Raw genomic sequence first — 53,263 nt, forward strand, 5'->3', positions numbered from 1 at the left:
ATATGATTTTTGCTATACTAAGGGATGGCAAGCCTTTTGAAATCATCACTCCACAAGAGCACAACAGGCAATACAACTCTTCAAAGGGTAATACAGCTGCATAATTTTTTTCAATGCCATTTACACCAAGGGGGTAGTCTGCCCTTTTTTAGCTAAAATAAAAAATAATATTTTTTTCTTTTACCTATTGACATTTATTAGCTGGACTTTAACTTCACTGCCCGATGTTGAGGGCTGGTTTTTACTTATATGCGGATTATAGGTTATTTTGTGTATTTTTACAATTATCTTCCTGCGATTTTAATATGACAATCTTGCGATTTTTTGGTATAATAATTTTTTAAAATATAGGTTAAGTTATTCATGGGACATCTTGCAAAATATTGTGATCAAATCGCAGTCCGCACATTGCTGTTTTTTGCAGATGTCTGATATTAACATACGCAGTAACAGCCACAAATAGCCTGTCTTACCGAGGATGCAGAGTAAGGTTTCTGCAATCCGGACAGTAATAATCAGGTATAGTTAAAGGAAATGGGAAATAAGTATGAGTCAGGAATATGAATTTGTCAGGTACAGCCGCCTGCATCACATAAAGGCATTTTTAAATAAAATCCAGTACAGAAACTACCACACCCACAATGCTTTTGAGATATTGTTTGTACTTGAGGGAGAAGCGGTTCTGTCACTTCAAAATGAAAGTGTCCAGCTTACACCCGGGAAGACAGTCCTTATAAATCCGTATGAGCCTCATGAAATTCAGGTGGGAAAAGGCTTTATGGTGGGACTTTTTCTACAGGTATCCAGACATTTTTGTAGGGATTATTTCCCTTACTTTTCAAGTATTACCTTTGAGTATCAGACTTTCGATGACAATATTGCAGATTTAAAAGATGTGATAGTTAAGACGGCACTTTGTTATCTTGAAGCAAAGCCTCTTTTTGAAATTGAACTGGTTTCTCTTGTAAGCAATTTTCTATGTCTGCTAATAAAGCATTTTAAGTATTATATTCTGGATGAACATAACCACTCTATCAGGGAGAAACGCAATCAGAGGATGAAGCGAATTACAGCCTATATCAATGACCACTACACGGAGTCACTGAGGCTTTCAGAGCTTGCACAGATGGAGCAGCTTACGGTCACGCATATTTCTCATCTTTTCAAGGATTATTATGGGATTACTTTTCAGGATTATTTGAATAATCTTCGTTTTGAAAAGGCTATGACAATGATATTAAGTACAAATTTGTTCCAGATGGAAATAGCCCTTGCAAGCGGTTTTTCAGATGCAAAGTACCTTTCGGCAATAATAAAAAAAGGCTTGGATGCAGCCTGACAGAGTATAGGAATGAGGCTGGAAAAGGTGAACCCGCAGAGGATGCCGAAGCAACCGGAAGTTTATTGGAATATAAGTATACTGATAAGGAAGGGATTGAGAGGTTGAGAAGGGTTAGATAGAATATTTAAGCTATAAAGCAGCCCGCTTAGTAAAAAGCGGGCTGGCTGTGAACTTTGGCTTGAACGACCTGAATTATCTAATTTCCGGTTTAAGTCTCTCCGGTATCCAGAGTAAACCCATTGCGTACAAAGAGAGGTATTTGGTCGATTGGTGTCTTTACTTCAATACTCCGACCGCCTTCTGTGGTTTCTTTTGTCCACACATTGGTCCATACAGCCCCTTTTGGAAGATATACATTAATCTTGTCGGCTCCAGCCTCCATAACAGGTTTAACCATTACATTTGGACCGTACATATATTGGTTTTCCGTTTCCCAACAGGTTTGATCCTCAGGGAAATCGTAGAACAGAGGTCTCATCACAGGAGTACCCTTTTCATGAGCTTCCTTCATCAGCTGCCTTGTATAAGGACGCATGTTTTCACGAATGAATAAATATTTTTTACAGATTTCATAAACCTTGTCACCGTAGCTCCATACCTCATTCGGAGCACCGGATACGCAGGCTGCGCCGCCTGTAGTACCCTGTTGAGGCTGGTATGGCATACGGTAGCCGTGAAGTCTCATAACAGGGCAGAAGGCTCCGTATTCGAACCAGCGTACCAACACTTCATGGAACTTCTCGTCATTAATGTCTGCTCCGAAAAATCCGCCTATATCTGTGGTCCACCATGGAATACCGGCTAAGCCCATATTAAGTCCCGCAGCAACCTGATTTCTCATGCTTTCAAAGCTTGAATGTATATCGCCTGACCAGACCAGCGCTCCGTACTTCTGACTTCCTGCCCAGGCACAGCGTAGAAGATTTACTATATTTTCCTGACCTTCACCTTGCATTCCTTCAAAGAAGGCTTTTGCATACATCACAGGATAAATATTCCCGACCTGTACATTCGGACCTAAATGATAACGATAGTTCTCAAAATCATAGACAGTGTATTCAGGTTCGGCTTCATCAAGCCAGAATATCTTTACTCCTTTATCATAATAATTCTGTTTGCATTTATTCCATACATAATCCCTTGCCTCAGGGTTGGTAGGGTCAAACTGGATTGTATTGCCCATATAGACATTGTCTATGCGTACGCCCTTTTCGACTCTTGTGAGGAGACCTTTAGCCTTCATTTCTTCAAAGTTCTCGCTTAAATAATCTACCATAGGCCATACGGATACCATCAGTTCGATTCCCATATCTTTGAGTTCTTTGATCATACTGTCGGGATCCGGCCAGTAAGTAGGGTCAAATCTCCAGTCACCCTGCTTAGACCAATGGAAAAAGTCTGCCACGATTACATCTATAGGAAGTCCGCGCCTTTTATACTCCCTCGCAACCTCCAAAAGCTCGTCCTGTGTCTGATAGCGCAACTTGCACTGCCAGAATCCCAGACCGTACTCAGGCATCATAGGAACCTTACCTACGGCATCTGCATAAGCTTCTTCAATTTCTGCAGGAGAGTCGCCGGCAGTAATCCAATAATCCAGTTTTTTAGTGGATTTAGCTTCCCAAGTAGTTATGTTACGTGCAAAATTCACACGGCCAACCGCAGGATTATTCCAGAGAAATCCGTAACCCAATGAAGAAAGTGCAAAAGGTACGCTTGCCTGTGAGTTTCTGTGGGCAAGTTCCATATCTGCGCCTTTCAGATTCAGAAAATCCTGTTGGTACTGTCCCATACCGTATATTTTCTCATTAGGGTCGGATACGAAGCGCATTGTCAGAACATAATCTCCGCCAATTATCGGCTTAAATTCCCTTGCTTCGATTTCCAGGGAACTGCAGGTATCTGCAAACATGTCTTCTCTGTTACGGACATATTCTTCCAGAAGCAATTCGCCTTTTTGATTGTAGAAAAAGAGCTTTCCTATGTTATTTATAACAGCCTTAATTTTACCGTTTATAATCTCTGCGGAATACTCCTGAATTACCACCTTTGCTCCGGATGGTGCCGGCTTACCCTGCAATGCCCAAAGTTCATCAGGCATTTCAGGCATTTTCGATGCACGGACACGCAGGGAATTTTCTCCCCAGGGCTCTACTATAACCCGCTCCGCATCATAGCGGTAGCAGAGTGCTCCATCCTTTTCTTCAAAGTATCCCAATAAAAAATGATTATCGGAACGAAAATCTCCCGTTTTTTCTGTCATTTTCTCCTCAAACTTTTGCTCCATATATACTTCTCCCTGTGTAATAATGACGTAGTCAATGTGACTACTGTGTTAATAATTGTGCTGAATTGCAGACAGCAGGATATTTTATTATGTAATAGGAAATTCATCCGGAATTCCCTATTACATAAAAACTCTCCGAGGGATCGCACTGCGGCAGAAATGAATATATCGCTTTTGCGACCCGCCGCAGGTGGAGAATCCTGCAAGCAGGATTCTTTCTTATTCAGGCGTATGCTCCGCGAGTACCGGCTCAATCAGAATATGAAAAAGCCTGTGTATCAAAGCCGGCAGAACCAGAACCAGCGGAAAACAAAGCCAAACAAGTATAATGCTCATTACGGTTATTAAAACCAGAAGTATCGTGCGTGGCAGATGGTGAAAACACATATAAAGCGACACCTTTATTAGCCATCCTGCAGGCATATCAAAGCGTGAAAGTGCAGGAAAAGCATAAAGTACGGTTCCTGTTGTAAAAAGCAGGCACAGACCGTATAGAATCAACAGGAAAATAGCTATGTTACCTTCCATTTTTGCATAGACAATTCCGAGATTCAGTTGGAAAATAATTGTAATGACTGCAAGAACTCCCCACAGCCCAAGGGAGGGCCTGAGATTAGCCCCAAAGGAGCGTAAAAATGTCTTCGTTGTCTCTCTTTCATTTTCTGTGAGCTGCTTATGTACGGTGTAGTACAGTGCTGTGGTAGAGGCACCCGCAGTTACCACAGGGAGGCAGAACAGGAGCCAGAGAAAATTAAGAACTGCCATATCAAATATTTTCTCCGTAAAGTTAACATAATTTCCTCCGAAAGAGAGTAATCCTTTATTTTCAGTTCTGTTACTGCTATTATGCATATTCTGCCTCCTCGCTTATTCTGTTGTTAAAAATATACACCTATAGGTTACGGACTACTCATTTCTCGAATAATTTGAGATAAATTATTCAGATTTCCTTCTCTTACAAATACAGGGATAGAGCCAATAGGTGAAGTAGCCGTAATTTCTTTTCCGCCCTCGTGCACAGATGAGTCATTTAAGCTTATCCAAATGCCGGCAGGCAGGTAAACCTTTCTTTCGGTTATGTTTTCATAAAGAACAGATGCTACAAGAATGTCCGAACTCAAACCAGCGTACAGACACTTCCTTAAAGCCTTCATCATAAATATTGCCACCGTGAAAGCCTCCGATATCGGTTGTCCACCAAGGAATTCCTGACTGTCCCATATTCAGCCCTGCCGCAAGCTGGTTTCTGAGTGCACGGAAGGATGAATCTATATCTCCGGACCATACCAGGGCGCCGTATTTCTGGCTTCCTGCCCAGGCGCAGCGAAGAAGGCTCAATATATTTTTCTTTCCAGAATCCTTAAGCCCTTCGTATGCCATTTTTGCATATTCCTTCGGGAAAATATTTCCTATTCTTTCACCGCTCCGGCAGTCAAACCGCTTACGATATATTTTTGAAGAAATACAAACAGTAAAACTACAGGAATTACGAGAATTGCGCCGTAAGCCATAATACAGTTCCATTTTGTGCCGTACTTGCTCTGAAATTTATATATATTTGCGGTTAAAGGACGCATATCGGGCTTAACATTAAATGTCATAGAGTAAACCAGGTCATTCCAGCCATTTAAGAAGGATATGGTAATAACCGTTATTACACCGGTTTTGATTGCAGGTATCATTATGGAAAAAAATGAGCGAACCACACCGCAACCGTCAATTCTTGCCGCATCATCCAGTGAAGTAGGAACTCCCTTAAAATATGATCTCAGTGTCACAACTATAAAAGGAATCGAGCCCGAAGATATAGCCAGCGCAGGACCCAGGTACGTACCGAGCAGTCCGATTTTGTTAAAAATTAAGTACATAGGCGTCAACATAAGAGATGCAGGCATCATCTGTGTCACCAAAAATGCCAACATAAAGCCTTTACTTCCAGGAACCTTATACCGTCCCATTCCATATGCTGTCGGCACACCGAACAGGATGGATATTGTCATAGAAAGAAAAGCAATAAGGCAGCTGTTTCTTAAGGAGAAAAGAAAATCCTTATCGGAAAAGTTGATGATCCAAGGCTCAACAGTAAATATATGAGGATAGTATGTTACAATTTTACCGAAGGATTCACCATCTGTCTTAAAAGACATAGAGAGCAGCCAATAAATCGGGAAAAGGAAGATAACAGCAATCAATATTGCCAACAGGCTGTTTAATATATTTTTCCTGCCGCTGCTTGAATGAAGGGCATAACTGATTTTTTCTCCCATACTTAATCGTCCTCCTTTGTTATCAACCTCAGATAGAATAATCCGATGGCAAAGAGGCAGGCAAACAGAACCATAGCGGCCGCAGAGCCCAGTGAAAATTCATACTTGGTAAATGACAGACTGTAAGCGTATGTTCCAAGAACATCTGTAGCGTTTAGCGGTCCGCCGTTTGTCATAATAAACATCAGATCGAAGGCCTTAAAGGTGTATATGAAGCCCAGCATCAATACGGCTAAAATTGAAGACTTCATAAGAGGAAGTGTTATATGCACAAATCTCTGTATTTTATTTGCTCCATCCATAGAAGCGCTTTCATAGACTTCTTGAGAAATACCTGTTAAGCCCGAGGTCAGGAGCAGCATATTAAAAGGAATTCCTACCCAGCAGTTAACGGCTATAACTGCAGCAAGAGCGGTTCCCCCGTTAACGAGCCATTCCACAGGCTGACTGATAAGCCCCGTCTTTAGCAGAAGGTCATTGATTACACCTTCTGATACACCGAATATGTTCTTACCCAACATCGCTGTAACAGACATTGGCATCATATAGCCTACCAGAATCAGACCGCGAATAGGACCTGATAGCTTGAATTTCTGTGAAAAGAACAGAGCGAATATGAATCCGATGGTAAACTGGATAACCAGACAGAAGGCGGTAAAAACAAAGGTATTTTTTAATACAAGCAGAAATGTGGGATCATGAAACAGTGTGACATAGTTTGAGAATCCCACAAATTCGGATGTTCCCTTCGCAAAATTCTTAACATTGGTATTTTTCAAACTCAGAATCACATTATAAACCAGCGGATAACCTAGTATGAACATAACATAAAAGAAGCCGGGGAGAATAAATCCATAGCCTTCAAATATCTTTCTCTTGGCTATTGTCATCTTTTTTACATTCAAGGGTGTCACACTCCTTTCTCTTAAACTTTAGTGTCTTTTAATACAGGGAATGCATTTAACATTCCCTGTAGACTTAAGACTGTAATTAAGATTGTTTGTTGCTCAGTGTTGGAAGAAAGTGTACTTTATTCCGACAAACAACATACCAAGTGCCATGACTTACTAGTTATACACCTGGCAACTGCAATAGGTGATTTTACTTTGCTATAGGAACCTTCGCAAGAATAGGATCCACAACACTTGCTGCCTGTTTCATAGCATCGGCACCTGTTTTCTCGCCCAAAAGTGCAGACTGTTCTGCGGTATAGAGTGCTTCGGATATTGTAGGCCAGGACTCATGAGGTCCTCTTGCAACAGCAAAGGCCATAGACTCATTGAATACAGCGTAACGAGGATCTGCTGTCCAGAAATCCTTCAGCTTTGTTGCATCTGCTCTTACAGGAAGCTTACCTGCAATCTCACACCAATCCGCATTATTTTCTGCAGTCATCATATATTTTAAGAAATCCACACATTCCTCTTTAGCATCGGTTCCTGCGCAAACTCCGAAATTCTCTCCACCGATAACAGAAGCATTCTTTTTGCCTTTAGGAAGAACAGCATATTTGTAATTGCAATCTACCTTAACATTTCTACTGTCCATCTGGGCAACCTGCCAAGTTCCGGATTCAAGCATCGCTGCTTTTCCTGCCACGAAGGCATTCAGAGCATCGCCCTGTCCCCAGTTTACAACTTCTTTACTCATCAGCCCTTCCTTTACAAGCTTCCCAAGGAAGTCGAGGGATTCAGCTGCTTCTGGAGAAGTGAGAGTTGTCACATCCGCGCCGGATGCATAAAGCCATGGAATGTACTGGAAGGTTCCTTCCTCATTGCTGATGGCGCACATTGCAAATCCGTATACTGAATCAGCAGGATTTGTGGTGGCTTTGCACACTTCATAGAACTCATCCCAGGTAGTAGGAGGCTCTTTGATTCCAGCTGCATTTAATATATCCATGTTGCAAAGAAGAGCGAGGCAATTTGAATTATTCGGAATGCCGTGAAGTCTTCCTTCAGAGTCCCGGCAGCTGTTAAGCGGACCTTCATAAAACTGATCAAGGTCCCCCCAGGCCTTTAATTCGTCATCAATGTCTTCAAAAACACCCAGAGATATGTATGAGGCCATATCAGGTGAGTCTACCATTCCGATATCAGGAAGCTCACCCGAGACAGCTCCGATTGTATATTGATTCATTAATTCCTCGCGAGATACAAAAGTACAGGTAATGTGGATTTTATCCTGTTTTTCATTATACTGCTCCACAATTTTTTCCAAGGCCGCTGCCTCATGTTCAAAATAATGCCATACAGTCACTTCTTTTCTGTTTCCGTTGCGTGTTGTTTGGGAAGAGGCAGAAGATGAACTTTTTGTGGTTGAAGCTTGACTCTTTGAGCCTGAGCTGCTCTTGTTGCTTCCGCCGCCACCGTTATTTCCGCTGTTATTACCACAGCCGGCCAGAGTTACAGCTGTCAATGCACCGACCATCAGAATTGACATCAGTCGTCCCCAAATTGTTTTTTTCATATACGAATTCCTCCTTTTAAGTAACCATTTCCCTTAGGAAATGAGAGTATTATTAACCCCGAATATTCGGGATTAATATTGCCGCGGGGCTCTGTGTGGCATGAGCCACAGCAACCCGAATTCAGTGGCGTTTACATCCTTAACGCCAACATTATGTCATAATTATAAACAATAAAATTAAAAAAGTAGTGCTAATCTTTAATATTATGCACTATTTTTAAGGTAAAATATTAATATTTCGGTGCATTTTTAATATAATCTACATTATTTGCAAAATATCTTGTTAAATATTACCACATAGTTACAGACCGAAAGTGTCAGACTATTCTATTGTATTATGCAGAGTAAGAGTTCTATGAGCTGCGAAATTGATGATTCAGGTGAAATAATAAGAAATCTGTGATGCATGGCGTGAATCGTTAGAACTTATGAGTAAAATGAATAGAAATTAAAACAGGTGCCTGACCCGACAGCCATGCACCTGTGGAGTGTAGATATTATCCTGCTGTTATCTGCAGTTTTCACGAATATATTCCCCGACACTCATCCCTGTAGTGTTTTTAAATACCCTGTTGTAATATTTTTCATCTACGAAACCGACCTTAAAAGGGATTTCTTCCCTAGGGATATCGCTGTTGAGATATAGAGATTTCGCTATCTCAATCCGGTAATTTCTTAGAAAATGTACGAAAGACTCACCTATATTTTTGCTGAAGAGTCCCGAAAAATATTCCGGACTGATTCCCAGATTATTTGCAATGTCTTTTTGATTCATAGAGGTAAAATATTCATTTTCAATCATTTTCAATGCTTTTAAGATAATAGGATGTACATTGGGATAGCGTTTGGACAGACTGATTCTGCCGTTGTCGGATTTTTTCTTGTCACAGATGGCATCAAGAGCATTCCTGATATCTTCCATAATGAGCGGCTTAACAAGATATTCGGATACACCGTAAGTAATTGCCTGCTTTGCATATTCAAATTCTTCATATGCACTGATAATTACAAATTTTGTATCCATACCGAGTTTTCTGACTTCTTTAATAAGTGTCAGTCCGTCCATAAACGGCATTTTAATATCAGTAAATACTGCGTCAGGCTTCACCGTTTTAATTAATTCCAGAGCGCTTCTTCCGTTAGAGGCCTCAGCAACTATTTCGTTGTCCGGTGAAATAGATAAGATTATATTCTTAAGTCCACGCCTTGCCCTTTGCTCGTCCTCGACTATCATAAGTTTCATTGCCATATCTCCGCATCTCCTATAACTACATTTTCACTTCAGGAATATAAATCTTAAATTCTGTTCCGTTTTCTTTCGATGAAGTGACTGTTATCATAATTCCATTTCCGTAGAATAGCCGCATTCTTGCAACTACATTCCGTATTCCTATTCCTGTTTTCTTTGTATCAGTTACTTCTTCCCCTGAAAGAATCCTTCTGATATGCTCTAATTTATCTAAAGGAATACCACACCCGTTATCTTTTATGGAAACAGCGAGTCGCTCATCCGCCTTTTCTGCCAGAATGAGCAGTTTACCTCCGTTTTCTCTTCCTTCAAAACCATGCAGAATTGCATTTTCCACAAATGGTTGGAGCATTAGCTTACAGCAGCTCCAGTCGGCACATTCATCAGGGAATTCCACCTCATAATCAAATACATCCTCGAGACGGGCCTTCTGAAGGAACAAATACTGTTCAATCCAGGCAAATTCCTGGTACATATATACATTCTGACATTTCTGGTCGAAGGTATAACGCAGAATGTTTGACAATTTCTTTATAAGCTCAGATACCTTAAAATTGCCGCATTCCATGGCTTCATAGTTGATTGTACCGAGTGTATTGCACAAAAAATGGGCGTTTATCTGAGTCTCAAGAGCCTCTCTTTCTGCCTGATGCTGTCGTTTCATTGCAGTTATGCAAAGCAGATGATTCTTTTCTACCTCTTTTTCCTGCTTAACCAATTTTTCTATCATATCATTATAACCTCTGGCGAGCTGCCATATTTCATGCTCCCCCTTTACCGTTACCTTACCCGAAAGCTTCTCGCTGCCTGAGGCAGTTGTTTCCATAGCTGTCTTGATACTTTGCAGGGGATAATTTATTTTTTTTATTATCAGGTAGAAGATTCCTGCAACAACAAGTATAAGAAAGATGTATACCCCCATACCGCGGGTAATAATTTCTATTACACTTTGGTTTAATTTGTTCCTGTCAAGAGAAATATGCAGATTCCAATTCACCTTTTCAAGAGGTTTATCAAGTATAAAGAGCATATCGTTATTTCTGTAAATCGATTCGGATTTGCCTTTATATTCAGGATTGGAATGTCCTATGATTCTTCCTCCTTCTTCTGTCACATATGCCTGAGAATAGGTACCTTCTTCACCGGATAAAATATCCATAAGAGGCTGGAGCATATCCAGACTAAAGGTTACACAAAGCATTCCGTGCATTTTGGAAAAATAATTTGACCTGCCAACAATAGGATAAAATATATGAAATACCGGTTCATTGTTTGTAGGATGGCTGCCGTTTTCAGTGCTTATTAGATATTTAGGTACCCTTTTGTCGCAGGCAATTTCATTCAGTTTATTATACATATCTTTTAGAAAACTGGAATTTACGGAGCTCCACATATACGTATCAAGCTGGTATAAGCGGTCGTACTGGTAGGGCACCCCGTCTTTTGATATAACGGAGATATTAATAACGTTCTTTGAATAATATGCCATAGTGGCAAAGGTTGACTTCAACATCAAAATATTTCTTTCAGGAGTTTCCTGAGACATAGTCAGTCTGCCGGCCAGATCGTATACAGTCTGTGCAACCGCAATTTGTGCACCCATGTTGATATATTCTGTCATAGTATTGTCGATGTTCATTTGCATCGCATCCAATACTGCAGATTCCATTAAATGGTTCTTTTTCATCAGAAAGCTTTCATAGGCCTTCCGCATATAAATCTGGTAACAGAAAATGATTATAATTAGTGACATTATAAAAATAATGCTTATCTGTATCCAGATGTGTGTTCTTAGATAGTGTAAAAAGAGTTTTATCCTGTTCATAGGCAAATTTACCTTTTCCTCTTTGTGAAGGCATAAATATCATCTTATCATCACAGACCGAAAATAGCTTATACTGATGTACTATACAGAATAAGAGAACTGTAAATTACGGTGTGGATAATTTGAATTTAGTCATTATACCGATTTTTATTAGAGATATTGTACCAAGTCGCTTACGCGACAGCTAGCCTTAGTATAATTAATTTTCTACTTTCCCACAATAAAAATGGCAGTTTTTGAAATTATATTGTATTATTGAGATATACCACTATCACATAAACAAACACAATCCCTCAACCGCCATGTTTATTTTACATTTTTTTATCATCTCAACAACTACTTATTTTGTTTTTTCAGCCGTCCACCACCTCTTTTGAAATGTAACCGTTACTTATATTTCATTTCAAAGGAGATTTTATCATGGATAAATATTTAGATTACTTCAGGGAAATGATTTCCCTCAGAGGTCTTACCGACCATACTCTTTCAAACTACTGTACATATATCAAAGCTTACCTGCACTATCTTATGGACATACTTCATAAGTCACCGGAAGATGTTTCATGGAGTGAACTCCGTGATTATATACGCTGGTTACAGAAATCCAGGACTCTTTCTGACCGCACCATTAACTGTGCCATTTCACAGCTGTGTTTCTTCACGCTGTATGTACTTCACAAAAGCTGGGATGATACTCAGCTGCCGATGCGCAGGTTTAATGAGTATCTTCCTTTTGTTCCCTCAAAAGAAGAAACCTGGCAGTTCATTTCAACCATTCCTGATTTAAAACAGAGAACCATGGTCACGCTTATGTATTCCTCCGGTCTCCGTATCGGCGAGGTATGCCGCCTCCGTTACGAAGATGTTGAACGTAAAAATATGAGACTGCATATTGCCCATTCAAAAAGCAGAAATGACCGTTATGCCATCCTTTCCAAAGCTGCACTTGACCTTCTTACCCGTTACTGGTTTGAATACAGCAGACCCCGTGGCTTCCTTTTTCCAAAGCAGCGTAGTGATGACCGCCCCATTGATACCTTCTTCCTTTCAAGACACATACATGCTCATGAAAAGCGACTTGGTTGGAAACAGAGACTTACCTGCCATTCCTTTCGTCACGCCTTTGGCACACATTTGTACGAAAACGGAACAGACCTGATTACCATAAAAGCTCTTATGGGACATAAATCCCTGAATTCCACCACAATCTATGTCCACCTGTCCGCCGGTGCCCTCCGCAAAGCCATAAGCCCTTTTGACTCTCTTGCAGGTGAGTACCATGAGTGATTACGGAATCCGGGAAATATTTGAACTCGCCTATGAGGGCTACTGTGGAAGAGAGTATTTCCAGTCTGATACACAGATAAAAGCTGCTAATGCCATTCTGAAATGCAAGTCAGGAAAACTCGGTTTTAACCTTAGCCGCTGCTCGGACTGTGGACACACTGAGGTTCATAATAATTCCTGCCGTAACCGTAACTGCCCAAACTGCCAGGCTGTTTTAAAGGAAATATGGGTGGATAAACGCAGGGCTGAAGTAATTGAAGCACCTTATTTCCATGTGGTATTTACCCTTCCTCATGAACTGAATCCGCTCATTTACTGTAACCAGAAACTTTTATATGGGCTTTTTCACAGATGCTGCGCTGAGACACTTCTGGAATTGTCTGCTGATAAGAAGCGGCTCGGGGCAACACCCGGAATTATCCAGATTCTCCACACCTGGAATCAGGAAATGAATTACCATGTACACATGCACTGCATCATATCCGGTGGAGGGCTTACAAATGATGGGAAGATCCGCAAGTCCTCCGGAAGCTTCTTCATACCTGTAAGGGTTCTTAGGGACAAGTTCAGAGGAAAGTATATGGCAAACCTTTCCTCCCTTTATGAGAGCGGCTCCCTTGTATTTTCACATTCCTGTGAAAAGCTTCGCAATTCTTATAACTGGAAAGAATGGAAAAACAATCTCTACAAAAAGGAATGGTGTCCCTACATAAAGAAAACCTTTAACGGTTTTGGTAATGCAATTGAGTACCTCGGCCGCTATACCCACAAGATTGCCATATCAAACAGCAGGATTCTTGGTATTACGGAAAACAGGGTGGCTTTCTCTGCCAGAGGGAGAAAACCGGGAGCCCCCAAACGCCGTATTACCCTTACACACCTAGAGTTTATCAGGCGTTACCTTATGCATGTGCTGCCTTCCGGATTTCAAAAAATACGGTACTATGGTTTTCTTAACAACCGTATGAAGCAAAAAAATCTGAAGGTTATATTTAAGCTTCAGAATGGCCGTCGCTTTAAGCAGCGTTATTCCGGTATGACTATGGCAGAGCTGTTAAAGACCATCTGGCATTTTGACATCTGTATGTGCCCGGAATGTGGACATCCTGCCATGAAACAGCTTGGAAGGTATTATGCACCACCTTCCTGATTTATTGTTTTCCATATTTTTTTAGGCCTGCTTTTAGGAGGTCTGTTAAGTGTACCTAAAAATCCAAAAGGTTAGCAGGAAATGCCACGTTTGGTATTACAGACCGCCATGATTTCAGCATTTGAGCTTTGTAAAAAGAAAGCAATCCCCATACAGTTTGCAGCTAAAATCCCACGACTTGGTACAATTGGAAAGAATAACATTCAGAGCAGATTTAACCTTTCAGAAGAATCTGCTCTATTTTTTGCTCTGAATCCGATACTTTCCTTAAGAATTATAACATGGTCATCTACAAATGGATGATCTTTTATCATAAAATACAAAAGATTTGCAGCCTTTTCTTCCAAAGAAGGATATATCTCTCCTCCAAATACGTTCTGATATACAGCTTCCAGAATTCCCTCCACTTTACCGGTTTCTTTTTCTACACCAAAGACATCCGATTTAAAATAATCCTCCATCTGATCCACCATTTTTCTACAATCCTCGTAAGTGATTCTATAAATAGCCTTTGAACCTTCCGGTTTTGGAAGAGACTGATGATCATATTGATCAAGCAAAGTCAAAGCTTCTGTGTATAGATTGACTGCACGAAGAATATCTTCTTCCTCTACGTCCAAAGCATTTGCCAACATCTTTGTTTGGATATTTACTGTTCTTTCCAATGCTTCAAGACGCTTTTCATTTATTGCATACCCATCAATAATATATTTCTTTAATACAGAATTTGCCCAACGCCTGAATTCAATTCCTCGTTTTGATTTAAGTCTATAGCCAACAGACAATATCATATCCAAACTATAATACTCTGTCATATGCGTTTGCGTTTTACCTTCTATTGCCCCATGTTGAGTGGTGGTCGCAAATTTTGCGACTACCACTTCTTCATCTGCTTCTTCTTTTAAAGCATTATTAATATGTTTTCCTATTGTTTTAATATCTCTACCAAACAACTCTGCTATTTGTGTTCGATTAAGCCAGACTGTTTCACTCTCATATGGTACTTTTAAAACTATTGTTTTATCTTCTGATTCAAAGATAACAATCTCATTTTTCTTCATATTTATTCCCCACAAATTCTAATTTGTATTTCATTATACTCTTCAAAAGTATAAGTTTAAAGTCTTATTGCCTGCCAAACAAATATGAAGTATCACGCAAAAAGAATATCCGTAAACACCTCCCTGACTTTTGCAATAAACAAAATGATAACTCCCCAGGCATCCAAAGCGAGGTAGCTTACTACCAGCATTGCCACTCCGATGCCGAACTGAAACCAGTTCTGCTTAAAAAGGAACACAATTACTCCTGCCATGATAATAAAATTAAAGAGTGCTGCAGCAAGGCCATATATTTTTGCAAATATACAAACGATATAAAATAAGATAGTGGTTGCAAGAATCATAGGAATTGCTATCAGCTTTCCAAATAATTTTAATATAAACATAATCATATCCTTCCTTCTCTCTTCTCCATAGCAACCTTATAGTCCACAAGCCTTAGCACATAATCAGGAACCTGGCTTATTCCTCTTTCCCAGTCCTGCATTGTCCTATATGGTATTCCAAGCCATTCTGCAAATTCTTTACGGTTCATACCTGTCTGTTTACGGATAGCTACAAACCTTTCGGCAGTTTTTTGCTTCTGCTCCTCTTTACCCTGTTCTTCGAGTTCTACATATAATCCATCAATATCAAAAACATATGAGTGTTCCGATTTTTCCATCATTTCCTCCATATACGAAATCCGTGTTTGCTATTACAAGTATTATATACACGGATTCCGTATTAGTCAAGTCATTATTTGCCATTTGCAGTAAACTGGGGATAATCGTGGTTAACTTCTGCCTGATAAAATCCACTTATTGTACTTGGAGCATTAAACAAAACGGTAAGCAGGTACTTTTTTATGTTATGCACCTTGACAGTATTCTTTGACATACAGTGCATTGCATAATCTATGTGCATGCTGTTAAGCTTCAGGAATTTGCTTTTCACAAGCTCTGCCGGATACCTGTCTGAGGCAATCAGAATACTTTCATTTTTAGACAACAGAGTTTCAAGTATCAGGTCAAATATGCCGTCAAGCAGTTCATGGTCGAACGGGTATTGCTCCTTTAGAAAATCCAGTTCAATATTTTTCTTAACTGTTTCAGCGTATGTTTCCATATCACATCCCATCTCATCATCTGATAAGATAAGATTAGATTCAGTATAACTAATATCAGTATTATTAATATTAGTATTATTAGGCTGTATTTTTTTCACTTCTTGAGGTGTAATTTCTTCACCTCTTGAACTGTAATTTTTACACTTCAAGAGGTGTAAATTTTTCACTTCTGAAATCTCTGTTTTTTCTCCAGAAGTGTCATTTTTACACTTCTGAACATTCTGTATCATAAACTGTTTCAGGTAAATCATTGCAGGTTTTCCCTGCCCCTGGCGTTTTCTTTCTATAAGACCTATGCCAGTATCTGTATCAAGCTCTTTCATTATTGCAATAGCTTTCTTATTACTGCATCCAAGAGCCTCCATAATGTCATCTAAAGAATAGTATATATAAGCCCGTCCCTCTTCATCTAACCACTGGTTTTTCATAGACAGTGACATCCTGTCTAACATCAGTCCATACAGAACCTTTGCTTCAACTGACAAAGCCTTAAAATATTTATCTGTAAACAGGAGCTTTGGTATCTTATAAAATGAAAACTGCTCAGCTTCTTTTCCATAAAAGTAGGAGAGTTTTATTCTTTCTTCCATACTTGTCCTTCCTGTTTCAGAAGTGCCGTTTTTACACTTCTGAAACACCATATTATATTTATTGTGCCTGCCTCTGCTCGTTACTCCATTGTTCCAAAAGTCTGATTATCACATCTTCCCTTTCCTCTGCAGAGAAGTTTGGCGGAAAATATCTGTCCAGTTTCTTTTCTGAGAAAGATACTTTTGCACCTGTATTCTTCTTAGGCAGGGCATCATTCAAAATAGAAATAACTTTGAACTGATTGGCACTTGATAGAGTAGGAAAGTTCTTCAGGGCTTCTACCTGTACTGGTTTCAAAAATCCGTTATCTCTGTAATACTCATATATCCACTTTTGTATCTGTTTGTCTAAGTATGATATATCTACTCCCATCGCTATTGTTATTTTTTTCAAATCTACATAGTCAAGTAATTCAGAAATTAGCTCAGTAAGTCTGATATATTTTGTAACTTGCCTGCCGGTCATTCCTGCTTCATTACCTACAATATCTCGACTCCATTTATCCGACTTTGGGAACTCAGTTCCCAAAGTTGATTCGTTATTACTTTCATCATACTCTAAATCTGTTCGATAACCTCTCCTTTTCATAGCTTCCATCTTCATCTTAAAGCTAAATGCCCTTTCGCTGGGCAGTATTTCTTCCCTCTGGATATTGGCATCCACCATCTTAATTATGGCTTCATCATCTGACATTTCTTTTACTATTGCCGGTATCCTGTCAAGTCCTACAATTCCTACTGCGTGAAGCCTGCGGTGTCCGGATATCATTTCATAATCGCCATTCTTATCAGGCCTTACAATTACCGGATTCAGTATTCCGTTTTCCCTAATGCTGTCTACAAGAGTATTCATCCTGTCATCATCCACTACCTTAAAAGGGTGGTTTGGAAATGAATGAATCCTTCTTACATCTATTTCCTGCGTGCCAGCTATCTCAGGTACTCCTAAAAGTTCATCAACTGACTGTAACTTTATCTTTCCTGCAACTCTGTTTGCCATGCCTTATTCCTCCTTCAATACTTCATTTGTTAATGCCCTGTATGCTAATGCTACCTTGCCTTTTGGATCATATGAATAAATGCTTCCTCCCTCAACGCTTACCTCGGATGCCCTTACCGACATAGGTATCTCTGTTCCAAAGACTTTAATGGAAGCTGAGTAGGTGTCATAAACCATCATAGATATATCCCTTGCATAGTTTGTCCTGTTGTCTACCATTGTTAAAAGTATTCCCTCTATGCTAAGCTTTGGGTTAAGCTGCTTCTTTACCCTGCCTATAGTCTTTATTAACTGCTGTAATCCCTTGATTGGAAGGTATGCAGCCTGAACAGGTATTAAGACAGAGTCTGCACATGCAAGGGCATTTATTGTCATCATCCCAAGTGAAGGCATACAGTCAATGATGATGTAATCATAAAAAGTTCTCAGCTTATCAACTAATGCTTTTAATATGAGCTCCCTGCTCATTGCATTTACAAGAGACACCTCTATTCCTGAAAGCTCTATGTTTGAAGGAATTAAGTCAACTTCTTCTTTGTGGTGGAGTATTGTCTTTTGGGTATCCAGCTTTTCATCATTCACTATGTTTAGCATTAAAGTTGCAAGTGAGTATTCCATTTCATCCGGTTCTTCATATCCGAGGCTGATAGTAAGGCTTCCCTGTGGATCTGCATCCATCAGAAGTACCTTTTTACCTGCCTGTGCTAAACCTATCCCTAAGTTCACACAGGAGACTGTCTTGCCTACTCCGCCTTTCTGGTTTGATACTGCTATTACTTTACACATAATCTGTTTCTCCTTTATTCATTCCAAAATTTATTCATATTCTTCTTCAGCATTTCTAATATTTCACGCCTCATCTGTTCAGCTGTAAAGCTTGCAGGAAAAAATCTGTGCAGCTGTTCATTCTTAAAAACAACGCGCTCAATTTCTTTCTGCTTTACTTCACTTAAGATGTCTCCCATGTCCTGGGCTGTCAGTTTTCCATCTGCACTTAGCTTTTTTATTCGGAGTGCCTGGGATAATGATGGTGTACACCCTGCATAGTCCATTGCTGTAAGCATTTCTTTCTGCTCATTTCTATTTAGAAATGCAAGCTGTACTGCCGGTGTAAATCCCATGCTTCCATCATCTACCTTTTCAAGCATTTCCGGTATAAGGTCAGTTATCTTGATGTATCTCTGAACCTGCTTTGGGCTGTCACCACATTCTTCCCCAATTATTTCAAGGCTCTTCTTGCCCCTATTGTGGTCCACCTGTCCACATTTCCTTCTGCCTGCCTTTCTCTTAATAGCTTCGTATTTCATCTTGTAGGCAAATGCCTTTTCGCTCGGACTAAGCATTTCTCTCTGTAAATTTGAATCGACCATTGACACAACGGCATCATCATCTTTAAGTACACGTATTATTACCGGCACTTTATGATAGCCAATCCTCTCAGCAGCAAATTTTCGCCTGTGGCCGGATATGATTTCATAAGTGCCATCCTTCTTTTCTGCCATAGGAGGCTTCCTTTCCCTGAACGCGAAAAAGCCCGTCCAGAATAGATTGTTTTTCTCTAATCTGAACAGACTCTTCCGACAGGCCATTTCTCAGGCAAGAATATAGTATTTGTTTCATTTTGTCTTATTTTTACAACCCAAATCTCATCCTACTTTATGCTTAATCCCTGTGGGTGACAGTTTGAAAAATTTTGGCTGATGACAAGTCATTATTTTCGCTGACAAAATCATTCTGGTATTCTGCTTTTCGCTGACAAACCTGTCATCGAAAATGCTGTTTTTGCATGAAAAAAGCGGTAATGATTTTGTCGTCATTACCGCTTAAAATGGATGTTCCCTGCGGGAATCGAACCCACAACTACAGCTTAGGAGGCTATTGTTATATCCATTTAACTAAGGGAACAAATGCCGTATTTTCAGGCTTTTCAGAGCCTTTCTATACGCTTGCCACATCTATGAATCCAATCACTCTCGTGATGAATTTACGTCTCATCTTATTTTGACTTTTCGTCCAATTTCCAGTTCCATTCGAACTCTTACTTACCACTTTCTAACTTCCTTGGGGTTTAACTATGATTAAACCTTAGGAGGCTATTGTTATATCCATTTAACTAAGGGAACAAATGGCTTTGCTACCGACAACTATTATAATAAGGTCGGTAGCGAAAGTCAAGGGGAAAGAAGACTTTTCACCAAAATGTCTAAGCACAAAACACCTGTATTTAGTCTTTATTCCTGCTGCCTTTCCTTCACCATCTCAGGAAATCCAAAGACAGCATCCTCTCCATCATCTTCAATCTCTACTGTAAAAGTCTGTGTCTCATATCCATCCTTCTTAAGAGCTATCTCATGCTCTCCTGTTACTTTTATCATTTCGCACGGAATATCGCCTATTTCTCTTCCATCAAAAGAAACGGTTGCTCCTTCCGGCTTTCTAAAATAAATATTCTTGGTACTGTCTGTACGCACCTTTATTTCATCGTCTTCAGAATCTTCATTATTTCTGCTGCCTGTGTCACCTAAATCATCTTCATCGTCTCCTGTAACTTCTTCTACAGGATTAAGGGGCTCTGCCATTCCATCATCATCGTCTTCTTCAAATTTCTCCTTCTTTTGGGCTAATGCAATATTCATTATAGTCTTAGGCTTTGAAATAGTTACTACCTTTTCCCAGCCTATATATCCATCAGCCATGACCTTGATCAAATACTCTCCGTAATCAAGTTCAGATCTCATGTTAACTATTTCTTTTCCATCTATATAAATGGCGGCATTACTTGGTGAAATATTAAAAACAACCTTAGAACTCTTATCCATTTCACCTGCAAAATCCGAGAGCCTTAAAACTTCTGTCCTATCCCTTTTTATAGTCACAACCTTATTGACAGAAAGTTTACCGTTTCTCATAACTACTTTGTACTTACCTTCACGAAGCACATATTTCATATTGTCAGTTATAAGGTCAAAAACATCATAACCTATCTCTATATTTCCACCGATAAAATCATCATATTCCGCAAAATCAAGAACTCCATGCCCTGTAGTAATATCTATTGAAAGGATTTTTTCACCAATTCCTCTAATTTCTAATGTATCCTTAGATGTATCAATATTTCTCAGACTTACATTATCTCTCCCACTGATTACAGTCAGTCCTGCATCATAGGTATAATTGCTCTCTCCAATCTGCATTTTTGAAAGCACCTCATCTATAACCAGATTTCTTACTCCTTTATAATCCCATGCCTCTTTACTCACCTCTACTTTTGAAAGCACTCCTGTACTACTTACTTCCAACTTTATCACACTTCCAAGAGGTAATTCCTGCATGACAAGTTCTTCATCATTTATACTCTTTACTGAAGTAGCTAAATTATAAGTAAAAACGGTTTCCTTCATATCATCTAAAAGATATACACCTATTTTACTATTTTCCTTGTCAATCCCCCTTAGTACCCCAAGGTTTCCTTGTTTGTTCTGCAAATCGCCGGTTACGGCAGGCTCGGTTGAAATCAGGCTTTTAGTAGCGGAATTAATAAGAGGCTTACTGTGCTTTGTATTTAAAATGGTTTTCACCCCTACAAACACACCTAATCCCGTTAAACATAACATTATGATTATAGGCAGCCATCTGTTACTCTTCATTATGCTTTACCTCCAAAAGAAGGCTCTCCTTAGTATTTAACTCAGGATGCTCTATTACCAGTTCCAAAAGTCTGTCAAGGGTTTTCCCTATCATAATCCCCTTAGTTATTCCTGCCTCAATTAAATCTTTTCCATTTACCCTAAGCTCAGAAATTTCAGTACATTCGCCTCTTTCAATAATATTTTTATAAAGATACGAGTTGTCAAAAAAGCCTTTTGCCCGTCTTGCTTCAAGAAATAAAGGCATAATTTTATGTCCTGCCTCTTTAACCGTTCTTCTCATTTCAAGGTCTGAAGTCTCTGTTTCTCGCTTTAACAAAATCAAGAGTTTTCTTACTGTATTTATGGTATCATTATCAAGCTTCAATTTTTTTAGGAATTTCACAGCCTTAATATCACCCAATTTTTCAAGAAAAATACTAAGCCTTATCTGATAAATTCCTTTTTTTTCCGAGTAACAAACCCTGGTCATTGCCTGTACCAACTCTTCAATTAATCCATGTTCAAAAAGTTCTGCTACTTCCGGTGCAATTACCTTAAAAATTCCCGTTTCATAAACAAGATGGATATATTCCGGATTTGCTGATAATAATAATTTTTCCAGCTCTTTAGCAATCCTTTCAACACTTACCTTGGAAATATTTGCAGACAGCTTTTTTATAGCTTCAAGTGTCATTTCTTCTATTTTAAAGTTTAACTGCCCTGCAAAACGAATGGCACGAAGCATTCTCAGTGCATCTTCAGAGAATCTTTCTTCCGCATTTCCAACAGCCCTTATTATTCCATTTTCAAGGTCTTCTTTGCCCGAAAACTTATCTATTAAGCCTGTTTTCTCACTATATGCCATTGCATTAATAGTAAAATCACGCCTTTTTAAGTCTTCTGTCAAAGATGATGTAAAGGCAACCCTGTCGGGATGCCTTCCATCTGAATAATCTCCATCAAGCCTGAAGGTAGTAACCTCATATCCTGCCTTAGCTATAACCACAGTCACTGTCCCATGCTGCAAGCCTGTGTCTATTGTTACCTGAAACAGCTTTTTTACTTCCTCAGGCTTTGCTGAAGTCGTTATATCCCAGTCTTCAGGTGTTTTTCCTAAAATTGAATCTCTTACACAGCCTCCTACCGCATAGGCTTCATATCCATTTTCTTCAAGCCTTGAAATAATATATTTTACCTCTTTCGGCAGTTCAATATACATTAATATGCCTTTCCCCAATAAACCAGTTTCTTAGCAGGCTTGCCACAACATACACAGTTTCCATCTGAATTGCCGTCTTCAAAAGGAATACATCTTGCAGTAGCCGAAGTCTCCTCTTTAATCTTATCTTCACAATCCCTGCTTTCGCACCAATGTGCCTTTATAAATCCCGGTTTACCGGCAATAGTTTCCTTAAATTCATCATAGGTATTTACATTATAAGTATGACTGTCTCTATGAGTCCTTGCCCTTTCGAGCATATCCTTCTGCATATTTTCTAAAATCTCTGCAATCTTACTCTCAAGTTCCTCTAAAGAAACCTCTGTCTTCTCACCGTTATCTCTTCTTACAACCACACACCTGTTGGCTTCTATATCCTTAGGTCCAATCTCTACTCTTACAGGTATGCCCCTCATCTCCTGATCTGCAAACTTAAATCCCGGAGTTTTGTCACTGTCATCAAGTTTAACCCTGAATTCAGCCTTAAGCCTCTCTTTCAGCTCATTTGCCTTTTCAAGCACTCCTTCTTTGTTCTGCATAATAGGAATTATCATTACCTGAGTAGGAGCTATCCTTGGAGGAAGTACAAGCCCGTTGTCATCTCCATGAACCATTATAAGAGCACCTATCATTCTGGTACTTACACCCCAAGATGTCTGATGTGCATACTTAAGTGTATTATCCTTATCTGTAAATGTAACATCATAGGCTTTTGCAAAACCATCACCGAAGTTGTGACTTGTACCTGACTGAAGTGCCTTACCGTCATGCATAAGAGCCTCAACTGTATAGGTAGAAATTGCTCCCGCAAATTTTTCTTTTTCCGTCTTCTGACCCTTAATTACAGGAATAGCAAGCTCATTTTCAAAGAAATCGGAATATACATTCAACATCTGTATAGTTCTTTCCTGTGCCTCTTCTGCAGTGGAATGTGCAGTATGACCTTCCTGCCAGAGAAATTCCCTTGTACGAAGAAAAGGTCTTGTTTCTTTTTCCCATCTTACAACTGAACACCACTGATTATATACCTTAGGTAAATCTCTGTAAGAACGGATATCCTTTGAATAAAAATCACAAAAAAGAGTTTCTGAAGTAGGTCTTACACAGAGCCTCTCCTGCAACTTTTCAGAACCTCCATAAGTAATCCAAGCAGCCTCAGGTGCAAAACCCTCTACATGGTCTTTCTCTTTATTTATAAGCCCTTCCGGAATCAAAAGTGGCATATACACATTTTCAACCCCTACACTCTTAAACATTTTATCAAGTGTGTGCTGGATATTCTCCCAAATACCGTAGCCATAAGGCTTAAGCACCACAAATCCCTTTACACTTGAATAATCAGCCAGCTCCGCCTTCTTAACTACATCAGTGTACCACTGTGCAAAATCCTCATTCATAGAAGTAATTGCTTCCACCATTTTCTTATCTTTTGCCATTTTGTTCCCTCTTTCTATATATTTTCTTTATAAAATATCATCACCATTCACAGATAAATAATATTCTTCTATATTTTAATACAAGAAGTAACCAGTATATTGCCCCAAAATGCTAATAATTTTGGTTAATCTTAAGACTATAATTTTAATACAGAGCCTCCATTTTGTCAAACTATATACCGGAATGTTGACACTTATTAACTTACTCGCTATAATTAGGGGATACAAGTAATATTTTAGCATTACATTAAAAGACCTAGTAAAGGGGATAAGATGAATGAATTTGTAATAAAAGGCGGCAAGCCTCTCGTTGGAGAAGTTTCAATAAGTGGAGCTAAAAATGCCGCTCTTGGTATTTTAGCTGCTGCGGTTATGTGCAACGAGCCTGTTAAAATAGAGAATCTTCCTTTCGTGAGCGATATACAGGTACTTTTAAGTGCCATTGAGGAAATAGGTGCTATTGTAGAAAGAGTAGATAACCATACTGTCATAATAAATGGCGGATCTATTACCAATTTTTGTGTTGATAATGAATTTATACGAAAAATAAGGGCTTCTTACTATATGCTCGGAGCTCTTCTTGGAAAAAATAAAGATGCCAAAGTTGCTTTTCCCGGTGGATGTAACATTGGAAGTCGTCCTATAGACCAGCATATTAAAGGTTTTGAGGCTCTTGGTGCAAAGATAGATATAAAGCACAGCCTCATTGCTGTAAAAGCTGATGAACTGGTTGGCAATCACATATACTTTGATGTATCAAGCGTTGGTGCCACAATAAATATCATGCTTGCGGCTACCCTTGCTAAGGGAAAAACAATCCTTGAAAATGTAGCTAAAGAACCTCATGTAGTAGATGTAGCCAACTTCTTAAACAGCATGGGAGCTGACATTAAGGGCGCAGGAACTGATGTAATTAGAATAGTAGGTGTGGATAAACTTCATGGCAGTGAATATTCTATTATACCTGATATGATAGAGGCCGGTACTTATATGGTAGCTGCTGCCGCAACCAAGGGCGATGTACTTGTGAAAAATCTGATTCCAAAACATATGGAGGCCATCAGTGCGAAGCTTGTAGAAACCGGTGCCGAGGTATATGAGTTTGATGATTCTATAAGAGTTTGTGCAAAAGAAAGACTCAGCCATACCCATGTAAAGACTCTTCCTTATCCGGGCTTCCCTACAGATATGCAACCTCAGATAACCACTCTGTTAGCTATTGCAAACGGAACAAGTGTGGTTACTGAAAGCATATTTGAAAATCGTTTTAAATTTACCGATGAACTTGCTAAGATGGGAGCTAATATAAAGGTAGAGGGCAACAGTGCCATTATAGACGGAGTTGAAAAACTCTCCGGAGCAAAACTTAGTTCTCCTGATTTAAGAGCCGGAGCCGCCCTTGTAATAGCCGGTCTGTGCTCTGAAGAAGTAAGCGAGGTTGATCAGATTGAATTTATCGAAAGAGGATATGAGAATTTCGAAGAAAAACTCAAGGAACTCGGTGCAGATATTGCCAAGATACCTGTAGATGATGAAAAAGAACTTATGAAATTTAAGCTAAGAGTGAGCTGATAAAAGGGCAGAAATCCTATTTAAGATTTCTGCCCTATATTTATTATAAAAATGTTGAGACAAACAAGTTATTGCTATCACCAGCTCGGATTTTATCCCATCTCCACCATTTCATCCACAATATTCATAGTGGAATCTCTATGTGATACGAGTAATATAGTTCTGCCCTTACTTTTTTCCTTAAGTGCCTTTAAAATAATGCCTTCATTAAGTGAATCTAAGTTGCTTGTAGGCTCATCAAGTAAGATAAACGGTGCATTATAAAGAAATGCTCTTGCTATACCAAGTCTCTGTTTTTCTCCACTTGAAAGCGTATCGCCAAGCTCTCCTACCTTAGTTTCATATCCATTTGGTAAACTTGTTATAAACTCATCTATCGAAGCTGCCTTTGCCGCCTCTTTTATTTCTTTTGGTTTTGCTTCAGGTTTACCCAGTGCTATATTCTCAGCTATTGTACCTGTAAAAAGATGTGTTTCCTGGGTTACATAGCCTTCAAGCCTTCTTAAATCCTCAGTTACAATCTTCTTAATATCCTTATCAGATATTAAAATTTCTCCCTCATCTGTCTCCCAAAATCTCATAAGCAGTTTAAGAAATGTAGACTTACCGGAACCACTTGCTCCGTGTATGCCTAAAATCTTACCTTTTTTAATATCTAAGGTAAAATCTTCAAGAATTTTCTTATCTCCATAGGAAAAGTTCACAGCCTTAGCCTTAGCCCCATTGAACTTCGACAAAGAAACACTGCCTTCTTCTCTTTGTACCTCTACTACCTCAGGCTCTTCTTCAAGTAAGGTAAGTACTCTCTCTCCACTTGCAAGTGTCTGATTCAAATTGTTGGAAAGAGCAGAAAGTGCTACCACCGGACCGAATGAACTCATCATAGCCACAGTACATATAACCACAGCTTCAAACTCTATAATTCCATTACTGTAAAGAACCAAAGTTAAAAACAGCATTCCGTATGAAAACAGCTGTATTGTTCCACTGGTAAGTGCTCTCTGCTTACCCTCAGTCTCGGAAAGTTCTCCCTGTATCTTTGCTAAATTTACCGACTTCTCATAAATTGCCTTTTTCTTCGCATCTCCTGCTCCATACTGAATGGTTTCATCAATACCACGCAGCTCGCCAAGCACAAAACTTGAAAGCTCACCTACAAAATTTCTAAAGTTCATACCCGCTAAGCTGCCTCTTTTACTGTTTATAACAGGAATTATTACTCCTATTACAATATAAGCCACAAGTGCAAAAACTCCTGCTGCCAAAGAATAACTTCCTATAAATACAGTCATCAATATAGAGACAACTGAGGCTATGGCGATTGGCGAAATGGTATGTGCATAAAAGACTTCCAAAAGCTCTATATCAGTAGTTATAATTGAAATAAGATTACCCTTATCCCTGCCTTCAAGCTTAGCCGGACATAGTCTTCTAAGAGCCGCAAATACCTTATGCCTTATAACTGCAAGTATTTTAAATGCTATGAAATGATTGCAGTACTGTTCTATATAATGGAAAACCCCTCTAAACACAGCAACAATAACCATGGCAAACATTATCTTAGCGACTTCATCCGCAATTCCTGTAGTATTAGAAATATGTGTTATCGCATCTGATAAAAATCCTCCGGTAGCCAGTCCTACTGCCTTAATACCAAGCAGAGTAAGAGAAATTGCACAGAGGTATCCCAATACTCCTAAAAGAATTGCTGCTGCCATAATATGCAAGAGCGGTTTTATAAGAACTATAAGCCTTCCCATAATAGCTATTCCGCTTCTGCGTCCCTTCTTCTCAGGCTCTTTAGAAATAAATTCACCGGTCTCATTACTATCCGACACTACAGCCTTTCTTAGATTTGGTCTAAGTTCTTTCTTTTTAGCATAAGCCTCAAGGGAAGCCTGCGCATTAAATAACTTTGCATATTCTCCCTTCTTTGCCAAGAGTTCAGAATGTGTACCGCTTTCCGCTATCTCTCCCTTATTCATCATATAAATATTGTCAGACTCTATTACATTATAAAGCCTGTGTGAAATCATTATAACAGTGCGCTTACCTGCAAGACTCCTTATTACTTCCATTATCATCTCTTCACTCTCAGCATCTATATTGGAAGTAACCTCATCAAATATCATTACATCTGCTTTTGACAGCAATGCTCTGGCAAGTGCAAGTCTCTGAGCCTGTCCTCCCGAGAGATTGCCTGCTTTTTCTGCTATTACAGTATTAAGTCCATCTCTCTCCTTAAAAAGTTCATCTAGCCTCACCTTCCTAAGCACTTCCCAAAGCATTTCAGATGTTGCCTTAGGATCTGCCATTTTTAGATTTTCCTCTACCGTTCCCCTAAATAAATAACCGCTTGACCTGACTAAAGTTACTTTTTTTAATAGAGAATTCTCTTTTATATCCCTAAGTTCTTTAGAGCCAAACTTAATGCTCCCTTTATATCCTTTATTTCTTCCTGAAATTATTCCAACTACCGTACTCTTGCCACAACCTGATTCACCTACTATTGAGGTAAAACTTCCCTCCGGAAAAATCATATTTACAGTCTGTAATATACTTCTTTCTTCATTGTAAGCAAAATCAACATTTTCAAGGCTTATTACAGGTATTCCGTTATCTGCCTCTTCACTTCCCTCCTCTTTCTCATCCATATCAAGGAGGTCAAATATCTTATCTGAAGCCGACATCCCATTCATTGCTATATGAAAATACGAGCCAAGCAGCCTTAATGGAAGAAAAAACTCAGATGCAAGAAGAATGACCGTAAGCATCCCTGCAAATGTTATTTCACCTCTCATAAAAAAGTTAATTCCCACCAGCATACCTACTGCTGCCCCGCCATAAGCCAGTACATCCATAACTGTTGTAGATATAAGCTGCATAGTCAGAACCCTCATAGTAATTTTTCTAAAGAGAGAGGCTTCTACATCCATTTCACCTGCTTTTCTTTCATCTGCCATATATATTTTAGAAGTAGTAAGACCCTGAATATTCTCCAAAAAGCTGTCACCAAGTTCTGAATACACGCCCCAGTATTTCTTAAACAGTTTACCTGCAATCTTCATAACTGCAACTATGGAAACAGGTATAAGAGGAACTAAAAGAAGAAGTACCAAACTGACTACAAAATTAACCTTTACTGCAAGCACAACAAAAAGTATGATAGGAGCTGTCATACTGTATGCAAACTGAGGAAGATACCTTCCAAAATAAGTTTCAAGCTGTTCTACTCCTTCAGAACTAAGCTGTACCACCTGAGAAGTCGAAACTTTTTCTTTATAGCCTGCACCAAGCTTAAGCAGCTTATCATAAATCTTCTCCCTAAGCACCCTCTTTACATCCACACTTGCAAGATATGCTTCCCTTGCCTCCAGTTCTTCACAAGTAACTCTTATTATATAAACAATTACAAAGGTCACAATTGCAAAAAGGAGAGCCTGTCTATCAAGACGCCCGTTTACAGCCAAATCAAATACATTGGTCAGCTTAAACACCAGCACAATCTGTGCTATTAAAGAAAGAATCTGTAAAAGAATATGAAAAATAATGTGTTTACCGGCTTGCGACAAAAGTCCTATCAATCTCTTCTTAATCATTTTCTTCACCCTCAATTTCTAAATTCTCAGTAGTCTGTGACTCTTCATTCAAATTTTTTATACCAAAAATAAAATATAGCACATGAAATACCCAAACTACTGCCAGTACAATTCTGCCAACCGGTACATGCTTCATCATAATAAAACCGAAAGCCATCACTGCTGTAACACAGGCAATGACTCTTATCTTAGTTTTTACTGTCATTCCTTTTTTATTTACAAAACTTTCAAGATTATTTTTATACAAATTTGTCGAAATAAACCATTTGTGAAGTTTTTCCGAACTTTTCGCAAAGGCAAATAGTGTCAGCATATAAAATGGAAATGAGGGCAAAATGGGGACTATTACTCCCACCGTGCCGATTCCAAATGCCACAAAGCCAAGTATTATCCAAATTATTTTTATAATCCTATTTTTTTCCATTACTCCCCCTATGACTAGGATAATCATTTTAACATTATTTATCATTTTAGCTGATAAAGAGATTTTATGCAATCTGAAAAACTAAGATTGTTAGCTTATGTTGCCTATATGAAATTGCATTAATCATACACTGCCAGCCACAGCCCTTATAGACTTCGTTTGAGGTATTGATTTTATTGTTATTTTCTTCACTTATGTTCATGACTTTTATTTTCCTTTAGTAGATTTATTAAATAAGCAGCTTGTTAAATTCTATTCCATCAGCTCCACTGCCTTAATAGACTCCTGCTCCACCTTGCAATTATTATCAAGCATATACTGAAGCACATCTTTATATGCAATAAGGTCGGTGCATTTCTTTGCCTCAATCATCTTTATGTCTGTCGCCGTCAACTCCTTATAAAGTCCTGCATTATAAAATCTCTCAAGAGTTTCCACATCCATCATAAGCGGAGCAAATGGAATTCCTGTCTTTTCCTTTAAATTCTCTAATATTAAAAAACCGTATACATCCAAATCTCCCTTGTGAAAATATGCTTTATACCTATTATCAGCATATATTTTTTCAAGTAAAATCTGCTTTGAATGATTGTGGTATCCCCCAAGATAAATATGTACCCCATCTTTTTCATCTAAGTCATGATATGTTGTAAGGTTTTCAACGGTAACTACCTTACCGGCTTTTACCTCTATCTTCCTAATATTTTCAAGTGATGCATTTGACAATGCAATTCCGTCCTGTAACTCTGACACATCAATTACTGATGAAGTAAACTGTATAACAACATTTCCTTTTATCAATACATAGGTAGGATTTTCATACAGATTATAAAAATTTAGAATCCTGTCCTTTTCCACAACTTCATCCGTATAATCGAATAATATTGATTCTACCGTACTTCTAAATTCCTTTTGAAAGCGTTTTGAGTCCTTAAACAATGCCGTTGAAAAATTGCGGATATAGGTTTCAGTGTTAAGTTTTAATAAAGCCTGCAAAACAGAGAGTGTATCATCAACACGCTTGCTGTCATATTTCAAATCATAGGGTAATTTTTTATATTCTGCTAAGCACTTACACCAATCATTTATAACCTTCTGCAGCATTGGCAGCTCACAATACTGATATTTAGCCAATATACTTTTTACATTTTCACACTGCTTCGGAATACTCATTCTTTTTAACTTCTTATAACATTCATTGGCAGTGTATACATTTAACTTAACCTTTAAGTATTGACCGGAATTATTTTTCTCTGCAATCACCAGTCCTTTTGCACATAAGGCATCTATGGAGGCATTAATATCTTTGTATGCTTCATGATTATAGCGATTTAGATATTCCTTATAAACTTTACTTACCTCAAGTTGAATGGCTCGCAAAGAGGAAGCATCCTTATCAAATGCCCCTCTTCTCTCATACATATCTAATAATCTGCTTAAAATATCTTTCCCGTAGTCCATTCACTTCAGTCCTTTCAATGACTTACAAATTCCGGCACTTCCTATATTTTTTCAAAAACTCCGATAGCATTTCTATTGCCTGATTTTACAATTGAATATGTAATATCACAATATGGCAAAATTGATGTTGCCTTTTCTGCTGTTGCAATGAGAACCAACTGAAGATTTAATTTTTTAAACATGTTCATCATCGGCTCAATACGGTCACTTGTCATATTGTTAAATGCTTCGTCTAGCAGAATAAGCCTCATACAGCTCTCCTGATTCTGCTCATAAATCTGCAAAAGTGAAGCACAGATTGCAACATAAAACGGTGCCTGATTCTCACCACCGCTGCCTTCACCACTCACCTTAGACAGAGGCACTTCAATGCCTGTAACAGAGTTTTTAACAATGATATCATAATCCAGATATGTCCTGTAATCCACATACATACCCATGCTCTTTGCTCCGGACTTCTCTCCTGTCCGATTCTCCTTTGCCCTCTCTCCTACATCCAGCATTATCCTGCTCATGAAATCTTCTATCTGGCTTTCAAATACCTCTGATTTATTAGCTTCCGCAAAATAAGCCATAATCTCATTATCTCTGCCAATCTGCTGATTATCCTTATCCATGATAATCTCATAAAAAATAGCAAGTTCTTTATCTTTACTCTTGTCAATACCAAATCGGTAACTTTCTTCACCGTACTCCAGATTTTCCATCACCTGATTAATCTGCTTAAATTGCTTTCTTGCATGAAGAATATCATCTTTCATTCTAAATAATACTTCTTTACGGAATCTGTCTTTACAGCGTAATTGTGCCTGTGCCAATTCTTCTTTACGGCGTTCCAGCTCAATATTCTGTAAAGATAAATATTCCTGCTGATAGCGTGGCGCACCCTCTATTCCTTCAGGATAATCACAGGTGTAAGTTGCTGTATATTTTTGCTGTAAAGGAATCAATTGCTGATTCATATAATTACTTAAAGCAATCTTATCCTGCGCTGCACGGTTACCAAAATTATAGGCAATAGCTGATGCCTTCTTGGTTATTCTCTCTTCCTGATACTTTTTTTCTACATCACTTGCATATTCAGGATATTCTCTTAAGCTGTCCTCATAAGTACTTTTCACACCGCTAACAGTTTCTTCAAGTTTTGAAATCAATTCTTCTGCATTTTTTACATCTTTTTCAAGATTCTGTTTTTTTGCCTTGGCATCAGTTATTTCGTTTTGAATTGTCTTTACATTCTTTTCGCATTCACTTACCCTATCATACATCTGAAGTAAAATTGGATTATTCTTATATTCCTCTATCTTTGCCTTTATTTCTTCAATTTTAACTCCGACTTCTTTTGCCTGCCTGCCGGAATCACAGTATTTTTCCAAGAGGGTAAAGTTGTTGCCGGCTGTAAATCTGTTATAATCATTATAAACAACATCAAATGACTTTTTATCCTTATCCAATTCTACAAGTAACTTTTGAATATTTACAAGTTCTGTCTTAGCATTGCTTAACTGCTTGGCAATAGCATCAACACCTATAAAATGCTCCTTTTTACCCATTCTCTGCAAGCAGAAATTCTGAAATCGTAAGCGCTCCTTTGTAACACTCTTCCCATATTGCTCAAGTGTATCTGCACTGTCACAGCATACAACATCCCGCATAATAAACCTGGCATACCTTTTCGCATAAATATTCTCTGATTCAACCTTATCCCCAAGATAGGCTAAGCCATCACCGGAGTATTCAATTTCTCCGATTTTTCTAGTATCAATAAGTCCGATTCCCTTAACTTTATCTCCCAATGAAATGAACACTTTTTTAGCAATGAGATAATTTGTGGGAGCAACAATAATATTAAATCTCTGAGTATTTAAATAACTTTCCACAGCATCCTGCCAGCTATTATCTGTCATATACAGAAGTTCACATAATAGTTTTGCATTTGCCTCCTTACTCTGCTCGCCTAATTTCTCATTAATTTTATTTCTGACAAATACAGCCTCATCCGGATAGCACATTACACCGGCTTCCAGACTCTTAATTTTATTCTCAAGTGCTTTAGACTGAGTTGAGAGATTACTAATCTCTGTTCTAATCTCTGCATCCCTGTTCTTAATGGACTCTTCTAACTTTCTAAGGATTTCTTCAGCCTTTTTTATCTCAGCAATCCGTTCATCACCAGTAATATCTTCATCCTCAGTTACAGACCAATCACAAGCAAAACCTATTATATTCAGCCTCCTTTTTAGAGAAGAAAGACTTTCCAGTAATCTACCATATCCGGCAGCCTCATTAACAAGCCGTTCGTGCTCTTGCTCCTTATCCTTACTCTCTCGTTCTAACGAAAGCATTTCCTTGTTGTCGGTATTATCCTCTTTTGCCTTTTTAGCCTCATACAATAAATCCGAAGCTCTTCTCTCCTTCTCAGCCAATTCCTCTAATTTATCTATTAATATACTAATGTTGTCTTCCCATTTCGATATATGTTGTTTCTTTTCCTGCTGTTCTTCCACATTGCCCCAGTAGTTTGCATATGCAACAAGAATCTCATTTATCTTTACCTTAGAAAGACGGACTTTTGCCTCAACTATTTTCTCATTTATCTCAGCAAGTAGAGCTTCCCTGTCCTGTGCCTCCTGTAAAACCTCTTGCAAATGTTCAAGCTCACGCATATCCTGCTGCAAAAAATCAATATTTACCTCAGGTTCCGGTAATATATAGGTGTAAATAAATTCTCGTATATCCCTTATATCCTCAAGGCTCGTACCCATATGAAATACTTCATTAAATTTCTTACCTATCTGTGAATCCGCTTCACCAATGCCCAGTATACGACATATTCTTCTTCTGGCATCCGCCTGATTTGATGCTCTATCCATACCTTTATTTTCAAGTTTAAATGCATCCCTTGATGTAGGCTTTTTACCGTCTTTTACCTGTGTAAAAAACGGAATATCTTCAAGTAAATACCCCGGCTTTGTAATATACCAATCCTGATATACACCCTTTAAATCCTGCTTAGGTGTTTCAGATTCTACTCGAACCGTAATTACAAAATTCTTCTTAATACTCTCATCCAAAAATTCTATTCCAATGTATGATACAGTATGTCCCGGTCTTAGATAACTATCCTCCGCTCTCTGTTTCTGGTGTACAGAGCCAAGCAATGTTCTTCCGCTCTTTTTATTACCCGCAGTATTAAAATCCTTGTTTGTTGTAAGACAATATCTGATGGCATCCATAATTGTTGTTTTTCCAACTGCATTTACACCAAGAAGATAGGTGATATTCTTAAAATCTATAATATCATCCTGAAAGTTATGCCAATTAATCAGATGAATTCTGGTCATTCTAATCATCGTTCTCGTCCTCCTCATCTGAATTTACATACTGTGCAAGCAATTTACTTGTCTCCTCATAGGCCTTTGAAATAGTTGTATCCGGCATAGCAAGTATCACAGACGGATATACCTGTATCTTTGCATCCATATCAAGCAGTTTATCTAAAGGCTGCACCAAATTATACCTCTTGATATTTCTAAGAGAATCCTCCAACAATACTTTATCAAATCGCCTGGGAAGATTTAACTTCTCATATTCATTTTTTATCTCCTCAATGGTTACAACAACTCTTTCCTCACTTGTAGACAGGCTTTCCCTCTTCTCCACATATAGCAGTCTTAAAATAAGCAGCATAATACTCTCATACTTTTTAAGTGAAAGCCTGCCTCTGCCATGGTTGTTAATAAGCTGTACCACACGCAGATTTCTATGAATAACAAGTGTATACCCAATAGGTTGAAATAACTGTCTGAAGCTTTCTTCATGATTGATAACATAATAATACTTATCTCTGGTTGAATCCACCGTTCCTATAAGGAAGCAGTTATTCAGCAAATAATTAGCAATTTCCTCTCTGATATCAACAGCCATTCTTAACCCTTCCTTTCCTCAACAATAAAGTCTTTAAAGCGAATACCGTTACATTCTGCCAATGTATCTTTTAGTCTTATTTCATATTCACGCTCAGATGTCTGCGAGTATGTATATAGACCAATAACTTTCGGTAGAATGTCAGGTTTATTCTCAAAAACGCTGCTGATTGATACTGCAGTCTTTCCTTGTAAAATGTCCTTTGCAAATGCATTTACATTCTCGGAAGTAAGTGCATTTCTTATGTATTCCAACATTTTTAGCCTTTTTTCAGCCACAAGTTCCATATCAAGTTCATCTATGACAGCCATCAATTCAATCGGAGAAGATCGCCTTTTTTTAATAGGTATAGCAAGTGATGAACTGTCAAAATAGTTCTGACCAAATATCTGAAATACATCATAGCAAATAGTCTCATCCTCCTCATACAAATCTTCTTTTGTCTCAATTTGACTTGCATAATACTGTAACAGGTTGTTTATTTTACTCTTTACACTTCCATCCGATAACAATAAAAACTGTGCTCTCTGTACTGCCCTGGTTCTATAGATAATATGCCTATCATCAATGTTTCTCATGAGGTCTTCCATTTCTCCAATATCCATACGAACCTTTGTAATAAGCTGCTTTATCTTTAATACTGCCTCAGTTTTATCGACATGCTCCGCATCCATATAGTCAAGTATTAATGCATCAAATAAGTCACTCTCACACTTATCAAGACTGTCATCCAAGCTGCTTTTATAGTAATAGAGATTATCATTTGTCTTAAACCTATGGTATGAGCCTACAACAATATTCTCCTCATATTTCCCAAATAACTCCAATATCTCTTCAGGCTTTTTCCCCTGTGTGAGATTATTAATATGGTCTTCAATAGAGGCAGATAAGCTCCTAAGCGCCTGATTCAGATTATCAAAGTCTTCAGAAGCCTCTTTTAATACGCCTTCATAAGGACTGCCCTGCTCTGAAATATGTTCAAATAAAGAGTAAATCTTAAATAGCTTTCCCTTATATGTAGTAATTTTGGGGTTAATAATATCTTGAAAAGATTTGAGTAAAGGAACCACCTTATAGTTGACCGCAAGTTTGAACTCTTCCTCATACTCCCCTTCTTTTTCAATAATCCAACCTGTATCTTTAAGCCTTCTGATAAAACTGCCTGCTATACTGCGGGCATCTGTCATATTGCCCTCTATTTCTTCCTCTATATCAAACTCTACCTGCTCATCTAAGCCATTAAAGTACTCCTCCACCATATCGAAAATAGTACTTTTTTCTATGGCATACAAAGGCTGCCTCTTGCATCTTTCCCAAATTAAAGTAAGAATATCAACATATTTTCTTTTGTTAATTCCTGTTAATGGACGAAACAGGTTCTCGTCCACTTCGTCAAAAATGTTCATGCTTAGTTCCTTCCATAAGTTTTACTACTTCAAAATCTTCTGCCTTTTTACACTCTATATCCACTTTTTCGCCTTAGTATATAAGGCTTTTCAATTCCTACATATCCATTGCGACATCTTCTTTCATATACCAATATCTTTATAACTCTACAATAGCCTCATTAAGCAAAAAATCTTCTATTCCGTTATCCATGTTATATCATAAGGTTACAGCCTAATCAACAATCAGCAAAGAATTTAGCCGGATTTACACCTTTTTATTTCGAGTTTAGCTGGTTGAGAATAAAAACATAATAAACCCCAATTATTCACTCCATAGGTCACAGACCTCTTATTTCACAAGATGTTTCGTGAATAATTGGGGATAATTTTAAAAGCCGACCTCCAATTGTTAGATTTTTGAGTCTAACTTTTGTAGGTCGGTAGATTATTTAAAGATTTTACTTGTTAGAGATAAGCTTAAAATCCCAAAATTTATCTTCTACTGTTTGCTGTTCTGAAAATGTCCACACTTCTTGGATTTTTCCACTCTCTATTCTAAACAAATCAATACCCGGATTATTCAGCTTTTCTTTCCCTATTTCAGCTAAAGAAACTACACTTGCAGCAACAAAACAATCATTACTTGCAGCCCAATTTGTAATAACTCTAAATGTTCCATTGCTTCTCTTTGCAAATTCTCTCAAACGCTCGCCTAATGCCTGTTTTCCTTTAATTATACCTGAAAGCGAACTCTCTCCACCCATATGCCAAACAATATTATCTGACATTATTTCAAATACAGCTTCAAAATCTCCCTTTGATAATGCTTCTGTGTAAGCATTAAATACCTCGATCACTTCGTTTTTCATAATGAACCTCCTTGAAAATTTAGAAACAACATTCTTTTGCCATTATTATAATCTTATAGTCTTGATTTTAGAAGTACGAACATTTATAATACATAGTATCTAATTAGATACTATACCGTTTCAGGAGGTTTTTATGTCGAATATATATGATAAATGCCCATATATCACCACGCAAAGAGTATTGCAGGGAAAATGGGCAATTGTGATACTGTACCATCTAAGTACAGGTACTAAAAGATTTAATGAGCTTGAAAAACTTATTCCGGATGTTACACGAACTGTTTTAACAAGGCAGCTCCGCCAACTGGAGCAAGATAAACTGATAAACAGAAAAGTATTCCCTGAAGTTCCTCCTCATGTAGAATATTCTTTAAGTAAAGTAGGGGCTAAATTCCAAAGAGTGTTAGATGAAATAAAGGTTTTTGGATTGGATTATATTGCTGAACTTGACAAATTAGAGTAGCTTTAGTCTGATTTATATTATGGTTTTATTTAGTCCTCATCAGCTAAGCGGTATTTTCTATTGGTATTTGTACCTTCATACTCAACATCTGACATTTCTTTTAAAAGAACTCTGGTTCGTGCAGCACTTAGTCCTATGGCTGTGTCTATATCATTTGTTTTTAAACATTTTCATCAATGTTTTATTTCTTGGATCTGAAATACCCCCACGAAGCATCTGTTTCTTGCCGGTACGTATGCTTCCCGGATTATCCATTACCAGTTTATCCTCTTCCTTTTTAATCACGACTCCACAAGGCAGGAAATAGTCTGTATTAACCAAACAATTAACCAAAGCCTCTCGAACCGCCTTATGAACCGGTGTATCGTCAACCCTTGTAATGCCCTCAAACTTAAAAGGTTTCTTGATGTCTTTTGCAATTTTACTATTTACCCTAAAGAAGAAATCAAACATATTGCCACTCCAATCACCTGAACTAGACTGACGACGGTCTGTCCAACGTATTGTAGGGTCAAGCATCTCCCTATAATCCAAGAAATACTCAGGAAATTCTCTAACTATATGATATTCTTCACCAAACATAAGTAACCCGGCTGTAGTAGGATGTAGTTTACCATCCTCACCATATCCCGCTGCACCTATTCTCTCCAAGTACTCTTCATCCGGTAAATTGTTGAAAGTATCATGAATTATATTCCAAAAATTTCTCTTTAACTTGTCCACATTCTTCAACCCTGTAGTATACCAAGTTCCATCCTGGCGCTCTCCAACGCCAAGAATAATTACTCCGCCGTTAGAATTTGCAAATGAATAATACGACTCCCATAATGATATAAGAATTGTCTTCTTTATATTTATCAAAGTTCGACAAATCAAATAATTCTGGCATATGAGAGTCTCAGCTCCTTTCCATCAAATACAAAACACATTTTTTAATATCTGCTCCATATATTACTTTTCCTTTATGTATTTTCCACTTTTTACACACTCATCGCTTGGCTTTTCTGCATCAGCCGGTATCACCCAGTAAAAGCCTATCTTCGTCATCTCTAGCTTTGTATGTATAGTACAGTAATCGAATTAAGAAATGATGTTTCACCTGATTTACTAAGTCAGTTTAAGGAAGAGATATAGCATTATTGATATAATTTTCTACAAATATTATTCAATTCCTCTGTCTCTATCTGTTCTTTCCACAGTTCAATTTGATCACGAACTCTCTTTGCATGCCTTATGTATTTAGCGCCTTTTAAATCGGACAACAAAACTTCTAGAAATCGGATTCTTTCCTGCATTTGTGGAATTATCTCATCTTCACATCCGCCACAATGAGAAGCATCCAAAGTTAAACGATTAAACATTTCATAATCAGAATTATTCTTCAAAAATATATTAAATGCCTTTCTTCTTAACTCTGTATTCATCTCACAAATCGAAGAAAATAGTACAACAATTTTTTCAGATTGTGCATATTCCTCAATAGTATGTAAAATCCATTGCTCTTGACGACTAAATGACTCATTCCGAGAACCATCTATATCATAAGACATAATTACGCGAAACGCATCAGATAATTCCCATTTGGATAAATAATCCTTACATTCTGTTAATTTTTTGAATATTGCATCAAAGTATATCGAATAATCATCTAAGTTCCATAGTGTTCTAAATCTATACTCATCATGATTTCTATTATCACAAATTGTTTCAGCTACCAGCTCTGCAAACGACTCTACCCATTCCTCTCCCAGTGCTAAAAATGCTGTAAGAAAACTACCATTAAAATCAATCATATCATAATTTTTAAGTATAAAGAAATAAATATTTTTTAACAGATTCTTATCCGCATCAAAAAGCAACAATAATTCATCCGGTGAATAGCATTGATCATGGAACAATAACGAAAAATAAATCTCAACAATAAACTTATTATTTTCTTTTTTCATGTAAATAATCCTAGAACATGTAACATATGCATCTTTGTCAATTTTTAGATACTTATCTAAAAATCTCATATTACGACATGTAGAAGATGTTATTTTATTATCAGATTTATCACCTAAATACTCTAATAATAAATTATAGTTTTTTTCATTTACCATAGTTTCCGGTAACTTTTCAAAAAAGTAAAACAACCACTTGTTTATTTTTTTGAATGGGATAGAAATAAGCATTTCGTATACCCGCTCTGCACTGTTATATTCAAGTAATGTTTCAATCATTACTCCCAGATAAACATCAATTTGGTTTCCATATTTTATAATTGCAAAAAACATTTCTTTTATTTTGTCATAGTCCTCATGTAAGAACACTATAATTTATTCAATTCTATAAATAATATCATAACATTGAGAATTCTTAGATATAGATGACAATCCTGTAATAACATCAACTGCTATTCCTACAAAATAGTCGATTTCAGATATTTGTAAGGCTAATGCAAAATCTTTCAGATCTTTTTCTCTCTTTTGTTCATATTCTTCATAACTCAAATCTGAATAAAAAAAGTCTTTTGCAAGTATACTATATATCTTCCATTCAGGTGACTCAAAAATAATTTTTTCTATTTCGTGCTCAACTTTATGTCTTTTCCATCCATAATATAAATCATGCAAAATAACAGCCTTCTTAAAACTTGAAACAATTAACTCTTGCATTACTTGATCAACATACAGCTTATCATCACTTACTATTGAATTGTCATGTGCGCCCCTAATAGCCACAGCATAATGAATCATAAAGACAATAATATCTTCCTGCAGTTCTTTCAAATCAATAGACTTAAGAAGTATTTGCCAACAATTTCCTCTATATGCCTTAACAGATTCCGAGTTCACCAGTTTGATATGATACCTGCAAAAAGTATTACCTCGTCCAACTTCTGCAGATCTAAATTCAAATCCTAAATAGTATTTAACATATGCTAAAATCAGTTTTAATGAGTAAGTATTCGTACCTTCATACTGTGACATAGTCTCACAAATTATTTTCTCAGACTGGAAATTAAATCTAGATGAGTCCCGAGTAATGTTATATTCGTTAGTTAGAAACTTATATGCCATAATAGCTTTTTCTTCTGATTTACCACCATACTGTATTAACAACTCAACAACGGTCCTTAGATATTCACTATATTGATACCCTGTAAAAAACCCTAAGATATTATCGTCGGACTTAAATAAATCTTTATTAAAATCAATTTTACAATTTGAAAATTCTTCTTGGGATATATTATCAATTTTGTCACTTGCAATTAAGAATGCTTCCTCAGGCTTAAACACATGAAAAACGACTGCAAAATCAAAAAAGTATGGACTCTTTTCTTCTTCAAATTGTTTCCACACCTTATTTATTTCTTCTCCAAGATATTCTCTTAATGTTTTCTTTGCAAAGATATTTAATGATGTATTTAAAGCTCTGGTTACCCCCTTCTTAAAATAAATAAATCCAATCTTCAACACTTCAGAGAAAGGCAATATCATCATTTCAAAAAATGTAGTTTTTCAACTTAAATGCAACATGGTGTTGCACTTACTCTGACAGGTACCTCTGTTGCATTTACTTTGAAGTATATCATTAGCTCAGTTTCAAAATTATTAAATATAATACATAGAGCCACTCTAATTGATAAATCAAGGAAATATAAGGCTATTGTGTAGGTTTTATTTATGGTTATATTGGGCTTAATTTATTATAAATTTCACTTACGAAATTCTAGTCAAGGCTGGGCTGAAAGCCCATTCACTTTAGCCTTGACAGATTTCGTGTAAGTGAAATATAATCGATTAGCCCAAATATAAGGTTTATAAGTAGATATTGGTAAAATTTTTCAAAGTAAACGCAACACTAAAAACCGTTGCATTTAACCTGAAAGATATCACTGCGGTTCAGAATCTCATCAATGACCGCAAGTGTGAACAGCGCGAAATTGAAAAGGACAAGCGTGACCTTGAATACCATGAAGCTCGTATGAAGGAACTCAGCAAGTAAACCAATCTCATATTATTAACCGTGGAGGTGGTGGGAGCAATCCTGCCACCTTTGTGGTTTAGAAAGGACAAGCTAATGAAAACACTTAGTATTGATATTGAAACTTTCAGCGATGTACAGCTTCCGAAAACAGGCGTATATCGATACTGTGAGTCTCCTGATTTTGAAATATTGCTATTTGCCTACAGTGCAGATGCTGGCGCTGTTCTATGATATGGGCGGCCACAATGGGACTACCATTATCCTTGGAAGGTGTCGGCACAGTTCTTGGACTTGAAAAACAGAAACTTACTGAAGGAAAAGACCTCATCAAATACTTTTGTCAGCCTTGCGCTGCTACTAAATCCAACGGCGGCAGAACCAGAAACAGACCTTTTCATGCTCCTGATAAATGGGAAGCCTTCAAGCGATATAACATCCGTGATGTTGAAACAGAAATGGGTATCCAGCAGAAGCTTCACAAATTCCCAGTTCCAGATAGTGTCTGGGAAGAATACCACATCGACCAAGAAATCAACGACCGTGGTGTAAGACTGGATATGGAACTTGTGCATCAGGCTATTGAAATGGACTCTCGCTCTCGTGAAGAGCTGACTGCTGCCATGAAGAATATTACTGCACTTGAAAATCCGAACTCTGTCCAACAGATGAAACAATGGTTATCAGATAACGGTGTAGAAACCGACAGCCTTGATAAAAAGACTGTGGCAGAGCTTTTGAAAGACGCTCCGGAGAAGCTTGCTGACGTACTTACTCTCAGGCAGCAACTGGCAAAATCATCTGTGCGTAAATATCAGGCTATGGAAAAGACCGTCTGCGAGGATGGTCGTGCTAGCGGAATGTTTCAATTTTACGGGGCTAATCGAACCGGTAGATTTTCAGGACGTAATATCCAACTGCAGAACCTGCCTCAAAATCATCTTCCTGATTTAGCAGAGGCACGCAGTCTGGTACGTTCCGGTGATTTTGAAGGTGTAAAGCTTTTGTATGAAGATGTACCAGACACCTTATCACAGCTAATAAGAACAGCATTTATCCCTCGCAATGGCACTCAGTTTCTTGTTGCAGACTTTTCTGCAATTGAAGCTCGTGTTATTGCATGGTTCGCTGGTGAAGAATGACGACAAAGGGTATTTGCCAAAGGCGGTGACATTTACTGTGCTTCTGCTTCACAGATGTTTAAGGTTCCTGTTGAAAAGCATGGTATTAATGGGCACCTGCGCCAGAAAGGTAAAATCGCATAACTTGCTCTTGGATATGGCGGCTCCGTAGGTGCTTTGAAAGCTATGGGGGCTATCGAGATGGGACTTTCTGAAGATGAGCTTCCTGCACTTGTAGATTCTTGGCGCCAGTCAAATCCACATATCGTTGAATTCTGGTGGGCTGTTGACCGCGCAGTTATGGAAGCAGTCAAGTACAAACACACTACCACCGAATATGGACTCACCTTCTCTTGCAGAAGCGGCATGCTCTTTATCACTTTGCCTTCTGGCAGGAATCTTACATATGTTAAGCCAAAGATAGGAACCAATAAGTTCGGTGGTTCCTGCATTACCTATGAAGGTGTCGGCAGCACTAAGAAATGGGAGCGCCTCGATTCCTACGGGCCAAAGTTCGTCGAAAACATCGTGCAAGCAACAGCTCATGACATTCTCTGCTATGCCATGAAGACCCTGCAGCACTGTTCTATCGTTATGCATATTCATGATGAACTTGTTATTGAGGCTGACCCTCGTATGTCATTGGATGCTGTATGTGAACAAATGGGAAGAACTCCGCCTTGGGCTAAATGTTTGCTTCTTCGTGCAGATGGTTATGCAACACCATTTTACAAAAAAGATTAAATTCATCCGCTCAAACCGAGCATTCATCTCCAGTGGAAATTAGAGGTGGACGCTCTTTTAGTCTACCCTGAAAGGAGGACTCTGGTATGATACTGTTTCCACAGTTTCTTAATGATGCAGAACCTGCAGAACGTGAACTCGGCTTATTCTTTGGTAACGCACTGATGAGCAAATGTTCTGAAGTATGGGTGTTTGGCAATCGTATCTCATCCGGAATGGAAGCGGAAATCAATCGTGCCAAGTGGAAAAACTACCGCTTGCGCTATTTCACAGAAGAATGTCAGGAAACTTAATACTATGTATGAAATTAAACAAAACAGACGCAGATTACAAGATGGTACGGAGATTACCACTTACACCCGTGATGTTGTCAGCTGCAATATTCTCGAAGTTGAAGCAGGCACCACAGGTTTTATGGGAGGCAATACAGGACATGGCGGTCGCACCTATTTTCGCATCAAAGATGAAGGCTGCACCGATATGAATATTCGCGTTATACGTGACCGCTTCGGAGATACAGAAGGATTTGAAGTAATGCTTGGTGGTGACTGCGAGCTTGAAACAATGATTCGTGCACTCAAGTTTATTACTAAGGTGCTGGAGGATGAATCCGAGGAGGTGTACGACTAATGTTTACCATTTACTGTTCTGATGTTACCGGAAATCCCGGTAACTGCTCCTACCCTCATAAGCAGGTTATTCTCGACGAGGACAGCCTGAAAACTGCAATCAGCCATGATTATGTATGTGCTGAATATAAAAACAGCTACCGCAATAGTGACAACTTTATCGGTAGCGACTGTCTGCCAGTAGACTGCGATAATGACCATTCAGAAAATCCTGAAGACTGGATTACTCCTGAAGATGTTATGCAGGCTTTTCCCGGCGTAACCTTCGCAGTTCATTACAGTCGTTTTCACAACAAAGTGAAAAATGGTAAGCCTGCAAGACCGAAGTTTCATATTCTTTTTCCAATCGAGTATGTAACCGATGCTACGCTTTACGCTGATATGAAAAAGCTGGTCAATTCCATCTTTCCTTACTTTGATACGCAGGCTCTGGATGTCGCTCGTTTCTTCTTTGGGACTGCTGCCGCTGAGGTTGCTCTATATCCGGGACTCATGAACTTAACAGAATATCTCGATGAGGATATTTTCGATGAAGATATGTCAACGGAGCAATATTATAGTTCCTCTATCCCTGAAGGCAGTCGTAATGCTACCATGTCAAGATTTGCCGGAAAGGTCATCAAAAAATATGATGACAGTGATAAAGCATATCAAGCATTTCTGGATGAAGCTACAAAGTGTAATCCACCACTGGAAACATCCGAACTTGCTACTATCTGGCACAATGCTCAGCGTTTCTACGCCCGTGTTTCACAGCAGGATGGATATGTTGCTCCTGAAGTATATAATGCCCCTTCCTGTTATAAACCAGAGGATTATTCCGATGTCGGACAAGCTGAGGTGTTAGCAAAATATTTTTCTAAGGAATTGCGTTACTCTCCGGCTACTCACTTTATCCGCTATTCCGACCACTACTGGCAGGAAAGTGAACCCGGCACTCAGGCTGTGGCACATGAGCTTACAAGACGTCATCTTAAGGAAGCTAACAATGACCTGATGGAAGCACTCGACAAAATGAAAAACTGCGGTGCTCAGAATATTCTCGACAGTACATCAAAGGCAAAGGCAGAACAGCTTATGAACGATGAACAGCTGAAAGTATATCAGGAATTCTTAGCTGCAAAAGCATATCAGGCATTTGCAATTAAGCGCCGCGATTCCAAAAACGTGACATCCACATTAAAAGAATCACACCCAATGCTTGAGATTTCTCCGAGAGACTTGGACGCAGACTGCTTTGCGCTTTGTACTCCTGAAGCAACCTATGACCTTCGTAAAGGTATGGCAGGTGCTCGTGAGCATTCACCGGAAGACTTCATCACCAAAATCACCAGTGTATCACTGGGTCAGAAAGGTATGCAGATTTGGCTTGATAGTTTGAATCTTATCTTCCAGCACAAGCAGGAACTTATCGATTATGTTCAGATGATTTGTGGTCTTGCTGCAATTGGCAAAGTTTATGTAGAAGCACTCATCATTGCTTATGGTGATGGTCGTAATGGTAAGTCCACCTTCTGGAATGCTATTTCTCGTGTACTCGGTCTTTACTCCGGTAATATTTCTGCTGATACCTTAACCGTCGGTTGCCGCAGAAACATCAAACCTGAAATGGCAGAAGTCAAAGGAAATCGTCTGCTTATTGCCGCCGAGATTCAGGAAGGCGCAAGACTGAAAGACTCTACCGTAAAACAACTCTGCTCCACTGATGATGTTTTTGCTGAAAAGAAGTATAAAGACCCCTTCTCATTCAAACCTTGCCACACGCTTGTGCTTTACACGAATCACTTGCCTCGTGTATCTGCATCTGACGATGGTATCTGGAGACGTTTGATTGTAATTCCTTTTAACGCCAAGATTACCGGCAGCAGCGACATCAAGAATTACAGTGAGTATCTCTACGATAATGCAGGCAGTGCTATTCTTGCGTGGGTCATAGAAGGAAGCAAGAAAGTCATTGAGCTGGATTATCAGATTCCAGTTCCGGCCTGCGTGCAGGAAGCCATCAACGAATACCACAGCCAGAACGACTGGTTCGCTCACTTCATTGAGGACAAGTGCGTTGTGGGTGACGATTATAAGGAAAGTTCCTCTTCTCTTTATCAGGCATATCTCAACTACTGCATCGATACCAACGAATACGTGCGCAGTACCGCTGACTTCTATTTTGTATTGGAGAATGCTGGCTATGAGCGTATCACTCAGAACAGAAAGCGCTATTTCAAGGGTCTGCGTATCCGTACCGAAGACGATTTTGAAGAAGTAATCATGGATAAGGAAGTTATTTTTGTTATACTCCCTGTCATTTACCTTATATTCTCCAAAGGGTATATTGCCGATAACCGCATCGAAGAAGTTATTTGAAAAGCTCGTTTCTTCAAACCCTTTAATCTGTATGTCGCTTTCAGGGTATAAGAGTTTTCCAATACGACCGCTTACGGAGTCAAGCTCCACACAATAAAACTTGGACTTTTTCATTTCATCAGGACGATTACCGATAAAGTTTCCTACCCCCATACTTGGTTCTAATATATTACCGCTCTTAAATCCCATATCAGAAAGTGTCTTATATACGCTGTCAATAACTGCTTTCGGTGTGTAAAAGCTCGTTAAGGTAGATTCTCTTGCAGCTTCATATTCAGATGGTGATAGATTTTCCTTTAAGAAACTTCTTGCAACTTCCCATTGTCCCTCTTTACTTTCGTCAAACACATCAGCAAGTCCGCCCCATCCTACATACTTTGCCAAAGTTTCCTTATCGGTACTATCAAGCTCTCTTTGTCCACTCTCTACACGATTAAGCATAGAGATTGCTTCAAGGTTATTGTTTAATCTCTCACTTGGAGATAACTTTTCAGGCAGCGTTTCTTCTGTGATTTTGTTTTTAGAAATCTCCCTTACAGTGTATTCTTCATGATTAAAATATACGGTATCTCCATCTTTAACTTCAGATTCATCTGCAAGGCTTTCCTTTTCTTCGTTAAGCTCTACTTCTTCTCTTTCTTTGAGGTAATCAAATAGCGTTCCCTGAACAGGTGTTACAGCTACTCTTTCTTCTATTTCTTCAGATACATCAAGCTCTGTTTCTTCTTCAAAGCTAAGCTCCCCATTAAAGGCTGATTGAAGCTCCTGCTCATCCATCTGCTTGACAAGTTCCGTATCTTTAAGTTCTCTAAAGGTCTTTGGAAAATCTTCAAAAATAAGCCTTTGAGTATTTAATTCTTTCAAGTCTTCAAGATTGAAATATCCCCATTCAGGTTCAATCCCAAGTACAAGCCCAAAGGCATCGCCGCTTTCTTTATCATATTCCGTCATATACCAAGTCCAATTACTTCTAAATGGAATGATATATGCTGCATGAACTTTTTTGTCAGCCAAAGCTACATTTTCCTGTGCATAAGGTTCAAGCACTCTTTCAAGCATTTCATCGGTCATCAGATTTTCAGGATCATCTTTGGAATAATATTGTGGTTCTTTTTCTTCTTCTATCTCTGTATTACTTTCTATTTTCTTTTCTTCATAAAGATTTTTAGAAAGCAGTTCATCAATATGCTTTGCCACACTTGACCAAGTAATAAAAACATCATTACAATCTTTCTTTTGCAATTTAAGCCCCTTTGCATCGTGCCATTCATCACTTCCCATTGCACCTGAAACAGCATGAGAGCTTCCACCTATGCCATACTCATCTTTTAAAAAGTTAGCTTTTTCTTGAAGCGTATGATTTTCTTTGAAGAATTTTGTAATTCGCTCTTTTCCCTTATCTATTCCGCTTCCTCTTGAAAGCGTAGAAAGAACTTCGTCATCTGTAATAAATGGCTTTACTTTAGGAAATTCTGTAAGATTGGTACTATATTCCTTTCGTGTCAGATCAAGTTCCTGTAATTTCTGATAAAGGCTATCTAACTTGTGATAATGAAATCTTAGTACACCTCTGTTTTCTTTGTAGCCTGCTAAGAACCTACTGTATTCTTTGATTGTTTCCTTTAGGTATTCAGGATTTTTTAATGCTTCAGACAATCTTTTCGTTTCTTCCGGAAAGCCACCACCTATTTCTATAAAATCAAAATACCCATGTGCTTTTCCTTCTTCGCTTAAATCGTGATATAGATACCATAGGGATTCTGAAATTCTGTCCCTTTCATAATCATATGCTTCAGAAAGTTCTACATTTGTGGCAAACTCACCGCTATTAAGAAGCTCATTTATTCTGCTTGCTGCTTCATTCCAACTTAAAACCTGCGTATCATCTTCTCTTGCAGATGTTCCGTAAGATAAGTGAATACCTTTATCTGAATACCAAGAAGATACCTCTCTTTCATCAATATAAAATCCATTTCCTCCTCTAAAGGTATCTTTGAGGTATTCTCCTAATTCTTCATTGCTTTTTCCTTTAGAAAACTCAGCAATAACAGGAAGCCTACCACCACCATGGTTTCCTCCGTTAATAAGGATAGTGTCTATATCCTTCTGATTAAGAGGAATAGTAAGCCTCATCTGTCCATAAGAATTTTCAGGTAAAGAAAAAGAAGCCTTATCAGCTTCTCTTATCTCTGCTTCAGTATTTTCTTTTAGATTTCCACGATTTCCTTGATGGTCATCTCTTTCAGTGCTGAAATCATTGCCCCATACTGCGGATTGTTCTCGCCCTCTATCTTCCAAGCTGCCATCAGCTTCGGCTTCTCTGTTCTCATAAACTCTATCGCTTGTTTCTGAATATCCATCAGGTGTCCTGTCAGCTTCTTCTCCTTGTATAGGTCTACCAACATCTCGAAGTGGCTCTGCTCCTCGCTCTGTGATAGATAATCCAGCCTCATCACTGCGTAAGTCGGATTCGGGAATTCTTTCATGAAGTCCGCCTGTTCCTCTAAGCTGTTTAGCGTATTCTCCCTGATTTTTTCTATTATCTCGTCCGTACTCTCCATTTCGGAGAACTCGCTCGTTTTCATTTCTTTTCTGATCATCTCGTCGAAGTACATTTTCTTCTACCTCCTCAATTTCTTCTCTAATCTTATTATATCCTGCTTCTTTACCTCTTAAAACCTCTTTATCAAGCTCTTTACTTTTCTGAATGGTTTCATCAATAATATTCCCACTAATATCCGATACGGTTTCACCAAGACTCATAAGAGATATACTATCAAGTCTTTGAAAATTCTCTCTTAACAGCTCCTTATCCATAAGATAATCAAGCTAAAATCTTGAAGTAACTGCATAGCTTATTGAGTCCCTCACAAACTTTGTAAAAGATATTCTATCTTCATCTGCTATTCTAAGCTCATTCGTAAGGTTGTCTATCTTTTCATCACTGTAAAGCCTGCTTAAAGAAAAAATATTTTCTAAGGTGCTTTCTCTTTCCTCATAACCTTCGTTTTTTATCATTTCCTTTAAGACATCCCTATGAGCTTCTTTGTCAAAATTCCAAAGATTTACTTCATTAACATCCCTGTTTCTTGAAACTATCTGACCTATATCAAAGATATAGTCAACTTTCTTATATATGCCATAGTCCTATAAAATAGGGATACCTTTCTGTCCTCTCATAACAGTTCGGTTAAATCGTTCTCTCCAATAATCGAACTTGGCACAGGCTGTCGCTTCAGGATTTCTATCATAGATACTTAATTGACTTCTAAAGTCATATCTTTGATTGTTTCCAACAACCCTTAGGAGCTTCAGATATTCTGCATCACTTTGTAAAATATCTTGTTTTACAAGCTCCAAAATGTTATGAAAATCATTTATTCGCATTTTTACCTCCTTCTTTTTTACAAACAAAAAAGGTGTTAGATTTTACTCTAATCACCTCTAAATTCTGTGTATTGCAACTTACTGCTATTTAAATTAAGTTTAATATATTCCTGTTAAATATATAGAAAATTCTATCAGTTAAATCTTAAATGTACAACCAGCGTCCTGTTCCATCTATCTGCAAAATACATATATATTTTTGTACTTAACTTTAATCCATGACAATCCTTTAATGCCTTTTGGAAAAATCCATCTACTTCTAAAAGCTTGGTGTTCGTATACTTTGCAAATTCCTTTGGGCTATCTACACTAAAATACATTTGTGCATTTGTATTTCCCGTTTTCTTCACATATTTGTTGGCAAGTTTTAACCCTTTAGAATTTGTAGCATCAAAGACTAATTCTCCATTAGGAATTTGAGCTTTCATCTTTTTAATCATCTCTATAATTTTAGACTCATCAAAATACTGATAAACACCCGAAACAGAAATCAGTGTTGGAAGTGTTGCATCTATTTCTTTAATCCAATCAAGCCTGAACATATCACCTGAAATAAGATTTTCGTTATTGCCATTTCCAAGCACTCTTTTTCTAATTTCGATAACACTCGGCAAATCTACTTGATAAAAGTTGGCAGTTTTATTTCCTATACGATGATAAGCAGTTTCTAAGCCTGCACCTAAAAACACTACATTTCCATCAGGATTATCTTTAAAAAAACTTATTATCTTTTCATCTATTGTCTGTTGTCTACAAACACTCGCCATATAAAAATATTCATTGCTGTTTTTGTCTATGCTGTCTGTCGGTATATGTGACTCTAAGGATAAAGCCTTTTCATCATAGAAAAATTCAGGGAACTTTTTTGTTGCATATATTCTTCCTACAAGCGGGATATACAGGGTATCTTCCACACCATTTAGTATGCTTTCAACACTCATCATTTCACTCCTTTCTTCATCTTAATTGCCTTCAAATCAAAGCTTCTCCTATCGTATTCCTTTTTCATTTTTCTTCATTCGCTTCTACTTTTTCCTCTGCAATTTCAGTGTACTCTTTCAGCTTTTTCTGCAATAAATTTTTATCTATCAGTTTTAAGGTGTATTCCGATACCATTGTTTGGGAAAGACTTCTGCTAAGTGCAAATTCTACAACCTCATCATCTTTTGATGCACAAAGAATAACTCCGACACTTGGATTTTCCGTTTGTTTCTTAACTTCCCTATCTAATGCTTCCAAATAGAGATTCATCTTTCCTATATATTCAGGCTTAAATTCTCCAATTTTGAGTTCAAATGCAACTAAGCATGACAGTCCTCTATGATAAAATAACAGGTCGATGTAATAGTCATGATTTCCAACCTGTACCCTATACTCATTTCCTATAAAGGAAAAATCTTTTCCAATTTCTAAAACAAAGTTCTTCAAGTTCTCAAGTATTGATTTTTGAAAATCTCTTTCGTTACCACCCTTTGGTGCATCAAGGAACTCTAAAACATATTTGTCTAAAAACAAATTATGTGTTTCTTGTTTTGCTTTTTGAATTGCCGGCAACATATTGCCATTTGAAAGCATAAAGCGTTCATAGTAACCACTATCCATCTGCCTTTCCAACTCACGCTTTGAATATCTTTCTTTTACTGCCAATTCAATATAAAATCTTCTCTCTTCTTGGCTTTTAGAAGCTGACATTATTTTCAAGTGATTAGTCCAACTCAATTGTGTCACCAGTGGTGACACTTTTTCATCATCTTTATATAACTCATAGAATTGCTTCATTCTGTAAAGTCCTCTACGATTAAATCCCTTCAGCTCAGGATAGTTAGTCGAAAAAAATTCTGCCACATTATCAACAAATCCGGAGCCATAAGATGCTTCTTCAGTTTTTTTACTAATATATTTTCCTATCTCTTGATACATTAAGATCAACTCTTCATTAACTTTTCTATATGCACGATCTTTTGCATTTTCTACAATCGTAACAATCTCTTCAAACGGATTGTTGTTTTTCTCTGCGTTAATATTTTGCAAAGAAGTCTTTTCTTTATCCATAAGTTCCTCCTATCGGCATCTAACATCTACAATTTATTTCCTACTCTGTATATTATCCTCGATGAAAGTCTTTGAATTAACAATTTGTATTTTCCCCTCATCTACTATAAAAGTTACATAATCTCCATTTTCAATTTCTAATATGTCTCTAATTTTCTTTGGAATGGTAACTTGTCCTTTTGCCATAACCTTCGCATTATCTATAAATACTTCCGCCATAAAGTACCTCCACATTTCCTACTTTCCCTACAAAAAGATTATAGCATTTTTAAGTCATTTTTTCCACTCTGAAATTAGTGGCTACTTACTTCTATATTTCAAAACAGCTTCATTTATCTCCATTTCAATACCTTTCAAAAATTCTTCCTTTGAAGATTTACCGCTTGCAATATCCGATAATTCCATTTCCCACTTTGCAGTTGTTTCTGACGACTTAAATGTATCAGATACTATTGTTACAAGGCTGATCCCTTTATGTGTAGCTACAAGATTTTTCTTATCTCTTTCAACAAAACCTTTATATATAAGATTTTCAATTATTCCTGCCCTTGTTGCAGGTGTTCCAAGTCCTTTTCTTTCTACTTCTACACCTTTTTCAAGTGCATCATTTCCTGCTACTTCCATAGCCTTTAAAAGTGCATCTTCTGATACATTTTGTCAAGGGTATTTAAGAAATTTCTTTATCTTTTTTATAACTCATATCTTCACATTCTTTCTGAATGAGCCTATTTATTTTATCTGTGATTGTTTCATTACTTGTTTCGCTGAAATGTACTGTAACTTTATAATTAGTTTTTCCAATCTTTTTATGGAATGTATTTTCAGCTTTGCTTTTTTCATCTGTCATCTGCATTGCTCCTTTCCTTACAATAAAAAAAGCGATTAGACTTTTACTTTTCTAATCGCTCTAAATATTTTTATTTGTTTAAGGGATAAGTTGAGTTTTAAAGCTTAATTTTTATCTTAGGTATACTTTGATACCTCCTTTTAGTCTTAACGCTCTAAAAATGCCTTTACACCGCCTTGTATGATAGCTATAAATGTTCCCCCTTGTCATAATCTTCAAAAGTTGGAATCTTGCCGTTCTTTTTCTGTGATAGTTTATCCTTGTCCTGTTCATACCAGTTAAGGATTGTTACATAGTGGTCTTGATAGGTCTTTCCGGTACTCTTGATATATCTTGACAGCTTTTCAATCATCATATCGGTATGACCTTGCAGCTTATCTTTCAGCTTTCGGTATTCTTCATCGGTTAATCGAATATTTTTATATTCTCCATAAAAAGAAAAGGGGGTATCCTGTTCTACTCTCCCCTTTTCTATACGGTAGTGTCAAAAGACACCCCTTGTTTTCTTATAAAACCTTTATTTTCAGGGGT

General features: G+C 37.9%; 43 protein-coding genes, 1 tRNA gene and 6 pseudogenes. 9 read left to right on the forward strand and 41 right to left on the reverse strand.

Annotation, left to right across the window (positions count from 1 at the left end; all coding sequences use genetic code 11):
* Nucleotides 1–547 precede the first annotated feature (547 nt).
* Nucleotides 548–1,339, forward strand: a complete 792-nt coding sequence (locus tag ACTTKP_RS01885; RefSeq protein ID WP_442552215.1) for an AraC family transcriptional regulator — start codon at nt 548–550, stop codon at nt 1,337–1,339.
* A gap of 211 nt (nt 1,340–1,550) precedes the next feature.
* On the opposite strand, the gene ACTTKP_RS01890 is transcribed toward ACTTKP_RS01885, so the two are convergent.
* The 9 genes and pseudogenes from ACTTKP_RS01890 to ACTTKP_RS01930 all read right to left on the reverse strand — a co-directional run bounded on the left by ACTTKP_RS01890 (nt 1,551) and on the right by ACTTKP_RS01930 (nt 11,301).
* Nucleotides 1,551–3,605 (reverse strand): glycoside hydrolase family 31 protein, encoded by a 2,055-nt coding sequence (locus ACTTKP_RS01890; protein ID WP_442552254.1) that lies wholly within the window; start codon nt 3,603–3,605, stop codon nt 1,551–1,553.
* A 243-nt stretch (nt 3,606–3,848) separates the two neighbouring features.
* Complete coding sequence (locus ACTTKP_RS01895; protein ID WP_442552216.1) at nt 3,849–4,481, reverse strand: YesL family protein; 633 nt, start codon at nt 4,479–4,481, stop codon at nt 3,849–3,851.
* A 47-nt stretch (nt 4,482–4,528) separates the two neighbouring features.
* Nucleotides 4,529–4,786, reverse strand: coding sequence for a hypothetical protein (locus ACTTKP_RS01900; protein WP_442552217.1), 258 nt, complete (start codon nt 4,784–4,786; stop codon nt 4,529–4,531).
* Nucleotides 4,716–5,042, reverse strand: a pseudogene (locus ACTTKP_RS01905) (TIM-barrel domain-containing protein); the annotation flags it as partial. The pseudogene ACTTKP_RS01905 and the gene ACTTKP_RS01900, both read right to left, overlap by 71 nt.
* Entirely contained in the window at nt 5,039–5,896 is an 858-nt protein-coding gene (locus tag ACTTKP_RS01910) for a carbohydrate ABC transporter permease (RefSeq protein ID WP_442552218.1), read from the reverse strand. The pseudogene ACTTKP_RS01905 and the gene ACTTKP_RS01910, both read right to left, overlap by 4 nt.
* A 2-nt stretch (nt 5,897–5,898) precedes the next feature.
* Nucleotides 5,899–6,810, reverse strand: a complete 912-nt coding sequence (locus ACTTKP_RS01915; RefSeq protein ID WP_442552219.1) for a carbohydrate ABC transporter permease — start codon at nt 6,808–6,810, stop codon at nt 5,899–5,901.
* A gap of 187 nt (nt 6,811–6,997) precedes the next feature.
* A complete protein-coding gene (locus ACTTKP_RS01920; protein WP_442552220.1) occupies nt 6,998–8,365 on the reverse strand; it encodes an ABC transporter substrate-binding protein in 1,368 nt (455 codons plus the stop codon).
* A 508-nt stretch (nt 8,366–8,873) separates the two neighbouring features.
* The gene (locus ACTTKP_RS01925; RefSeq protein WP_442552221.1) at nt 8,874–9,614 is read right to left on the reverse strand and encodes a response regulator transcription factor; all 741 of its coding nucleotides are present in this window, start codon (nt 9,612–9,614) and stop codon (nt 8,874–8,876) included.
* Nucleotides 9,615–9,633: 19 nt separating this feature from the next.
* Nucleotides 9,634–11,301, reverse strand: coding sequence for a cache domain-containing sensor histidine kinase (locus tag ACTTKP_RS01930; protein ID WP_442552222.1), 1,668 nt, complete (start codon nt 11,299–11,301; stop codon nt 9,634–9,636).
* A 558-nt stretch (nt 11,302–11,859) separates the two neighbouring features.
* On the opposite strand from ACTTKP_RS01930, the gene ACTTKP_RS01935 reads away from it, so the two are divergent.
* Nucleotides 11,860–12,726: a tyrosine-type recombinase/integrase gene (locus ACTTKP_RS01935; RefSeq protein ID WP_442552223.1), complete on the forward strand. Its 867-nt coding sequence runs from the start codon at nt 11,860–11,862 to the stop codon at nt 12,724–12,726.
* Nucleotides 12,719–13,876, forward strand: coding sequence for an IS91 family transposase (locus ACTTKP_RS01940; protein WP_442552224.1), 1,158 nt, complete (start codon nt 12,719–12,721; stop codon nt 13,874–13,876). The genes ACTTKP_RS01935 and ACTTKP_RS01940 overlap by 8 nt, the downstream gene beginning before the upstream one ends.
* A 203-nt stretch (nt 13,877–14,079) precedes the next feature.
* On the opposite strand, the gene rhuM is transcribed toward ACTTKP_RS01940, so the two are convergent.
* From rhuM to proS, 11 genes are all read right to left on the reverse strand, one after another.
* Nucleotides 14,080–14,937 carry a RhuM family protein gene (rhuM, locus tag ACTTKP_RS01945; RefSeq protein ID WP_442552225.1) on the reverse strand — a complete coding sequence of 286 codons (858 nt, stop codon included), beginning with the start codon at nt 14,935–14,937 and terminating at the stop codon, nt 14,080–14,082.
* A 92-nt stretch (nt 14,938–15,029) separates the two neighbouring features.
* Nucleotides 15,030–15,323 (reverse strand): hypothetical protein, encoded by a 294-nt coding sequence (locus ACTTKP_RS01950; protein ID WP_442552226.1) that lies wholly within the window; start codon nt 15,321–15,323, stop codon nt 15,030–15,032.
* 2 nt (nt 15,324–15,325) lie between these two features.
* A complete protein-coding gene (locus ACTTKP_RS01955; protein WP_442552227.1) occupies nt 15,326–15,601 on the reverse strand; it encodes a helix-turn-helix domain-containing protein in 276 nt (91 codons plus the stop codon).
* Nucleotides 15,602–15,675: 74 nt separating this feature from the next.
* The gene (locus ACTTKP_RS01960; RefSeq protein WP_442552228.1) at nt 15,676–16,635 is read right to left on the reverse strand and encodes a DUF6017 domain-containing protein; all 960 of its coding nucleotides are present in this window, start codon (nt 16,633–16,635) and stop codon (nt 15,676–15,678) included.
* 58 nt (nt 16,636–16,693) lie between these two features.
* On the reverse strand, nt 16,694–17,635 hold the full coding sequence (locus ACTTKP_RS01965) for a ParB/RepB/Spo0J family partition protein (RefSeq protein WP_442552229.1): 942 nt from the start codon (nt 17,633–17,635) through the stop codon (nt 16,694–16,696).
* Nucleotides 17,636–17,638: 3 nt separating this feature from the next.
* The gene (locus ACTTKP_RS01970; RefSeq protein ID WP_442552230.1) at nt 17,639–18,421 is read right to left on the reverse strand and encodes a ParA family protein; all 783 of its coding nucleotides are present in this window, start codon (nt 18,419–18,421) and stop codon (nt 17,639–17,641) included.
* A gap of 14 nt (nt 18,422–18,435) precedes the next feature.
* The gene (locus ACTTKP_RS01975) at nt 18,436–19,137 is read right to left on the reverse strand and encodes a ParB/RepB/Spo0J family partition protein (RefSeq protein ID WP_442552231.1); all 702 of its coding nucleotides are present in this window, start codon (nt 19,135–19,137) and stop codon (nt 18,436–18,438) included.
* A gap of 331 nt (nt 19,138–19,468) precedes the next feature.
* Nucleotides 19,469–19,540, reverse strand: a tRNA-Arg gene (locus tag ACTTKP_RS01980).
* Nucleotides 19,541–19,866: 326 nt separating this feature from the next.
* Entirely contained in the window at nt 19,867–21,282 is a 1,416-nt protein-coding gene (locus ACTTKP_RS01985; protein WP_442552232.1) for a PEGA domain-containing protein, read from the reverse strand.
* The gene (locus tag ACTTKP_RS01990) at nt 21,272–22,483 is read right to left on the reverse strand and encodes a CCA tRNA nucleotidyltransferase (protein WP_442552233.1); all 1,212 of its coding nucleotides are present in this window, start codon (nt 22,481–22,483) and stop codon (nt 21,272–21,274) included. The genes ACTTKP_RS01985 and ACTTKP_RS01990 overlap by 11 nt, the downstream gene beginning before the upstream one ends.
* Nucleotides 22,483–23,919, reverse strand: coding sequence for a proline--tRNA ligase (gene proS / locus ACTTKP_RS01995; protein WP_442552234.1), 1,437 nt, complete (start codon nt 23,917–23,919; stop codon nt 22,483–22,485). Before proS ends, ACTTKP_RS01990 begins: the two co-directional genes overlap by 1 nt.
* 273 nt (nt 23,920–24,192) lie before the next feature.
* Between proS and ACTTKP_RS02000 the strand changes: the two genes are divergently transcribed.
* On the forward strand, nt 24,193–25,491 hold the full coding sequence (locus tag ACTTKP_RS02000; protein WP_442552235.1) for a UDP-N-acetylglucosamine 1-carboxyvinyltransferase: 1,299 nt from the start codon (nt 24,193–24,195) through the stop codon (nt 25,489–25,491).
* Nucleotides 25,492–25,583: 92 nt separating this feature from the next.
* Here the strand turns inward: ACTTKP_RS02000 and ACTTKP_RS02005 are convergent, their stop codons facing one another.
* The 9 genes and pseudogenes from ACTTKP_RS02005 to ACTTKP_RS02045 all read right to left on the reverse strand — a co-directional run bounded on the left by ACTTKP_RS02005 (nt 25,584) and on the right by ACTTKP_RS02045 (nt 37,159).
* Nucleotides 25,584–27,251, reverse strand: coding sequence for an amino acid ABC transporter ATP-binding/permease protein (locus ACTTKP_RS02005; protein WP_442552255.1), 1,668 nt, complete (start codon nt 27,249–27,251; stop codon nt 25,584–25,586).
* Nucleotides 27,252–27,611: 360 nt separating this feature from the next.
* Nucleotides 27,612–29,090: pseudogene (locus tag ACTTKP_RS02010) on the reverse strand (ABC transporter ATP-binding protein/permease); the annotation flags it as partial.
* Complete coding sequence (locus ACTTKP_RS02015) at nt 29,083–29,514, reverse strand: YbaN family protein (protein WP_442552236.1); 432 nt, start codon at nt 29,512–29,514, stop codon at nt 29,083–29,085. The gene ACTTKP_RS02015 and the pseudogene ACTTKP_RS02010, both read right to left, overlap by 8 nt.
* A gap of 64 nt (nt 29,515–29,578) precedes the next feature.
* Nucleotides 29,579–29,716 carry a hypothetical protein gene (locus ACTTKP_RS02020; RefSeq protein ID WP_442552237.1) on the reverse strand — a complete coding sequence of 46 codons (138 nt, stop codon included), beginning with the start codon at nt 29,714–29,716 and terminating at the stop codon, nt 29,579–29,581.
* 50 nt (nt 29,717–29,766) lie between these two features.
* Complete coding sequence (locus ACTTKP_RS02025) at nt 29,767–30,975, reverse strand: Wadjet anti-phage system protein JetD domain-containing protein (RefSeq protein ID WP_442552238.1); 1,209 nt, start codon at nt 30,973–30,975, stop codon at nt 29,767–29,769.
* A gap of 41 nt (nt 30,976–31,016) precedes the next feature.
* Nucleotides 31,017–34,328, reverse strand: a complete 3,312-nt coding sequence (locus ACTTKP_RS02030) for an ATP-binding protein (RefSeq protein WP_442552239.1) — start codon at nt 34,326–34,328, stop codon at nt 31,017–31,019.
* Entirely contained in the window at nt 34,321–34,902 is a 582-nt protein-coding gene (locus tag ACTTKP_RS02035) for a DUF4194 domain-containing protein (RefSeq protein ID WP_442552240.1), read from the reverse strand. Before ACTTKP_RS02035 ends, ACTTKP_RS02030 begins: the two co-directional genes overlap by 8 nt.
* A gap of 2 nt (nt 34,903–34,904) precedes the next feature.
* Nucleotides 34,905–36,308 carry a Wadjet anti-phage system protein JetA family protein gene (locus tag ACTTKP_RS02040; protein WP_442552241.1) on the reverse strand — a complete coding sequence of 468 codons (1,404 nt, stop codon included), beginning with the start codon at nt 36,306–36,308 and terminating at the stop codon, nt 34,905–34,907.
* 440 nt (nt 36,309–36,748) lie between these two features.
* Nucleotides 36,749–37,159: a nuclear transport factor 2 family protein gene (locus ACTTKP_RS02045; RefSeq protein WP_442552242.1), complete on the reverse strand. Its 411-nt coding sequence runs from the start codon at nt 37,157–37,159 to the stop codon at nt 36,749–36,751.
* Nucleotides 37,160–37,292: 133 nt separating this feature from the next.
* On the opposite strand from ACTTKP_RS02045, the gene ACTTKP_RS02050 reads away from it, so the two are divergent.
* Nucleotides 37,293–37,622, forward strand: coding sequence for a winged helix-turn-helix transcriptional regulator (locus ACTTKP_RS02050; protein ID WP_442552243.1), 330 nt, complete (start codon nt 37,293–37,295; stop codon nt 37,620–37,622).
* Between the two features lie 150 nt (nt 37,623–37,772).
* On the opposite strand, the gene ACTTKP_RS02055 is transcribed toward ACTTKP_RS02050, so the two are convergent.
* The 3 genes from ACTTKP_RS02055 to ACTTKP_RS02065 all read right to left on the reverse strand — a co-directional run bounded on the left by ACTTKP_RS02055 (nt 37,773) and on the right by ACTTKP_RS02065 (nt 40,966).
* Nucleotides 37,773–38,483 (reverse strand): AlbA family DNA-binding domain-containing protein, encoded by a 711-nt coding sequence (locus ACTTKP_RS02055; protein ID WP_442552244.1) that lies wholly within the window; start codon nt 38,481–38,483, stop codon nt 37,773–37,775.
* A 275-nt stretch (nt 38,484–38,758) separates the two neighbouring features.
* Entirely contained in the window at nt 38,759–39,844 is a 1,086-nt protein-coding gene (locus ACTTKP_RS02060; protein WP_442552245.1) for a hypothetical protein, read from the reverse strand.
* Nucleotides 39,845–39,940: 96 nt separating this feature from the next.
* Nucleotides 39,941–40,966: a hypothetical protein gene (locus ACTTKP_RS02065; protein ID WP_442552246.1), complete on the reverse strand. Its 1,026-nt coding sequence runs from the start codon at nt 40,964–40,966 to the stop codon at nt 39,941–39,943.
* Nucleotides 40,967–41,687: 721 nt separating this feature from the next.
* Between ACTTKP_RS02065 and ACTTKP_RS02070 the strand changes: the two are divergent.
* The 4 genes and pseudogenes from ACTTKP_RS02070 to ACTTKP_RS02085 all read left to right on the forward strand — a co-directional run bounded on the left by ACTTKP_RS02070 (nt 41,688) and on the right by ACTTKP_RS02085 (nt 46,446).
* Nucleotides 41,688–43,456: pseudogene (locus ACTTKP_RS02070) on the forward strand (DNA polymerase).
* 86 nt (nt 43,457–43,542) lie between these two features.
* On the forward strand, nt 43,543–43,749 hold the full coding sequence (locus ACTTKP_RS02075) for a DUF7768 domain-containing protein (protein ID WP_442552247.1): 207 nt from the start codon (nt 43,543–43,545) through the stop codon (nt 43,747–43,749).
* Nucleotides 43,750–43,753: 4 nt separating this feature from the next.
* Nucleotides 43,754–44,086, forward strand: a complete 333-nt coding sequence (locus ACTTKP_RS02080; RefSeq protein ID WP_442552248.1) for a hypothetical protein — start codon at nt 43,754–43,756, stop codon at nt 44,084–44,086.
* Nucleotides 44,086–46,446 carry a phage/plasmid primase, P4 family gene (locus ACTTKP_RS02085; protein WP_442552249.1) on the forward strand — a complete coding sequence of 787 codons (2,361 nt, stop codon included), beginning with the start codon at nt 44,086–44,088 and terminating at the stop codon, nt 46,444–46,446. Before ACTTKP_RS02080 ends, ACTTKP_RS02085 begins: the two co-directional genes overlap by 1 nt.
* On the opposite strand, the pseudogene ACTTKP_RS02090 reads toward ACTTKP_RS02085, so the two are convergent.
* The 9 genes and pseudogenes from ACTTKP_RS02090 to ACTTKP_RS02130 all read right to left on the reverse strand — a co-directional run.
* Nucleotides 46,339–49,263, reverse strand: a pseudogene (locus ACTTKP_RS02090) (helicase-related protein); the annotation flags it as partial. The gene ACTTKP_RS02085 and the pseudogene ACTTKP_RS02090 sit on opposite strands and share 108 nt — an antisense overlap.
* A 12-nt stretch (nt 49,264–49,275) precedes the next feature.
* Nucleotides 49,276–49,464: a hypothetical protein gene (locus tag ACTTKP_RS02095; protein ID WP_442552250.1), complete on the reverse strand. Its 189-nt coding sequence runs from the start codon at nt 49,462–49,464 to the stop codon at nt 49,276–49,278.
* Nucleotides 49,465–49,593: 129 nt separating this feature from the next.
* Entirely contained in the window at nt 49,594–49,833 is a 240-nt protein-coding gene (locus tag ACTTKP_RS02100) for a hypothetical protein (RefSeq protein ID WP_442552251.1), read from the reverse strand.
* Between the two features lie 134 nt (nt 49,834–49,967).
* The gene (locus ACTTKP_RS02105; RefSeq protein WP_442552252.1) at nt 49,968–50,774 is read right to left on the reverse strand and encodes a class I SAM-dependent methyltransferase; all 807 of its coding nucleotides are present in this window, start codon (nt 50,772–50,774) and stop codon (nt 49,968–49,970) included.
* 64 nt (nt 50,775–50,838) lie between these two features.
* A complete protein-coding gene (locus tag ACTTKP_RS02110) occupies nt 50,839–51,885 on the reverse strand; it encodes a PDDEXK nuclease domain-containing protein (protein ID WP_442552253.1) in 1,047 nt (348 codons plus the stop codon).
* A 33-nt stretch (nt 51,886–51,918) separates the two neighbouring features.
* Complete coding sequence (locus ACTTKP_RS02115; RefSeq protein WP_009526446.1) at nt 51,919–52,104, reverse strand: AbrB/MazE/SpoVT family DNA-binding domain-containing protein; 186 nt, start codon at nt 52,102–52,104, stop codon at nt 51,919–51,921.
* An 81-nt stretch (nt 52,105–52,185) separates the two neighbouring features.
* Nucleotides 52,186–52,530, reverse strand: a pseudogene (locus ACTTKP_RS02120) (DNA topoisomerase); the annotation flags it as partial.
* Between the two features lie 22 nt (nt 52,531–52,552).
* Nucleotides 52,553–52,732, reverse strand: coding sequence for a transposon-encoded TnpW family protein (locus tag ACTTKP_RS02125; RefSeq protein ID WP_006001240.1), 180 nt, complete (start codon nt 52,730–52,732; stop codon nt 52,553–52,555).
* Between the two features lie 187 nt (nt 52,733–52,919).
* Nucleotides 52,920–53,207 (reverse strand): annotated as a pseudogene (locus ACTTKP_RS02130) (replisome organizer); the annotation flags it as partial.
* Nucleotides 53,208–53,263 lie beyond the last annotated feature (56 nt).

The sequence above is a fragment of the Catonella sp. genome, from assembly GCF_052169795.1.
Taxonomy (GTDB): Bacteria; Bacillota; Clostridia; order Lachnospirales; family Lachnospiraceae; genus Catonella.

Excerpts from the sequence above, each read along its gene's own strand:
- ACTTKP_RS01910 (WP_442552218.1), bottom strand. The coding sequence starts at position 5,896 with ATGGGAGAAAAAATCAGTTATGCCCTTCATTCAAGCAGCGGCAGGAAA.
- ACTTKP_RS02125 (WP_006001240.1), bottom strand. The coding sequence starts at position 52,732 with ATGACAGATGAAAAAAGCAAAGCTGAAAATACATTCCATAAAAAGATT.
- ACTTKP_RS01900 (WP_442552217.1), bottom strand. The coding sequence starts at position 4,786 with ATGATGAAGGCTTTAAGGAAGTGTCTGTACGCTGGTTTGAGTTCGGAC.
- ACTTKP_RS01895 (WP_442552216.1), bottom strand. The coding sequence starts at position 4,481 with ATGCATAATAGCAGTAACAGAACTGAAAATAAAGGATTACTCTCTTTC.
- ACTTKP_RS01970 (WP_442552230.1), bottom strand. The coding sequence starts at position 18,421 with ATGTGTAAAGTAATAGCAGTATCAAACCAGAAAGGCGGAGTAGGCAAG.
- ACTTKP_RS01975 (WP_442552231.1), bottom strand. The coding sequence starts at position 19,137 with ATGGCAGAAAAGAAGGATGGCACTTATGAAATCATATCCGGCCACAGG.
- ACTTKP_RS01965 (WP_442552229.1), bottom strand. The coding sequence starts at position 17,635 with ATGGCAAACAGAGTTGCAGGAAAGATAAAGTTACAGTCAGTTGATGAA.
- ACTTKP_RS02025 (WP_442552238.1), bottom strand. The coding sequence starts at position 30,975 with ATGGACTACGGGAAAGATATTTTAAGCAGATTATTAGATATGTATGAG.
- ACTTKP_RS01960 (WP_442552228.1), bottom strand. The coding sequence starts at position 16,635 with ATGGAAGAAAGAATAAAACTCTCCTACTTTTATGGAAAAGAAGCTGAG.
- ACTTKP_RS01940 (WP_442552224.1), top strand. The coding sequence starts at position 12,719 with ATGAGTGATTACGGAATCCGGGAAATATTTGAACTCGCCTATGAGGGC.
- proS (WP_442552234.1), bottom strand. The coding sequence starts at position 23,919 with ATGGCAAAAGATAAGAAAATGGTGGAAGCAATTACTTCTATGAATGAG.
- ACTTKP_RS02005 (WP_442552255.1), bottom strand. The coding sequence starts at position 27,251 with ATGGGAAGGCTTATAGTTCTTATAAAACCGCTCTTGCATATTATGGCA.
- ACTTKP_RS01950 (WP_442552226.1), bottom strand. The coding sequence starts at position 15,323 with ATGTTTATATTAAAATTATTTGGAAAGCTGATAGCAATTCCTATGATT.
- ACTTKP_RS01920 (WP_442552220.1), bottom strand. The coding sequence starts at position 8,365 with ATGAAAAAAACAATTTGGGGACGACTGATGTCAATTCTGATGGTCGGT.
- ACTTKP_RS02110 (WP_442552253.1), bottom strand. The coding sequence starts at position 51,885 with ATGGATAAAGAAAAGACTTCTTTGCAAAATATTAACGCAGAGAAAAAC.
- ACTTKP_RS02115 (WP_009526446.1), bottom strand. The coding sequence starts at position 52,104 with ATGGCGGAAGTATTTATAGATAATGCGAAGGTTATGGCAAAAGGACAA.
- ACTTKP_RS01885 (WP_442552215.1), top strand. The coding sequence starts at position 548 with ATGAGTCAGGAATATGAATTTGTCAGGTACAGCCGCCTGCATCACATA.
- ACTTKP_RS01890 (WP_442552254.1), bottom strand. The coding sequence starts at position 3,605 with ATGACAGAAAAAACGGGAGATTTTCGTTCCGATAATCATTTTTTATTG.
- ACTTKP_RS02030 (WP_442552239.1), bottom strand. The coding sequence starts at position 34,328 with ATGATTAGAATGACCAGAATTCATCTGATTAATTGGCATAACTTTCAG.
- ACTTKP_RS02000 (WP_442552235.1), top strand. The coding sequence starts at position 24,193 with ATGAATGAATTTGTAATAAAAGGCGGCAAGCCTCTCGTTGGAGAAGTT.
- ACTTKP_RS01955 (WP_442552227.1), bottom strand. The coding sequence starts at position 15,601 with ATGGAAAAATCGGAACACTCATATGTTTTTGATATTGATGGATTATAT.
- ACTTKP_RS02060 (WP_442552245.1), bottom strand. The coding sequence starts at position 39,844 with ATGATTGAAACATTACTTGAATATAACAGTGCAGAGCGGGTATACGAA.
- rhuM (WP_442552225.1), bottom strand. The coding sequence starts at position 14,937 with ATGAAGAAAAATGAGATTGTTATCTTTGAATCAGAAGATAAAACAATA.
- ACTTKP_RS01935 (WP_442552223.1), top strand. The coding sequence starts at position 11,860 with ATGGATAAATATTTAGATTACTTCAGGGAAATGATTTCCCTCAGAGGT.
- ACTTKP_RS02020 (WP_442552237.1), bottom strand. The coding sequence starts at position 29,716 with ATGAACATAAGTGAAGAAAATAACAATAAAATCAATACCTCAAACGAA.
- ACTTKP_RS02080 (WP_442552248.1), top strand. The coding sequence starts at position 43,754 with ATGTATGAAATTAAACAAAACAGACGCAGATTACAAGATGGTACGGAG.
- ACTTKP_RS01925 (WP_442552221.1), bottom strand. The coding sequence starts at position 9,614 with ATGGCAATGAAACTTATGATAGTCGAGGACGAGCAAAGGGCAAGGCGT.
- ACTTKP_RS02100 (WP_442552251.1), bottom strand. The coding sequence starts at position 49,833 with ATGCGAATAAATGATTTTCATAACATTTTGGAGCTTGTAAAACAAGAT.
- ACTTKP_RS02095 (WP_442552250.1), bottom strand. The coding sequence starts at position 49,464 with ATGATAAAAAACGAAGGTTATGAGGAAAGAGAAAGCACCTTAGAAAAT.
- ACTTKP_RS02105 (WP_442552252.1), bottom strand. The coding sequence starts at position 50,774 with ATGAGTGTTGAAAGCATACTAAATGGTGTGGAAGATACCCTGTATATC.
- ACTTKP_RS02045 (WP_442552242.1), bottom strand. The coding sequence starts at position 37,159 with ATGAAAAACGAAGTGATCGAGGTATTTAATGCTTACACAGAAGCATTA.
- ACTTKP_RS01985 (WP_442552232.1), bottom strand. The coding sequence starts at position 21,282 with ATGAAGAGTAACAGATGGCTGCCTATAATCATAATGTTATGTTTAACG.
- ACTTKP_RS02040 (WP_442552241.1), bottom strand. The coding sequence starts at position 36,308 with ATGAACATTTTTGACGAAGTGGACGAGAACCTGTTTCGTCCATTAACA.
- ACTTKP_RS02050 (WP_442552243.1), top strand. The coding sequence starts at position 37,293 with ATGTCGAATATATATGATAAATGCCCATATATCACCACGCAAAGAGTA.
- ACTTKP_RS02085 (WP_442552249.1), top strand. The coding sequence starts at position 44,086 with ATGTTTACCATTTACTGTTCTGATGTTACCGGAAATCCCGGTAACTGC.
- ACTTKP_RS02075 (WP_442552247.1), top strand. The coding sequence starts at position 43,543 with ATGATACTGTTTCCACAGTTTCTTAATGATGCAGAACCTGCAGAACGT.
- ACTTKP_RS02015 (WP_442552236.1), bottom strand. The coding sequence starts at position 29,514 with ATGGAAAAAAATAGGATTATAAAAATAATTTGGATAATACTTGGCTTT.
- ACTTKP_RS01930 (WP_442552222.1), bottom strand. The coding sequence starts at position 11,301 with ATGAAAAAGAACCATTTAATGGAATCTGCAGTATTGGATGCGATGCAA.
- ACTTKP_RS02035 (WP_442552240.1), bottom strand. The coding sequence starts at position 34,902 with ATGGCTGTTGATATCAGAGAGGAAATTGCTAATTATTTGCTGAATAAC.
- ACTTKP_RS01990 (WP_442552233.1), bottom strand. The coding sequence starts at position 22,483 with ATGTATATTGAACTGCCGAAAGAGGTAAAATATATTATTTCAAGGCTT.